This is a genomic window from Vibrio sp. NH-UV-68 (genome assembly GCF_042940635.1).
Lineage (GTDB): Bacteria > Pseudomonadota > Gammaproteobacteria > Enterobacterales > Vibrionaceae > Vibrio > Vibrio pacinii.
The window spans coordinates 1960834-2018504 of the sequence record NZ_CP134975.1 but is presented as its reverse complement, the minus strand read 5'-3'; the positions used below and the strand labels follow the sequence as shown (position 1 = coordinate 2018504).

Here is a 57671-nt window from a genome sequence, read left to right as displayed (position 1 = left end):
GTGTGATGTGTGTGTGGTTGGCGCTGGTTTTTCAGGTCTTTCTTCTGCGCTACACCTAGCGGAAAAAGGGTTTAAAGTCGTGGTGCTCGAAAGCGCGAAAGTTGGCTTTGGTGCCACGGGGCGTAATGGCGGTCAGATCGTTAACAGTTACAGCCGCGATGTTGACGTGATTGAAAGTCGTTACGACCAACACCAAGCCAAAACACTGTGTGACATGATTTTTGAAGGCGGCGATATCATCCGTGGCCTGATCGATAAGTACGACATCAACTGTGATTACAAACAAGGTGGTTTGTTCACCGCTCTTAATAGTAAACAGCTCAAAGGGCTAGAAGAGCATAAGAAAAACTGGGAACGTTATGGCAACGACCAACTGACTTTGTTAGATGCAGGTGAGGTTGAAAAAGCGGTCGGGACTAAAGTGTATTCCGGTGGTCTGCTGGACATGCGTGGCGGCCATATTCATCCGCTTAAACTGGCATTGGGCGAAGCGGCCGCATTTATCTCACTCGGTGGACAAATTTTCGAACAGTCTGCGGTAGTGTCGATTGATAAAGGCATAAACCCTGTAGTCAAAACGGCTCAAGGCAGTGTTAAGAGCAAGTATGTGGTACTGGCAGGTAATGCCTATCTGGGTGGCCTCGCACCAAACATCAGCAATAAAGCCATCCCATGTGGTACTCAAGTGATTGCGACTGAGCCGCTGACAGACGATCAGCTAAAGCAAGTACTTACGAGTGACTACTGTGTTGAGGATTGTAACTATCTATTAGATTACTTCCGTTTAACCGCAGACAAGCGAATGCTCTTCGGCGGCGGCGTGGTTTACGGTGCACGTGATCCGGAAAATGTCGAGGCGTTGATTCGTCCGAAGTTGGAAAAAGTTTTCCCTCAGTTGAGAGGCATCAAGATTGATTATGCGTGGACAGGTAACTTCTTGCTGACTTACTCACGTATGCCTCAGTTCGGCGCATTTGCAGATAACATATATTACTTACAAGGTTATAGCGGTCACGGTGTTACTTGCACACACCTAGCGGGTAAACTACTTGCAGAAGCTTTAACCGGACATGCCGAACGTTTTGATGCGTTTGCAACACTAAAACATTACTCCTTCCCGGGTGGTCGCCACTTCCAAATTCCGTTCACGGCAATGGGCGCGGCGTACTACAACCTACGTGACAAACTGGCGATTTAACAGATAAGGAATATCTAATGAGCAAAGTCGTTAAATTTGCAGCCCTTCAACTGACTAAGAGCTGGGATCTGGAAGACAACTTAGCCAAAGCAGAAAAGGCAATTCGTGAGGCTGCGCAAAATGGTGCAAATGTCATTCTTCCTCAAGAGTTATTCGCAGCGCCTTATTTTTGCAAAAAACAACAAGCGAAATATTTTGAACTGGCAGAAGAGACTACAAATAGCGCTCTTATCAAACGGATGAGTGGATTGGCTAAAGAACTCGGTGTCGTTATCCCGGTTAGCTATTTTGAGAAGGCGGGCAACACCTTTTTTAACTCGCTGGTGATGATTGATGCCGATGGAACAGTGTTAGATAACTATCGCAAGTCACACATTCCGGATGGACCAGGTTACAGCGAGAAGTACTACTTCAGCCCTGGCGACACAGGTTTCAAGGTGTGGCAAACCAAGTTTGGTAAGTTTGGTGCGGGTATTTGTTGGGACCAATGGTTCCCAGAACTTGCGCGCTGTTTGGCACTTCACGGTGCTGAAGCGATTTTTTACCCAACGGCTATTGGCTCTGAACCACAAGATGCCACGCTGGATTCGCGCGATCATTGGCAACGTACGATGCAAGGTCACTCGGCGGCAAATCTGGTCCCTGTCATCGCGTCAAATCGAGTCGGCACAGAAGTGGATGATGGTATCGAAACCACATTCTACGGGTCTTCTTTTATTACCGACCATACCGGCGCTAAGATTGCGGAAGCGTCTCGTGAAAGCGAGACGATCATTTACGCCGAAATCGATTTAGTGGCGACAGAAAAAGCACGTCATGCATGGGGCTTGTTCCGCGATCGTCGCCCAGACCTTTACACCAGCGTTGGTAAATTGGCTGTTTAAAGGGGCGTTAGTATGAAGTTATCGACAACACCAGTACAAGATGGCTTCTATTTTCCGGCTGAATTTCAGCCGGTTAGTGAAGTCTGGCTAGCGTGGCCAGAAAGGAAAGACAACTGGCGTGATGGGGCAATACCTGCGCAAGAAACCTTCGCCAGAATTGCCAACTTAATTGCACAAGTGACTAAGGTGTGCGTGGCGGTCAGCACCAATAGCTTTGATCAAGCACGTCAAATGCTTGACTCGGACGTGCGCTTAGTGGAAATCCCATACAATGATGCGTGGATGCGAGATATAGGTCCGACAGTTCTCGTCAATCAAGCGGGAGAGCGCCGTGGAATTAGCTGGCAGTTTAACGCTTGGGGTGGCGAGTACAATGGACTCTATGACAACTGGCAGCACGACGATCTCGTGGCTGGCTCGGTGTGCGACATCATCGGGATCGATTATTACCGCGCTCCGTTTGTACTTGAAGGTGGAGCGATTCACACCGATGGTGAAGGCACGTTATATACTACCGAAGAGTGCCTATTAAGCCCGGGTCGTAACCCACACCTTAGCCAAACCCAAATTGAAGAGCAGCTAAAAACGTATCTCGGTATCGAAAAAGTCATTTGGTTGCCAAAAGGTTTATTCAATGACGAAACCGATGGCCATGTTGACAACCTGATGCACGTGATCGCACCGGGTAAGGTGGTACTAAGTTGGACTGATGATCCGAGCGATCCGCAATACGTGTTGTCTCGCCAAGCAGAACAAGTGCTGAAATTGCATCAAGATGCTATGGGGAGAGAGATTGAAATTGTTCGTCTACCATTACCAGGTCCGCTGCATTACAGCGAGCGAGAAGCCAATGGTATCGACACGAGTTCAGGGATGAGTCGTCAAGCCGGTGAGCGTCTTAGTGCCTCTTATGCCAATTTTCTTATCGTCAACGAGCACGTGTTCGTGCCGATGTTAGATGAGGAAACGGACGCCCTTGCCATTGATATTTTGCAAAATGCGATGCCGGAACACCAAATTATCGCGATACCGTCGAGAGAGGTTCTGCTCGGCGGAGGGAACATTCACTGTATTACGCAGCAGATCCCCGCATAAACACAAGCTCGCCGCTCAGGCAGTGGCGATGATGAGTTATCAAAAGGAATGACCATGCAACAGATACAAAACCAACGCCTTGTTTCGTTTATGGTAGCGAATCCACAACAGGGCATTGCCGTTACAAACCCAGCGACCGGAGAGCTACTCGGCTACGCACCAGTCTCTAGCGAAAATGACATTCTAACTGGCATTGAACGCGCTAGTACAGCACAGAAAGAGTGGGCAGCGCTTCCAGCGAAAACGCGTGCTGGTATGCTCAATCGTTGGTACCAACTTGTGCTAGAAAATAAACAAGATCTTGGTCGACTGATGACCTTAGAACAAGGTAAACCACTGGCAGAAGCTGAGGGTGAAGTGCTTTATGGGGCAAGCTTTATCGAATGGTTTGCTGAAGAAGCGAAACGTACTTACGGCGAAACCATTCCTGCACCAAGTGCAGATAAGCGCTTAGTTACCATCAAGCAGCCGATTGGTGTCGCTTGTGCCATTACGCCTTGGAACTTTCCGATTGCAATGATCACGCGTAAAGCAGGGCCTGCATTGGCCGCAGGCTGTAGCTTTATCGTTAAACCCTCTGAATCAACGCCACTGTCTGCGTTTGCTGTGGCAGAACTTGCCTACCAAGCCGGTATTCCACGTGATGTGCTGCAAGTGGTGTTGGGTGAGAACTCACGTCAGGTTGGTGCTATTTTTACTTCGCACCCACTGATTCGTAAGCTCTCATTCACAGGTTCAACGCAGGTCGGTAGCGTGCTGATGCAGCAAAGCGCGGGTGACATCAAACGTACGTCAATGGAGCTAGGTGGCAACGCGCCATTTATTGTATTCGATGATGCGGATATCGATGCCGCGGTCGCTGGTGCAATGGCTTCTAAGTTTCGCAATGCTGGCCAAACGTGTGTGTGTGCTAACCGTTTCTATGTCCACAGCAAAGTGTATGACGAGTTTGTCGTTAAGTTCGATGCTGCGGTTCAGCAGCTGAAAGTTGGCAATGGTTTGGAAGAGGGCGTCAATATTGGTCCTGTGATCAGCGAGTCTGCTAAGCAAGGTATTCAAACGCTTATCGAAGGGGCGATTGATCAAGGCGCGAAGCCAGTATCAGAGCTAAAAGAACTGGATGGCCTGTTCATGCAACCTGTGGTGTTGAAAGACGTTACCCATGACATGAAAATTGTTTCGCAAGAAATCTTTGGCCCAGTCGCCCCTGTGATTCGCTTTGACAACGATGAGCAACTGATCGAAATGGCCAACGACACCATCTACGGACTTGCTTCTTACTTCTACAGTCAAAACATTCACCGTGTTTGGAAAATTGCTGAAGCGCTTGAATACGGCATGGTCGGCATTAACGAAGGTATGATCTCGACTGAAGTGGCTCCTTTCGGTGGTGTTAAGCAGTCTGGCATCGGACGTGAAGGCGCAAAACAAGGTATCGATGAATACATGAACGTGAAATATCTCTGCTTTGGCGGCAATTAATTAAGTTAAGGACAACACAATGACAAACCAACAACTACACCAAAGAAGAAGCCAAGTCATTGCACAAGGCATGGGCGCGCTATATCCACTTTACGTAGAGAAAGCAGAAAATGCTTACGTATGGGATATTGAGGGTAATAAATACATCGACTTTGCAGCGGGCATTGCGGTGACCAATACCGGGCACTCTAACAAACGTATCAGCGAAGCGGTAAAAGCTCAGTTGGATAACTTCTCGCATACCTGTGCGATGGTGACACCATACGCCTCATTTGTAGAGTTAGCTGAAAAGCTGACAGAACTCGCACCGGGTGAGACAAAGAAGAAAGCGATATTCCTGACCACAGGCGCCGAAGCCGTAGAGAACGCAGTGAAAGTGGCGCGCGCTCACACAGGACGTAGCGGCGTGATTGCGTTTAAAGGTGGTTTTCACGGTCGTACGAACATGACGATGGGTCTCACTGGTAAAGTTGCGCCATACAAAGCAGGTTTTGGTCCGTTCCCGAACGAGATCTACCACGCGCCATACCCAAATGCGTTCCATGGCATCAGCGTTGAGCAAAGCTTGCAAGCAATTGATGATCTGTTTGCGTGTGATATTGAACCGTCTCGTGTTGCGGCAATCATCTTCGAACCAGTGCAAGGTGAAGGTGGATTCTACCAAGCACCACAAGCGTTTGCACAAGGCTTGCGCCAGCTGTGTGATAAGCACGGTATCTTGTTGATTGCGGATGAAATTCAGACTGGGTTTGCCCGTACTGGTAAAATGTTTGCCACCGAATATCTAGGTATTGAACCAGACCTAATGACAATGGCAAAAGGTATTGCTGGTGGTTTCCCTATTTCAGCGGTGGTCGGAAAAGCGAATGTGATGGACTCTGCATTGCCGGGCGGTCTAGGCGGCACTTATGCTGGGTCACCATTAGGCTGTGTTGCCGGGCTTGAAGTACTGAAAATTATTGAAGAAGAAGATTTGTGTGCCAAGGCGATGGGCATTGGCGAAGTGGTAAATGCACGTATGACCAAGCTACAAGAAACTGTCCCTGCAATTGGTGAAATTCGCACCATTGGCGCGATGATGGCCATTGAATTTACCGACCCAGAATCTGGCCAACCAATGCAAGATATGACCAAAGCCGTGATCAGTAAAGCGCAAGAAAACGGCCTTATTTTGTTGTCTTGTGGCGTAAAAGCCAACGTTATTCGTCTACTACCGCCGCTGACTATCGAGTCACAAGTACTAAGTGAAGGGTTAGATAAGCTAGAAAACATCATCACTCAAGTTAGTAACGCCGCCGTTTGATAGAGGCTTTGACCCACGTGTAGCTTGGGTATGTCATTGAATGTTACTGATAGGGTTATCGAACCAAAGGCGCTGGGCTTTCTTTACGCTACTTACAAGACAGTTGTAAGGGAGCTTAAGGTAAAGCCTAACGCCTTAGGCTATGGCGAATATTGTTACAACACCGATAATTGTAGGGATAGAGATTGAGTTCTGTTAGAATCCTCGGCCACTCTTTTCGCTACCCCACATTGAGCGTTGCTTTAATCGCGCCTGAATGCGCATGGGTAAACCAACCTCGGTAAGTTAGATATTTAGGAACGCCTTATGATGACTGATGAAGAAAGAATTGAATTACAGCAGAATAACCCTCTACACGGTCTGAAATTAGAAACGATGCTGCAAGAACTGGTCGACTTCTACGGTTGGGATATTCTTGATACGGCAATGCGTTTTAACTGTTTTCATACCAACCCTTCGGTGGTGAGCAGTGCAAAATATTTAAAGAAAACCGAGTGGGCAAGAGAGAAAGTCGAGAACTTTTACTTGTATCGTTTTAAGCGTATGCCTCGTGCGTCTGCTGAAGAGTATGATCTACCGCCACGTGCACGTACCTTTCCACACGGATTGGAACCGAAAGAACCGATGAAATTGACGGTGGATTCCATTTTGAATTCACAGGCAAAAGCAGCGTCTGCACACAAGGCGCGCTCATCGCGCGGTGGTCGTTAATAACAACGCCGTGAACGCTGGCTGCTCTTGCCCGTTTAGCTTTTTGAATGGCCTAGTTTTTACTAGGCCATTTTTTATTTCTGCGCCAACAACGCCGCACAATAGAAGGTTATTTGACGTTTAAGTCTGTGTCATTTCGTTGACTAAAACGCACCATATTTACAACCGTTTGCAGGGCTGTGGTCGACTAATTGATGTCACTTGTGAATGTCGCCACAAGCTTAACCTCCTCAAAATTTCGGTAGCCACGTAGCATAATATTAAACTCCCCCGCAGGCTTGTCGAAGACACATTGCTCATTACTGCCATTTTGATATGGCCTACAGTCAAAGTCTGTTTTACTGACCTCACCGTTGTATTTGACGTATAGATCTGCATCACCAGAGCGCGGACCTGTGATTGTAATCGTGACTTGTCCGGTTGTTGTTGTATTGAAAATGAAAAATTGCTCGTCAGCGTAACCAGAATTGAGTTGTTCGACGGGCACGCCTTCACGCAGTTCGGTGGTACCAGGCGTGGTAGAGTCTAAGCTGGTTTCTATCAAATAAGCGATGGCCAATTTGGCAAACTTAGTGGCATGTGTTGCAGAGGGGTCGGAGTTTTCTAGTGTGTCATGCTGGGTGTGGATATTGGGGTTGTAGTCATTAAACATACTTTCAAATGACATCGCCGCAGGGTATCCCTCATTGTGCCAAGAAGCGTGGTCTGAACAGGCGTAGCCACAACGGTCGAAATCGTATGTGATGTCACTAGCATAGGTATCAATTAACTCGGCTAAGAACACATTTAAATTACTGTCGGTGTAATCAGTGATAAAGGTAATGTCATGCGCCGAGCCATTATAGTTAGTCATATCTAACTGCAATACGGAAATGACATTGGCATTGTCAGCTTTGAGTTGTTGTGCAATGTCTTGAGAGCCTCTCAGGCCAACCTCTTCCGCAGCGTAGCCATAGAATTTGATGGTTCTGTCTGGCTGAATTCCGCTCGCAATCATCAGGCGCAAAGACTCGGTCACCGTTGCGATGCCGGAGGCATCATCGTCTGCGCCGGGAGAAAGGGTACCCTCTGATGTCCATGAACCGACGGTTGAATCTAAATGCCCACCGACAACCACAATTTCATCTGGGTATTTGGCGCCAAATAATGTCACTTCAACGGATTTTTGTGGGTAGTCTGTATGCGAAATTTGTTGAGCTGTCGCATAAGGAACGTTTTCAATCTCGGTTTGCCAGCGTGCGAGTAGCCAGTCTGATGCCGCCACACCCGAAGAGGTTGTGTAAAAACGATTGGTGAAGCGGGTAAGATCTTCGATTGTCGAGACTATATTGTTGGGCTCAACTTGGGCAATCAGATCATCAACGGTTTCTTTGTGGTTAACAATAGGTTTTTCAAACGTGCTCAATGTTAAAGGCATCAATGATGCCTTTAATGCACTGGTTTTGTCTGGATGCACCATGTAGCCGCCGCAACGATGTTTTTCTTGATGCATATGGCTTGATAGGGCGGCGAGTTGCTGTTGATTAATTTTTGCTACAACAGAACTAACACCGCCTGAAAAACTAGGGTAGACAGTTGCTCCGTGTTGGGTAATAAGATGTTGAGCGTCGGCATCGGTGGTGATCCAGACTTCTCCTTGGGTTAATGGAGCGATGTCTTGTAAAGCATAAACGGAGGCACTACTTAGTAGAGCCAAAGCCAAAAATGATTTTTTGATAGACATTGTTAATCCTTACGAGAGTGATGTCGATAATTGACAAAGAAGGGCTCCTAGTGGAGCCCTCGACTAAATTGATTGCGAATTAGTTTGTTTTAATAAAGCGATAGCGTTTGGTTTCAGAGCAGACATCGTTTGATGTACAGACTTGATATTCCACATCTATCGTACCGTTGTGGCGGAACTTATCGACGTATGAGTTAAAGTCCGTGGCACCGACGTTTTTGCCGTTGCGTTTAATAATGAAGTAGTCGCCATCTTTGTATTCCCATGCGAGCTTGACGCGGGCAGTGCCGTTTGGATGCTTATTACCAAACTTCAGTTTCAGTGGGAAGGCTTCAGTAGAGCTATCTTCGATGGTGATCGATTGACTAGTTGATACAGACGCACCAGCATCATCCGTGACAGTCAAGGTCACCACGTAGTCACCCGCAACAGCGTAGGTGTGGTTGGCCACTTCGCCACTCACACTATTGCCATCGCCGAGATCCCATTGGTAAGAGACAATTTGCCCGTCGTTGTCATGACTTGTGCTGCGCAGTTCAATGTTATTAGCACTTATAGAGTGCTCAAATGCAGCCACAGGTGGCAGGTTAGTGTTGCCTTCATCGAAGGTTGCTTTTAGGCTGGCATCGGCATATTGAGCATAACCAAGCACATTGATCGTATAACGGCCTGCGATTGGATTCTCGATAACACAGACTTCATCGGTAACACTTTCACTCTTACAGATATTCTCCAGTGGGCTTGGCGCGTAGTCGAAACCAACATAAAGATCTGGATCGCCCGTTGTAACAGCAAGATCAATCGTTAGTTTCTCTTTGCCATCGGGTACTACGATATCAAAATAAGTCTTAGAGCCTGTACCACCAGCAACTGTGGTTGCTTGGCCGTTTTCAAGACGTTGAAATTCTGGTTCTGGCGGCAGTGGTGGTTCTGCACAAGGATCGACACCAACTATGTTGAACGCTGCGACGACATCACTTGCTTGATAACCTAGATCGGTCGCAGAGTTTTTTACCCCACAGGCACCTTGCCAAAAATCACTGTTTTGTGACCAATAGATTTGGTTGGCGAGCACAAACAGTTCAAACGCTTTCTTAGTATCCCAACCCTGAGTGGTCGCTAGGTGATAAAAGGCTTTATTGAAAACGCCAGAACTATAATGGACGTTTAACCCATCATAATAGTCCGCTGCGTTGTTGATAGAAGAGCCGTCACGTGAGGGATCATCCATGTAACGTAGCGCACCGTCTTGTTTGAAAATATCACGGCCAACCATCCAGTCATTGGTGCCTTTCATGTAGTATTCTGCCGCTTCCCCTGCAATGTCTGAGAAGGCTTCGTTGATACCGCCAGATTGATTCGCATAAACTAAGCCGGAGTTTTGTTCGGTAAATCCGTGGCTCACTTCGTGCGCCGAGACATCGAGACTGACCAACGGATAAAAGAAATCTTTCCCGTCCCCGAAGGTCATGGCCTTTCCATCCCAAAAGGCGTTCTCGTAACCGTCACCATAGTGAACGCGCATCATCAGTTTGAACGACAGTGGCGCGGTATCGAACCAGTTTTTGTACATGTCGAAAACAATATTGCCAAAGTAATGAGCATCGTTTAATGGTGAATAAGCCCCATTTACTTGTTTGTGACTGTTACGTGGACAGTCGTAACTGTGTGGCGTTTCACCTTCTGTTGCGCCATTAAGATCGACGGTGACGACGTTTTCTGAGTCGAAAACGCACTCAGTCCCATTTTCAACCACATCAAGGTAGTGGTAGTCAGTACCATATTCATACATGCCGGTTTTTTGATTGCCGCCAGGCCCGGTACCAATTTGTGCGTGCGCAATGCCTTCCCAACGATCAATAATCTCGCCAGTGTGTGCATCTAACATGGTGAATGGTCGCGTAGGGTGCTCGCTGCCATCAATGAGATAAGACACCACGTAGATCAGACGAGTTTTGTTACCATCTTGGTACACAAACAGGTCGTCCTGAACGTTTTCTAGTGATGCGTTTGTGGTTAAGCCTGCGTTGATATCCTTACTCGCGAGTGCTAATGCCTGTGAGCGGTTAATGCTAGGTTTGACAAAAGCACGCTCGATAGTGGTGGTTTTTAGGTAGTTACCTTGTAGCGATTTAAGTGCGCCACCTTTGACACTTTGTGTGGCGTTGAGGTAGTGACCCCATACAGGTATGCCCCATAGGTTCTGTTGCACCTTAACTTTGTATATACCACGCTTCTTAAGCTGTACTTCTTTAACCACCTTAAAACTAGACGCATTGTTAACGCCGAGCTGGGCATTAATCCCAGAAAAGTTAGTAAAGTTAATCGGTTGAGTCACAGTCACTGACTCTCCTGCATATACCGATAAAGTCATTGCACTAGAAACGGTTAGCGCGATCAGACGTTTGTTTATGTTCATTGTTGTTATCACTCTCGATGATGAAATCAATTAAAAGTTAACAAATTTATAAACGATAATTCACATCATTCGTATTAACAATTTAGTTTCGAGGTCTCAAAGCACTAAGCCAATGAAACTAATATTTGCCATAGTTACAGCGGTCAATGTCTGAGGAATTTCTTGGACGAAGTTAAGATTTTTTTCGGTAAATTATGATGAGTTTGTTAGTGGTTGTTTTTCGACAGAAATAAAGGTTTGTATTTGACTGATATTTCTTATGCTCTCAAGTAGTCAAATGAAGCATATAAGAAATTAAACTTGTTAGCTTTCTCAGCCAAAGTGACACTAGCGCTTTTAAATTATGGTCTTGTAGCTCTATTTTATTTCCTAAACACACTGATTATATAGAAGTGACCTGTCTTGTTGTTTCTGCTCTCAATATTAACAAAAGTTTTAAAAAGGTTGGTTTGGCTTATTATTAGACTATTCCTCTTAATTTTTACCGTTACTTAGAATTTTATTGGTGGTAATGTTGAGGATTGCAATTGACAAAAAAGTCAATGTAACATTCTGTTATGCATTTTTAAGAAGGTGCGGTGTGAGTAACATTGTCTTATAGTGATTTGGAAAGGCAATGATAATTATCTTATGGTTTAAAACCTATATTTGTACTTTAAATAGAGCAGATCAAAATAATACTTTCATAGACAGTGTTTTTATTATGGATTTACTGTCGTCAATTAAATTTTCTAGAGGAGGAGTGTTTTGGTCAGCCTGTCTAGATGGAATTACTTAGATTAAATTGTATTCCTAAATGAAAAATGACTGACTAGGTTATCGAGAGTTAGATATAAATATGCGAAATGCGTATAGAACCTGGTGTAATAAATAATGCCGGAAGTGTAACGGGTAAATAATACTTAGGCTTTTAGCTGATTTAATGTGGTTCTATAGAAAATGGAAAATACTAATGTACGAGTAATATTAGTGATTTTAGATGGGATATTAAATATGAATAGCTTATTAAAAAACTTCTTTAACATTTACATTATTCTTTTTATAGGAATGTATTCGATTCCATCATATTCTGGAACCATAAATTCAGGGACGGTTCTGAATAAAACCCATACTGCGAAAGCAAATAAACATGTGAAATCATTTCTACAAAAAAGAAATGCCTCGGGCTACGTGACATATACAGGTGGAAAAATATTGGGGAATACTAACAATAAATTCCAGGTTAATGTAGGTCCACGAAATACAACGATTGGGACTGTAATCGGAAAAGCTAACCTTTCGTTTAACCCACAAGAGCTTAATTGTGTCCGAGGTCTTCATCTTGCGTTAACAGTTAATAGTGATACACCTTTTTCAGCTAGCCCAACTTGTGAAGCACTATTAAGATCAGATTTCAAACGAACATTTTCACATACTGTTGCTTCAATCGAGGTGCCGCTTCCTGAAGTGCCTATTGATCCTATTGGCGTACTTAAGCTAGGTGCTAAGGTTGGTGCGATCTTAAAAACAGGAGTCGACTTTGCGGCGGGTTTAGAAGTCGGAGGGTTTGATAAGCCCAATACGCCTATTGAAATAAATGGCCAACGTCGTCCGGATTTTGTATACGCAACAGTACGTCCTTTTATTGCTGGTTATGCGACTGCAAAAGGCTACGCTATGGTTAACTTGGGTGTGAAAACAATTGAAAAAGGGGTGAAAGGTAGCGTTAATCTGATCAAAACAGGCACAAAAGCTCACGTAGAAGCCGGCGTTACCTATAAAGAAGATAGTTCATCTGATTTCCAATACTACACTCGCTTAAAATGGGATGCGATGGCATCCGGTGGTGGCGGAAATATCGGATTGTACTGTAAGGTCAAACTACTTGGGATGGTTGATATTTTCAATGCAGAAACCTCGCTAATTAGTTGGTCGCCAATTTTTGAAGCTAACCGTACTATCTACGATAAGACGAAATATATTTAAGCAAAAAAGTGGGGTAGCGTTCAGTTACCCCTTATTAACACTTGCTTATGATTGGAAAAACGATGATGAAAAAGAATATACTAATATTATCTATCTGCTTCACTGTGGTTGTTGGTATATCGATGTGGTTTCTACAGTCTGATGAAAATGAAATGTCGAACCAACAAGAAATTCCCCGTTTAGAACAGTTTGAGAATGTGGTTAGTCAACAAAGTTATCAAAACATTCCCGCTAAATTATATTCAGAGAACGAATTTTCTGAATATCAGTTTTCAGTGGTGGTCGAGACAAAAATAAGTAATCAGTCGATAGCAATAGGTGAAGTAGAGTATCGATTTAATATGGCCTTGAAACCATTGGAATCACAAAAGGCTCAGTTTTTTGGGCAAGTCTACAACATTCAATGGCCAAGCCAATATCAAGGTGAAGATCGTCCAAAGAAGCTTACTTTTACCACTCAAATGGTAGAGGGTGCGTTTGTGAACACTAATTTACTTGGGCTCAGTGCGTCGCATCCATTGACCCTCATTGAGACTGCGCTCACTCAGTTTTCCTATTATCTAGGAAATAAAACCTTAATGTTGGCTGATGGTAAACATCAGTTCATTTACTCTAGAGAAAGTGCCGAGAGAATTGAGCGAGAGTGGCTAGGGTCTGTTTCGACAGCAGATACCTACGATGTTGTTGACCAAAATGATCAATGGCAATTGACTCATGATCAAAATGGGGTCCCTCAATCGTTAGTTCACACTCATAGCAAAACTGTTAATTATGAGACTCAAATTCTGACGATAGTTCAGCACATTGAGGTGAAACCCGTATCGAGAAAGTCTCATTTAGACTGGAATATACAACAGTATGCTATCGACGTTAATCGTCATTGGCAAGGCATAGGTTCTGAGATCGCAGGCCATTTAGATAACGTCGATGAAGAGAATTTTAAATCTAGATTTGGAACTTTTGCTCAATCTCCTGACTTAGATAATGCCTTTGCCATCGGTGGGTATTTAGCAAAACAAGGATTCAATAACGTTAAAGATTTGTTGACTAACCAAAACTTAACCAATGACCAGCAGTCGTTATTGATATTTTGTCTTGAGCGATCGCAAAGCCCTGAAGGGGAATACATCCTATCTCAATTGATTGAGGATCATACATTAGACGAACAGAACCGACTTCGCGCGATTATGTCGATTGCTAAGATGGGTGAAGTGAGTTCAATTCAGGCACTGCATACACTTGAAACCGTTGCCCAAAGTACTAACAGCATGATTGCACAAACTGCACTGCTCAATATTGGTATCTTAGGCAATAATTCGGAGGTTTTGCGAAGTTACGTCACTGATTATCTATCGAACAACCTTAAATCAGGAAACTCAGTGTACGACACTCTAGTCTCTATAGGTAATTTGAATTCCTCTGGATTGGACGATGAAGTGGTCGCCTATACCCAAAGTGAACATTTTGATGAAAGGATGGCTGCGGTAAAAGTGTTGGCTAAAAATCCGAGAATGGAAAGTCATCTCAAAAGTTTAATCCTCAAAGATAGCAACCCCAATGTAGTTAAAGAAATTGTCGATGCGCACCTAGCGAAAGAAGAAGTCAAACCATTCGAGTCTGGCTACCAACGCCAGTTACGAGAACGTATCACAGAGAGAAACCTACCTACGCCCGCTAAAGAAATGTTGTTTGAATATCTGTTGTCCGGTTCAGAAAATCATCTTGAAAACAACCAAGTTGCGGAACAGTTACTCAATGATCCAGATTTATCTGACTCATTGCGTGAGGCATTAGAGAAGATGCTAGATAACTAAAATGGCGTGTTAGGCTTCAAAAACACTAAAATTTAGGACCATAAATTTCAAGCAAAGTCAATTGAATGGAGTGTTTGCTTCACATGGTTTTCTTTGTTCGTCACAATCTTGAGCAGTTCAATATCGTTCCTATGAGATGACAATGAAATGTTACAAGTAAACAATAAAGCGTTATTTAATCCAAGCTCTTTGGATAAAGCGCCAGAACTTACAGAGCAGCATCGCTCTTTAACAAAATGGCTTCATTGGAGTATGGCCGTCATCATTCTGTACGCCACTTTTGCTGGGTATGGGATGCTGTTAGTCATGGATCGTCCTGTGTTATTCCATGTACTCTCTAATCTAAATATATCTCTAGCGACCCTTGCTACAATTTTATTTTTTGTACGCTGGGTATGGAAATTTTTCCGGATTGAACCTGAGCTGCCAAACACAATTTCTGACACACAGAAAAGTTTTGCAAAACTGGCTCATGGAGTTATGTATTTTGCGATGTTTGTCGTTTTTATTAGCGGCTATTTAATGCTTAAGCATAGCTATCAGTTTTTCTGGGTAATTGAAATTCCGAATCTAATTGATAACGTTGCTGTGAATGAGTTTTTCTTTGTTGTTCACCGCGCGTCCTGTTTGACGTTGGCTATCTTGGTTGTTGTTCATATATTGGCCGCTTTAAAACATCATTACATAATAAAAAATAATGTTTTACGTAGCATGATGATTCGCTTTAATAAATAAAAAGCTTATCTGCAGACTAATTCAACAGCGCATCAAACTGGCTTTCTTTGTACCCAACACTCCTTTTACAAGATAGCTAAATTAGGAAATAAAGATGACTTTAAAGAGAAAACGAACCGCCAGCTCAGCCGTATTTGCCTTAAGTGCACTTGCAGCAACAATGGTGATGATGCCTAACATGGCATCTGCACATGGCTATATGGTCAAACCACAAGATCGTGCGTACAGCTGTGATCAAGGTAGTACACCAAATGATAATCATATTTGTAATAGCAAAGTCGCTGAGCAAAAAAATGAGATTAACCAAGGTGCAGCTAACGGTGACCATAAGGCTGTTATCAAGGATCACCAACTCTGTTCCGCATCAAAAGGCGGCCAATATAGTGTTCTTGATGTGCCTAGTGCTAAACGTCATGTGACAGAGCTGGTACCGGATCAGGATGGATATGTAGAGTTTGAGTACCATATGACGGCGCCGCATAAAACTTGGTATTTTGACCTATTTGTTACTCGCGATGGATTTAATCCTGATACTGATGAGCTTACCTGGGCTGATCTAGAACGTGTCGCAGTGTTGGACGAAAGCGGGAAAATGCCCCCGCATGTAGGTGGTACATACAAGTACAAAGTAAAGTGGCCTGATAATAAACGCGGAAAACGACTTGTATACCAGGTTTGGCAGCGAACTAACCCAAGCCATAAGCCTCATGAAGTACTAGGTAAGCCACCGCAAAACGTATGGGATAGTGGTGAAGCATTTTATAGCTGTATGGATGTATTTGTTGATGGTGGTGGATATAAGCCCGACCCAGAACCCGGTGACCAGTGGGTTCATCAAGAACGATTTGCTGGCGATAAAGGTGATCTGAAAGTCGGTGACACTGCAATAGCTCGAATTATGTATGAGGGAACCACGCGTTATGAACCTTCCGTCAAAATAGATTCGCACAATACGTCAGAAGATGTGTGGAAACTTGAATTAGCTGAGGAAATTAATCGCAATGCTACTGCTTCTGAGTATATGGAAGTGGGTGTTAAAGAGAGTAATGGAGACATTGAGTTGACCCATGATGTAAATAGAAACAATATCTATTTTGTCTCAGAAAAATTCTCTCACTTGACTCAAGTTGTGGGAGGGGAGCAAGAAGAATTTACGTTTTCATGGCCGAGCCTTCAAGCGAGCTATACACTAGCAGGGAAACCTATCGAAATCCCCATCGATCTTCGAATCGACGAAGGTGACAATGGTGAATATACCTATAAAGCAACGTTGAGTTCGATGACTAACAATTCCGGTCAACCCGATATTGTTACTGGGGTGGTAGGAGAAAAACCGCATAAGTTTTTCCTCGTCGATGATGAAGATAATTACAGTGTGAGCGTTGAAGTTACAGATAGTTATGACAACACTGAACTAGACACTTACAACTTCTCTGTTGAGCAAGGTAATAGTGAAGTTCCTAATAACGTTGACTATGTTTACCCACAGGGGCTTGCAAACTATACCAAAGGTACGGTTGTGGACTTTGGTAAGGAAGGCATTTGGCAGTGTTTTGGCCCTTGGTATTCAAACTGCTCTAACTCAGTGTTTGCACCTGGTCAAGCCGCTGACCCTGCCTGGGTTACGCAGCAATGGGAGCAAGTAAGTAAATAGCGAATAATGAGGTAGTTAGTTATAACTACCTCAGTTTCAACAGTATGGTTGTTCTATTAGTAGTAGGTGGCGCGTTGTCATGAGAAGGATAAAGCGGCTGTGCTTATACTTTTGCTTCACTATTTCTCTATGGTGTTCTTGGACAGTACACGCTGGGAATGACGATAAAGATAAAGTTGAGCTCGGACGCTACTTGTTCAATGATGTTAGGCTTTCCAAGCTAGGTAACCGAAGTTGTGCACTGTGCCATGATCCCAACCATGGTTGGAGCAATACCTTTAGTAAAACCCCAGATATTTATGACCAAACCACCACTCTGAACACGCCTTCCTTATTGAATACGGCTAGGTTCAGCTCTTACTTTCAACGCACAAAGGGAGTGACAGATCTAAAGTCGTCAATTCGAAAACCGTTATTTGCAACTCAACCAGTAGAAATGGGTATGACCGAGCAACTTTTGATTCAACGACTATCAGAGGCGAGTAACCTTTACTCGCCTTTGTTTGAACAAGCGTTTGGTTCACCCAATGTCACCGTGGACAGAGCCTTGGATGCGCTAGCGAAATATGTGCAACAAATAGTGTCTACGGATACAGCTTATCAGCGGTATTTGAACGGAGACGAAACTTCTCTGTCGTTTGCGCAGCAGCAAGGCCGGAGACTATTTTTTAGTCAACGTTTGAAATGCAGCCAATGTCATGGCGGTAATTTAATGAATCAACCGATGGCGCGGCAGCCGGAATTTGTCAATGTGGGCCTGTATGGAATAAACAATAGTGATGGCCAAATCACTTACCCTATTGATGAGGTTGGTCTTGAATCGCAATCGGGAGATCGTTCTGACAATGGGCGATTTCGTATCCCTTCGCTTATTAATGTGGTTAAAACAGGGCCGTGGGGGCATGACGGAAGTTTTCAATCGTTGAATGCTGTGATTGATAGTTACGCCGCTGGTGGTCGAGTGATTCGTAGCGGAAATCATATTGGTGATGGTCGGGTGCATCCGAACAAAGATGCCAAGATTGCCGGTTTTTCTATTTCAACCGTTGAAAAAGAAGCACTGATCGCTTTTTTATCCGCACTGTCTGTCTCTGATGCTTCCGTCCCTGCCAATAAACAGTCGCCTTTTTGTTCGCTTGTACCATTAAAACATCGGCCGGATCACCTAGGGTGCATTCCTCCGTTTATATATTTAAACAAAGATTAAAGGTAATGGTATGCGATCTAAATTCATTAACTTGATACTGGTCTGCAGTCTGGTGTTGGCTGGTATTCAGTTTATCAATGCGCAAGACAACGACTCAGATTTGCTTTCTGGTCGCAATCAGTATTTTAAACAAGATTATGTTGCGGCTTGTAACCAGCCAGTCGTCTTACTCAATCAAGCCCCTACCACGCCTGATGAAGCAGCGCGTAGTGAAATTGTGGTGAATAGCCCTGTCGGGTACAAATTTAAACTGGATGACAATGGAAACGCTTTTTTACAGTTAGCGGTGACTAAGTGGAATGAAAAACTGGTTATTTTTCACAGTAAATCAGTCGCTTTAACAATGAAAGACGCAGATATCGTGGGGTCAAAAATTGAAAACCTACATTGCCCAATGCAAAGTGATAAATGGGTAACCCACATTAATACACATGAATGGGGAAGTTACGTACTCAGCATGAATGGAAAACCAAATCAAATGGTAGAGGTGACAATCATTCGGGAATCAAATAAATAACATAGTGATTGCGTTACTGTCTTTAGTTGTTGTGATTTACTGGGGATGTTTAGCTAGCTTGAAGGGGGAGGGTATAACCCTGTGCTGCTCGATAACAATGACTGTGTCATATAACAAGGTGTGAATCATTTCTGGAATCAATGATCCGTTTTGGGGAGTTGTGCGCGCTTATTGTGCAACTGGGTGATTGGCTTCACAGAACTTTTTATTGGCAAAGTTAAATGTAGCTAACTGTTAGCTAGTTTACATAACTTTTGTTAATTTCCTTGCACTATATCTATCAAGATGCTATAAAAAAACATCTTGATAGATAATATGGCACTTCAATTCACTGCATAAAGAGTTCTCACTTTAATAAACTGAGATATTCGTCGTTTGTAGTGATATTTACCAATTTATTGACGTAGTCACGGTGTTATACGACTTTTTGCTACATTTTAATGGCAAATTACTTCAATGATTGCTAATGTGTGCCGCAATCTTTGTATGTTTTTAGGTTTTTATGCTTATTTTTTGAGCTAAACAGATCTAAATCACTGTCCGTTCTGGTGCTGTACAAAGAAGTCATGGATGCAAATAAAAAACTTGGAGTTTTACACATGTATAAGAACAAAATCACACAAGCCCTTCTTCTGGGTGCTGGTCTAGCAGTGGCCGCAACCTCTACCGTAACTCTAGCAGCAGATGTTCCAGCAGGAACTAAACTTGCAGAAAAACAAGAACTTGTTCGTGGTAACGGCACAGAAGTTGCGACTATCGACCCACACAAATCGCAAGGTGTACCAGAATCTCACGTTATCCGTGATCTTCTCGAAGGCTTGGTGAACCAAGATGCAGATGGCAACACTATTCCAGGTGTTGCAGAATCTTGGGAAACAGCAGACAACAAAACATTCACTTTCCATCTTCGTAAAGATGCTAAGTGGTCAAATGGCGACCCTGTAACGGCAGAAGATTTCGTATACAGCTGGCAACGTGCCGTAGACCCTGTAACAGCATCACCATACGCTTGGTACATGGAATACACCAAGATGAAGAATGCGAAAGAGATCGTAGCGGGTGAAAAGGATAAGAGCACGCTAGGTGTTAAAGCCGTTGACGACCATACATTAGTGGTTGAGTTAGATACAGCTGTACCATACTTCGTTATGATGACAGGCCACACAACAGTGAAACCTGTTCATAAAGCGACAGTTGAAAAGTTTGGTGACCAGTGGACCAAGCCAGAAAACTTTGTCGGCAACGGTGCATTCGTAGTAGACCGTTGGGTACTGAACGAGCGCATGGTTCTTAAGCGTAATGAACAATACTGGGACAACAAAAACACCGTTCTTAATCAAGTCACTTTCTTACCTATCGAGAATCAAGTAGCGGAAATGAACCGCTTTTTGTCTGGCGAGCTAGATTTTTCATCTTCAGCACTACCCGTAGAGCACTTCAAGCGCTTGAAGACAGAATATCCTGAATCAGTGTCTGTTGAAGGCAGTCTTTGTACTTATTACTACTCTTTCAACACCAAGAAAAAGCCATTTGATGACGTACGTGTTCGTAAAGCGATCTCTTACGCTATCGATCGTAGCATCGTGACCGACGCCATCTTAGCGCAAGGTCAAAAACCGGCATACTTCCTAACTCCAGAAATCACAGCGGGCTTCAACCCAGAGCTTCCTGAATTCGCTAAAATGTCACAGAAAGAGCGTAATGCTGAAGCTGCGCGCCTTCTTGAAGAAGCTGGTTTTGGTAAAGACAATCCACTAGAGTTTTCTCTACTTTACAACACCAACGAAAACCACAAAAAGATTGCGGTTGCGTTAGGTTCAATGTGGAAGAAGTCGCTAGGACTAAAAGTGACACTTGAGAACCAAGAGTGGAAAACTTACCTATCAACTAAAGACCAAGGTGACTTTGAAGTCTCACGCGCTGGTTGGTGTGGTGACTACAATGAAGCGTCTTCTTTCCTAACACTTATGGTTAGTAAGAACACGACTGCTGGTCAGCACTGGGGTAATAAAGAGTACGATGCGATCATCGAGAAGGCTCTAAACTCAACGTCTGAAGCAGAGCGTACCGCGCTTTACATGCAAGCAGAAGAGTTGATTGCGAAAGAAATGCCAATCGCACCTATCTACCAGTACGTACGTGCTCGTCTTCTTTCTCCACAAGTTGGTGGTTTCCCATCAAACAACGCGGAAGAGAAGATCTACTCAAAAGATCTATACATCAAAGCTCAATAATCTATGAGCCTATAGAACTATAAAAACAAGGCCTGCATGTGAGAACTTACATGCAGCGCCTTACTCAACTCAAAATTCATAGAAATTTGGTTGAATTCCTTTATTTATTTAACTGTCACAGACTGAAAGAGTGAGTTTATGCTTAAATTCATCGCGAAAAGGATATTTGAGGCGATCCCAACCATGTTGGTATTGATCACGGTATCTTTCTTTCTAATGCGCTTCGCGCCTGGTAACCCATTCTCGAGTGAGAAGCCGCTACCACCTGAAGTTATGGCTAATATCGAGGCGAAATATGGCCTAGATAAGCCCGTATTTGAACAATACACGACGTACCTGACTAACGTTATTCAAGGTGATTTTGGTCCTTCCTTTAAGTACCTTGATTACTCGGTAAATGAACTGATCTACGGTGCACTACCAGTTTCGGCCAAAGTGGGCTTTATCGCTTTCATCTTTACCATCATTATGGGGGTAAGTGTCGGAACCATTGCGGCATTGAAGCAAAATACGTGGGTGGACTACACCATTATGTCAACGGCGATGCTCGGGGTTGTTATGCCATCGTTCGTACTCGCACCGGCATTGATTTATCTATTCTCTCTTCACTGGAACCTTTTTCCTGCTGGTGGTTGGCAAGACGGTGGTCTGAAGTATCTTGTTCTGCCTGTGATTGGTATGTCACTGCTTTACGTTGCAACGTTTGCCCGTATTACACGTGGTTCGATGATCGAAACACTCAACAGTAACTTTATCCGTACCGCCCGTGCCAAAGGGTTAAGTTACCGTTATATCGTCATTAAACATGCTCTTAAGCCAGCGCTACTTCCTGTTGTTTCTTACATGGGTCCAGCGTTCGTAGGTATCATCACCGGTTCTGTTGTTATCGAAACTATTTTCGGTCTTCCTGGCATTGGTAAGCTGTTTGTTAACGCTGCCTTTAACCGTGACTACTCGCTTGTAATGGGAGTGACCATTTTGATTGGTTTCCTATTTATCTTATTCAACGCGATCGTAGATATCCTACTTGCAATGATCGACCCGAAAATTCGCTACTAACAGGGAAGTTTGGTTATGTTAACGAAAAAAGAAAATCTGGACGCGATCGAGAAGTTCTCTGAGAACTTAGAAATTGAAGGTCGTAGTCTTTGGCAAGATGCCCGTATCCGCTTTATGCGTAACAAAGCGGCGATGGTCAGCTTGTTTATTCTCCTTATTATCACATTATCTGTGATTGTCTTACCGATGATGGCGCCGTTCGCTTATGACGATACGGACTGGTATGCCATGCACGTCGCACCGAACGCAGAGCATTGGTTTGGTACTGATAGCCTTGGCCGTGATATTTATGTCCGGACCCTTATTGGCGGTCGTATTTCATTGATGGTAGGTGTCATGGGCGCCTTTGTTGCGGTATTGATTGGTACGCTCTATGGCGCGGCTTCTGGGTTTATCGGCGGTAAAGTCGACCGAATCATGATGCGTATCCTAGAGATCCTTTACGCAGTTCCGTTTATGTTCCTCGTGATCGTACTGGTGACATTCTTCGGTCGTAACATCATTCTTATCTTCGTTGCGATTGGCGCAATTGCTTGGCTCGATATGGCCCGTATTGTTCGTGGTCAAACGCTGAGCTTACGTAGCAAAGAGTTTATCGAAGCGGCGCATGTTTGTGGTGTCAGCAACTGGAAGATCATCACACGTCACATCGTTCCAAACGTACTGGGTATTGTTGCGGTTTACTCTACGCTTCTAATCCCAAGCATGATTTTGACTGAATCTTTCCTTTCATTCCTTGGTCTTGGTGTTCAAGAGCCGATGACAAGTTGGGGTGCACTGTTACAAGAAGGTGCCCAGACAATGGAAGTGGCAATCTGGCAGTTGGCTTTCCCAGCCGCGTTCATGGTTGTGACTCTATTTTGCTTCAACTACGTTGGCGACGGTCTACGCGATGCGTTGGATCCAAAAGACAGATAATTGAAAGATAAGATTAAGGAAGCAATGATGAGCTTATTAGATGTCAAAGATCTGCGCGTCGAATTTACCACTCAAGATGGTATTGTTACCGCAGTAAACGATTTAAACTTTTCCCTGAATCAAGGTGAAACCTTAGGTATTGTTGGTGAATCTGGCTCAGGTAAGTCACAAACGGTATTCGCAATCATGGGCCTTTTGGCCAAAAACGGCATTATTTCAGGCAGTGCAAAGTTTGAGGGTAAAGAGATCCTTAACCTGCCAGAGAAAGAGCTAAATAAGGTTCGTGCTGAACAGATTGCCATGATCTTCCAAGACCCAATGACGTCGCTTAACCCTTATATGAAGGTGAGTGATCAGTTGATGGAAGTGCTAATGCTGCACAAAGGCATGGGTAAAGCAGAAGCTTTTGAAGAGTCTGTGCGCATGTTAGAAGCGGTAAAAATCCCTGAAGCGCGTAAGCGTATTACCATGTACCCACATGAATTCTCAGGCGGTATGCGTCAGCGTGTCATGATCGCGATGGCGTTGCTATGTCGTCCAAAACTTCTGATTGCTGATGAGCCAACAACCGCACTTGATGTCACCGTTCAAGCGCAGATCATGGATCTGTTGAACGAGTTAAAATCTGAGTTCAATACCGCCATCATCATGATCACTCATGATCTGGGTGTAGTGGCAGGTTCGTGTGAAAAAGTATTGGTTATGTACGCTGGCCGTACGATGGAATACGGTAACGTTGACGAAATTTTCTACCATCCAAGCCACCCATATTCGGAAGGGCTACTGAAAGCGATTCCTCGCTTAGATACAGAAGGCGAGATTCTGCCGACTATCCCAGGCAACCCACCTAACTTACTGCGTCTACCACCAGGCTGCCCTTACCAAGAGCGTTGCCACCGTGTTATGGATCGTTGTAAGCAAGAAGCACCAATTTTAACGCCGTTTGATACCGGTCGTCAGCGTGCATGTTTTTCGCAGTGGGAGGAATGGAAAAAATGAGTATAGATAAACCATTACTACTTGATGTAAAAAATCTTAAAGTGCATTTCAGCATCGCGGCGAAATCGGCGTGGCCTTGGAGCAAACCATCAACTCTTAAAGCGGTAGACGGCGTCAATGTGCGTCTTTACGAGGGTGAGACCTTAGGTGTGGTTGGTGAGTCTGGTTGTGGTAAATCGACTTTTGCTCGTGCGATCATCGGTCTGGTTGAAGCCACAGATGGTGATGTGATGTGGCTTGGTCAAGATTTGACTAAGATGCAAGCCGTTCAGCGTCGTGAAACGCGCAAAGAAATACAGATGATTTTCCAAGATCCGCTGGCATCGCTTAACCCGCGAATGACGGTCGGTGATATCATCGCTGAGCCGTTACAAACTTTCTATCCTGAGCTGTCTAAGCAAGAAGTAAAAGACCGCGTTAAAGAGATGATGGCTAAAGTCGGTCTATTACCGAACGTGATCAACCGTTACCCGCATGAGTTTTCAGGCGGTCAGTGTCAGCGTATCGGCATCGCTCGTGCCCTTATCTTAAAGCCAAAAATGATCATCTGTGACGAACCTGTATCGGCACTTGATGTGTCAATTCAGGCTCAGGTAGTCAACCTGCTTCAAGAAATCCAGAAAGAGCTAGGCCTATCTTTGGTCTTTATCGCACATGATTTATCTGTGGTTAAACATATTTCAGATCGCGTGCTAGTGATGTACTTAGGTAATGCTGTAGAGCTTGGGGAAGCGAAAGCACTGTTTGCTGATCCAAAACACCCTTATACTCGCGCTCTGATGTCTGCGGTCCCAATCCCAGATCCTAAACTTGAGCGCGCTAAGAAAATCGAGATGCTTGAAGGTGACTTGCCTTCGCCAATCAATCCGCCATCGGGTTGTGTGTTCCGTACTCGTTGCCCACAAGCGACAGAGGCTTGCGCACAAACCAAACCGACGATTCAAGGTAACGATGTGCATGCGGTATCGTGTTTACACGTTAGCATCTAAGTTCAGCCTGTGACGGGCTTAAGCGCGACATCCTTTTGGGGTCGCGCTTTTTTTGTCGTTTTTATTAATAGTTCAAATTATTCGAACAACTAAGCCAATACTCTCTACTCAAGCTGAGGCCCTTTTTGAATATACTGATTAAGTGAATTTATTGCTTAGGAGGTTTTTATGGGTAAGTTAGTTGAAGGTGTGTGGCATGATGTCTGGTATGACACAAAATCGAACAAGGGCAAGTTTGTTCGAGAGGATGCTGGCTTTCGTGACTGGGTTACCAATCAACCTGACGCTAAGTTCCAACCCGAGTCAGGACGTTACCACCTGTATGTGTCGTTAGCCTGTCCTTGGGCTCATCGAACTCTTATCTTTCGTCAATTAAAACAACTAGAAACGCACATCGATGTCACTGTTGTGTGCCCGGATATGATGAGTGAAGGGTGGCAGATGGGCTTGCCGGAACCTCTGTTTGGTCATACCTGTATGCACCAAATCTATACTCAAGCGAAACCAAATTACACCGGGCGAGTCACGGTTCCCGTGCTGTGGGATAAAAAACACAACACCATCGTGAGCAATGAATCGTCTGAAATTATTCGTATGTTTAACTCAGAGTTTAATGAACTCACCGGTAATCATGACGACTATTACCCACAAGCGCTTGCCGATGTCATTGATGAGTGGAATGAGTTTATCTACCCAAATATCAACAATGGCGTTTATCGCTGTGGTTTTGCCACCACTCAAGAGGCGTATCAAGAGGCGTTTGATCAACTGTTTTCGGCGCTCGATAAAGTGGAAGCGCACTTAGTCACTCATCGTTACTTGGCTGGAGAGCAGATAACCGAAGCCGATTGGCGTTTGTTTACGACCTTGATTCGTTTTGATGCTGTCTACGTTGGCCATTTTAAATGCAACAAACAGCGTATTGCCGATTATCCGAACCTCAATGGTTATATGAAAGAACTCTATCAGGTGCCGGGTGTCAAAGAGACCACAGACTTTTATCACATTAAACGTCACTATTACTTTAGCCATACTGGAATCAACCCGACTCAAGTAGTGCCAAAAGGGCCTGAGCTTGATCTTGAATCCGCGCATGGTCGTGATACGTTATGATGGCAATGAGCTAAGCATTAACTAAGCTAAGTAATAACCAAACTAAGCCGCGAAAAAATGACCAATAAAAAGCCCTCGATCAACGAGGGCTTTTTTGATTTCAATTCAGAACAGAAAACTAGTTATTTTCTTGGTCTGCTTGAATCGCCGTTAGGGCAATCGTGTAAACGATGTCGTCGACAAGTGCGCCGCGAGATAAATCGTTTACTGGTTTACGCATGCCTTGCAGCATTGGACCGATAGACACTAGGTCTGCCGAGCGCTGTACTGCTTTGTAAGTTGTGTTACCCGTGTTTAGGTCTGGGAATACAAATACGGTCGCTTTACCTGCAACTGGAGAGTTTGGTGCTTTAGAAGCGGCAACGTTTTCCATGATTGCTGCATCGTACTGTAGCGGACCGTCGATGATTAGGTCAGGACGTTTCTCTTGAGCTAATTTTGTTGCTTCACGGACTTTATCAACGTCTGCACCCTTACCAGATTCACCAGTAGAGTAAGAGATCATGGCAACGCGCGGTTCGATACCGAATGCGGCTGCAGAGTCTGCCGATTGGATAGCGATTTCAGCAAGCTGTTCAGCGGTTGGATCTGGGTTGATTGCACAGTCACCGTATACGAGGACTTGATCAGGCAGAAGCATGAAGAAGACGGAAGATACGATAGATGCGTTAGGTGCAGTCTTGATGATTTGGAACGGAGGAACGATAGTGTTCGCCGTGGTGTGAACCGCACCAGAAACCAGGCCATCAACTTCGTTGTTTTCAAGCATCATCGTGCCGAGGAAAACAGAATCTTGCAGCTTTTCACGAGCAACCACTTCGGTCATGCCTTTGGCACCGCGAAGTTCTACCAAGCGCGCTACGTAGTTCTCACGTACCGCATCAGCATCAATGATTTGAACGCCAGCACCTAACTCAACACCTTGTTGAGCCGCAACACGACGGATTTCGTCTGGGTTACCTAGAAGCACACACTCAGCAATGCCACGCTCAGCACAAATAGCGGCCGCTTTTACGGTGCGTGGTTCATCACCTTCAGGAAGAACAATACGCTTACCGGCTTTACGTGCAAGTTCAGTTAGTTGGTAACGGAATGCTGGTGGGCTTAGTCGACGTGACTTCTGAGTACCTTCAGTCATCGACTCAATCCAGTTGCCGTCGATATGGCCAGCGACGTGTTCGTTAATGAACTCGATACGCTCTCTATCGTCAGCAGGGACTTCAATGCTAAAGCTCTGTAGATTAAGAGACGTTTGCCAAGTGTTACCTTGTGCCTTGAAGATCGGTAGACCTGTATCAAATGCTGGCTTACATAGACCGGCAATCTCTTGTGGGATGTCGTATCCACCCGTCAGTAATATGGCACCAATATCGACGCCGTTCATTGCCGCAAGTGCAGCCGCAACAATAACGTCTGGGCGATCAGCTGAAGTCACAAGCAGAGAGCCAGGTTTAAAGTGCTCAATCATGTTGGGTAGCGAACGTGCACAGAAAGTGATGCTCTTGATGCGACGCGTGTTGATATCACCAGGGTTGATGATGTCAGCATTGAGGTGTTTTGCCATATCGATAGCGCGAGTCGCGATAAGATCGATGCTCCATGGCACACAACCGAGAACACGAATTGGAGACGTATTAAAGATCTCCATCACTTTCATCTCGTTCTGCTTCGCACTGTCGGCATCGTCAAAGATTTCAGATAGATCAGGGCGAGTACGACCAGCTTCGTCAACTGGCGCATTGAGCTTGTTGATGATCACGCCAGAGATGTTTTTGTTTTTAGTGCCACCAAAGTTTGAACACGCGACTTCGATACGCTCTTTGAGTTGCGTTGGGTTGTCAGTACCTGGTGTCGCAACAAGGACAATTTCCGCACCCAGTGTGGCTGCAATTTCAGCGTTCACTTGGTTAGCAAATGGGTGTTTACGAGTTGGGACTAGACCTTCGATAAGCGTCACGTCTGCATCTTTATTGATTTGGTTGTAACGTTCTACAACCGTCTCGAGCAGTTCGTCCATGTTGTCGTTACCGATAAGGTTTTCAGCAACAGACATCGCCATTGGTTGGCCAATCTTCATGTCACTGTTGTGAGCGACGATCGTAGACGTAAGATCCGGCTGATCACCACCGCTTCGCGGCTGACAGATAGGCTTGTAGAAAGAAACTTTAACGCCCTTGCGCTCCATTGCGCGAAGAACACCCATGCTTACGCTAGTAAGACCAACACCAGCGCTTGTAGGGATAAGCATAATAGTACGAGACATTCGTAGAGTACCTTTAGCTATTGAGATAAAAGCTTAACTTCGTATTCCGTTGCATTGGAATAGGAGTTAAGCCCCTTAAATATGAAAACCGGTTGACTGCTTTGTATAAAAAGAGCGTCAACCGGTTAAGTCAATTAAAGACCAGCTAGACGCGCAGTGTCTTCAGCGATCACAAGCTCTTCGTTAGTCGAGATGACCATCGCAGGGATACGGCTGTTTGCGGTTGTGATTGTGCCTTCACCACCGAAACGTGCTTTAAGGTTTGCTTCGCTATCTACTTCGATACCGAAAATACCCAGACGGTTCAGTACCATCTCACGGATAGGGCCAGAGTTTTCGCCGATACCGCCAGTGAAAGTGATAGCGTCAACACGGCCATCTAGCGTTGCTGTGTAACCCGCTACATATTTAGCTAGGCGGTGACAGAAAACGTCCATTGCGCGAGTCGCTTCTTCTTTCTCACCGTAGTTGTCTTCAACGAAACGACAATCAGAAGTCACTTCAGTTAGACCAGCAAGGCCAGACTCTTTGGTTAGCATAGTGTTGATTTGTTCAACCGAGTAGCCAAGAGCGTCATGCAGGTGGAAGATGATCGCAGGGTCTAGATCACCCGAACGAGTACCCATCACAAGACCTTCAAGAGGAGTTAGACCCATTGATGTATCAACAGATTTACCGTTCTTGATTGCACATACAGATGCGCCGTTGCCTAGGTGACAGTTGATGATGTTAACTTCTTCAACTGGCTTGTTAAGTAGGCCAGCTACTTCACGAGTGATAAATAGGTGAGAAGTACCGTGCATACCGTAACGACGAATGCCGTGCTCTTTGTACAGTTTGTACGGTAGAGCGTATAGGTATGACTCTTCAGGCATTGTCTGGTGGAACGCCGTGTCAAATACAGCAACATTCTGTAGTTCAGGGAAGTTGTGTTTCGCAGCTTCAATACCGATAATGTGAGCAGGGTTGTGAAGCGGTGCGAAAGTCGCAGAATCTTGAATACCCTTAAGAACGTCGTCAGTGATTAAAGCCGATTGAGTGAACTGTTCGCCACCATGAACGATACGGTGACCGATTGCGCCTAGGTTAGCTTTAAGTTCTGGTTTAGAAGCAAGAATAGTTTCTACCATGAATGCTAGCGCTTCTTCGTGAGCTGCACCATTACCTAGTTGAGCTTCGTGTTTACCATCAAGCTTCCACTTGATGCGTGCTTCTGGAAGATGAAGACATTCTGCAAGACCTGATAGGTGCTCGTTGCCGCTCACTGCATCAACAACAGCAAATTTGAGAGAAGAACTACCGCAGTTTAAAACTAAAACTAGCTTAGACATGTGTGACTACCTGTAATAATCAGTTAGGATGAAAATTAACCAAAATAATAGACGATGCAATTAAAGTTGCGCACTAATCTTGGTCAAAAAAACTTCGAATTCCGTATAAAAGACAGTGATGATACTTCTCATCACTCATGCATCCGCTGCAGAAAGGCCTCAAGAGTTGCTTAAATTGTAAATAACAGCAACAATGAGATTGTGGGTCCGCAGAAGGATAACGATAATAGGCAATAATAACAAAAAAATTTGAAAGAATATTAACTTCTATCAATTTTTTGTCCCAATAGTTGAAACTTTCAACTTATTTTTAGTTTTGACCTATTGCTAAGTGAAGTGAGAGAGCCCTATGAGTAATAAAGTCGGTTTAGTTCACAGCCTACGTGATGGACAGAAGTACATGGATACTTGGCCAATACGCAAAGAGTTGACTATGTTGTTCCCTGAGCAGCGTATTATCAAAGCAACTCGGTTTGGAGTAAAAGTGATGCCTGCGATCGCGGCCATCAGCGTGCTGACCCAGATGGCGTTCAATAACTACCCATCCATGCCGCAATCGGTCATTATCGCCTTGTTTGCGATCAGTATGCCAATCCAAGGTATGTGGTGGTTAGGCAACCGTGCCAATACTGAATTACCTCCGTCACTTGCTGGTTGGTATCGCGAAATTCACCAAAAAATCGCGGACAGTGGTTTTGCATTGGAACCTTTGAAATCGCGACCTCGTTATAAAGAGCTTGCACAGATATTGAATCGAGCTTTTCGTCAGTTAGACAAGAGTGCGTTGGAGCGCTGGTTCTAGAACAAAGAACGCAGCGTTAGCAGAACCGCCGCTGCATCTTTCTATATCGCACCTCGATCAATGTATGGTATTCAGATAAAAAAAGCGCCCACCGAAGTGAGCGCTTTTTATCTTTTCAGTCATTCAACCTTAGTTGAACATAGCGATAGCATCAGCCGGTGCAACGTATTCTAGTTCAAAGCTCTCCGCTACTTCTTTACATGTCACTTTACCATGAATCACGTTTAGGCCTTCTAGGAAACCTTTGTCTTCAAGAAGTGCTTCGCGGTAGCCTTTGTTGGCAAGCTTAACAATGTAAGGCAGTGTCGCGTTATTAAGGGCAAAAGTAGAAGTGCGTGCAACCGCGCCAGGCATGTTAGCCACACAGTAGTGAACAACCTCATCAACGACGTAAGTTGGGTCAGCATGTGTTGTGGCATGTGAAGTCTCAAAACAGCCGCCTTGGTCAATTGCAACGTCAACAACCGCCGCACCAGGTTTCATCTTCGCGATGTGCTCTTTAGTGACGAGTTTAGGCGCCGCAGCACCTGGGATAAGAACAGCGCCGATCACTAGGTCTGCTTCTAGAACATGCTTCTCGATAGCATCTTCCGTAGAATAAACCACTTTTGCGCGGCCTTGGAACTCTTCGTCCAAACGACGCAATGTATCAACGTTACGATCCAGAATGGTTACGTCAGCACGCAGACCAACAGCCATGCGAGCGGCATTAGCACCAACCACACCGCCGCCAACAACGACGACTTTAGCTGGCTCAACACCAGGTACACCACCCAGAAGTAAACCGCGACCACCGTGAGATTTCTCCAAAGTTTGCGCGCCCGCTTGAATAGACATGCGACCTGCAACCTCAGACATTGGCGCAAGTAGTGGCAAGCGACCCATATTATCTGTTACAGTCTCATACGCTATACAGACAGCTTTGCTCTTGATTAGCTCTTCAGTTTGTGGAAAATCTGGTGCTAGGTGCAAATAAGTAAATAAAATTTGCCCTTCTCGAAGCATAGCGCGCTCGACAGCTTGAGGTTCTTTGACCTTTACAATCATATCTGCTTGCGTGAAAACGTCAGCAGCAGTAGGAAGAATGGATGCGCCTACAGCGATGTAATCATCGTCTGAAAAACCGATGCCTGAACCGGCATTAGTTTCAACAAAAACTTGGTGACCTTGAGACACTAGCTCGCGAACGCTTGCTGGGATCATACCAACACGGTATTCGTGGTTTTTGATTTCCTTAGGTACGCCAATAATCATCCTGAATCCTCATTTTATATTGGTTGTATATACTATATTAGTTGCTTTAACTGTTTGTAGGGTAATTCTGTCGAATTAATATCTAGTATAGATAGGTTTTATTAAAATTTGATACTGAATATTAAAAAGTTGTAGTATATTTTTTTGCAAGGAAGTAATAAGGTGGAATAAAAAATGGCAGACAACAATAAAAAGCCGTCCAAGGATCTAGACCGTATCGATCGCAACATACTTAATGAGTTGCAAAAAGATGGTCGTATTTCGAATGTAGAGCTCTCTAAGCGTGTTGGGCTCTCGCCTACGCCGTGTTTGGAGCGTGTACGTCGACTTGAACGTCAGGGCTATATTACTGGGTATACAGCATTGCTAAACCCTCAATATCTTGACGCTTCGCTGTTGGTATTTGTTGAAATTACGTTAAATCGCGGTGCGCCCGATGTATTTGAACAATTCAATACGGCTGTGCAAAAACTAGACGACATCCAAGAGTGTCATCTAGTGTCCGGTGACTTCGACTATCTCTTGAAAACTCGCGTATCAGATATGAGTGCCTATCGTAAGCTTTTAGGGGACACCCTTTTACGCTTACCAGGTGTGAATGACACCCGAACCTACGTTGTTATGGAAGAAGTGAAGCAAACTAACCAATTGGTGATCAAAACCCGCTAGTTTTTATAACTTAGGCTTTAAGTCTCAATAGCTTTCCATATTCTGACTTTAAGCAATTGGGTTTTTGCCCTTGATATGGTTAAATCGATAGTCCGAGCAGAGTACTGCTCGGGCTATTTTTTTTCTTATTATTCAGACCCTATTCGGGATAGATTAGTGTCATCTAAAGATTAAGTTGGTTATGTTCAAAGAGACCAAAAATAAAGTGGAAACTATCATTAAAACAGGTGAAGACACTCAGCCTTCACGTCTTAATGGGCCGCAGCGCCTTCAAGAGTGTAGCCTGATTGTCGTGGTGCTTGCGTCGATACTGTTATCTGTTGCTCTATTGACCTATAGCGCTGCGGACCCCTCGTGGTCTCAAACTGCTTGGGGAGGAGAGATCGACAACGCCGGAGGCTTAGTGGGTGCTTGGCTTGCGGACACCTTGTTTTTCACTTTTGGCTCTTTGGCTTATGTATTGCCTTTGATTATCAGTGCGACCGCATGGGTGATGTTGCGTAAGCGTGACGAAGATGAGCCGCTTGACCTGATGTTGTGGGGCACGCGTCTACTTGGACTGACGGTATTAATATTGACCAGTTGCGGATTAGCAGACATTAATTTTGATGATATCTGGTATTTTTCCTCTGGTGGCGTGATTGGTGATGTGCTGACTAGCCTAGCGCTACCGACGCTTAATCTTTTAGGCACCACTTTGGTTCTGCTATTTCTATGGGGCGCTGGATTTACGCTTTTAACTGGTATCTCTTGGTTGAGCATTGTGGAGTGGTTAGGAGAGAAGACCATTGCGCTACTCACCGCGTTAGTCAACAAAGTGCGTGGTCATGATGATGAAGTGATCGAGGCCGAATTAAATCATCACCCAGAAGTGCAAGCTGAAACCCCAGCCGCGTCAGCGCTCCAAGAGGAACCATCAGCATTACCTTTAACCAATACGCAAGGCGATGATCTGCCGCGCCGTTTCAATATTCATATGCCAGAAGCCGCGGCAACGGTATCGCCACCAAAACCCGTTGAATCACGTGAGATAACAACACCGACCCCCGAGCATACCGTTGAACCTGATCGTAACACCCAGTTAAACGCCACAATTGAAGAGCTAGAGCAGGCGGCGTTTAGTCAAGGCGACTTCGCGGCTGAGCAACAGGCGTCTCAAGATGCACCGCATGCGGTATTTGAAGCACCTCAAACGGATACTGAGTCTATTGCACCGAAAAGTGACGAAACCTTAGTGGATGAGGAGTTGCCTTGGCAGCAAGAGGAGGTTGATGAAAGCGTCTACCAACCGAGCATCAGTGATACCGAACTGGACCAAATTACCACTGAGATAGAGCCAGAACCAGAGTTTAAGCAGCCAACGATTTCCTCTTTCGATGTCGTTGAAGATCAAGCGGCAGAGAATGATTTAAATAGCACGCAAGCGGCTGACCACGATGCGTTAGCATTACATAGCTTAGTCGAAGAGGCGCAAGCCAAAGTCGCCGCACAGCAAAACCCATTTCTGGTTCAGCAAGAGCCAAACTTGCCTAAGCCCGACGAACCAATGCCAACGCTGGAACTGCTTTATCATCCAGAGAAGCGTGAGAACTTCATCGATCGCGACGCGCTCGAACATATCGCACGCTTGGTCGAAGCTAAATTGGCCGATTATAAGATTCAGGCGACGGTGGTTGATATTTTCCCAGGGCCAGTGATTACCCGTTTTGAGCTTGATTTAGCGCCAGGGGTGAAAGTCAGCCGTATATCGAGTCTTTCAATGGACTTGGCACGCTCATTGTCGGCTATGGCGGTGCGAGTGGTTGAAGTGATTCCCGGCAAACCTTATGTCGGTTTAGAGTTGCCGAATATGAGTCGTCAGACGGTTTACTTTTCAGATGTGATCGGCAGTCAGCAATTCATTGAGGCTAAATCGCCAACGACGGTGGTTCTTGGCCAAGATATCGCTGGTGAAGCGGTCGTGGCTGATCTGTCGAAGATGCCGCACGTGTTGGTGGCGGGTACCACAGGTTCGGGTAAATCAGTTGGTGTTAACGTTATGATTCTGAGTATGTTGTATAAATCAACGCCAGAAGATGTTCGCTTTATCATGATTGACCCTAAAATGTTGGAACTGTCTATTTATGAAGGCATTCCTCACTTGCTGTCTGAAGTGGTTACCGACATGAAGGATGCATCTAATGCTCTGCGTTGGTGTGTAGGGGAAATGGAGCGTCGTTACAAATTGATGTCAGCACTTGGTGTGCGAAACATTAAAGGCTTTAATGACAAACTTAAGATGGCGGCAGAAGCAGGTCACCCAATCCACGACCCGTTATGGCAGCCGGGTGACAGTATGGATGAGCAAGCGCCATTGCTTGAAAAGCTACCTTATATTGTGGTGGTGGTGGATGAGTTTGCCGATCTTATGATGGTCGTGGGTAAGAAAGTAGAAGAGCTGATTGCTCGCTTAGCGCAAAAAGCGCGTGCAGCAGGTATTCACTTGATCTTGGCAACCCAGCGCCCATCCGTTGACGTTATTACAGGCTTGATTAAAGCCAACATTCCAACCCGTGTCGCGTTTACGGTATCAACCAAAACAGATTCTCGTACCATTCTTGACCAAGGCGGTGCAGAGTCGCTATTGGGCATGGGTGATATGTTGTACTTGCCGCCAGGCTCTAGTCATACGACTCGAGTTCATGGTGCCTTCGCTTCAGATGATGATGTTCATGCTGTGGTCAATAACTGGAAAGCACGCGGTAAGCCAAACTATATTGATGAGATCACCAATGGTGACCAAGGACCAGAAGGCTTGCTACCGGGTGAAAAGCCAGAAGGCGATGAAGAAATGGATCCGTTGTTTGACCAAGTGGTGGAACACGTGGTTCAGTCGCGTCGCGGCTCTGTTTCAGGTGTTCAACGTCGCTTTAAAATTGGTTATAACCGTGCTGCACGCATTGTTGAGCAACTTGAAGTACAAGGCATTGTCAGTGCTCCGGGGCACAATGGTAACCGCGAGGTATTGGCGCCAGCACCGGGTCGCGAGATGAACTAGAGGGATAGCGGAAGGCTGCGCTTCGAGAGATGACGTGACCCTTCGAGAGTGCCTCGCGCATGAGGAGTAGAAAGTGATTGGCAGACTTGCGGGCGGTAACGATTGAAAAAACAAAGGGTTGACATAATGTCAACCCTTAAACATTTACTTGCTACTCGTTTTTACCCTTAACAAACTGAGCAATCACAATAAAGGCGAGCGCAACCAGATTGGCGGCAAAGATGACCACTAGCCATTGTGGCATCGAAAGCGTCAGGAACTGCCACACCACTTTGCTGCAATCACCGTAAGCTTCAAACATCCATGGAACCCACTGATTAAGGGGCGCCCAGTCAGGGAAGACGACAAACAAGTCACAGGTTGCAAACGGAGATGGATTGAACTGGTAGTCGACGTGCTGCATTGATAACGCTAAGCCTTTGTAAGCACTTGCGCCCCATAAACCAAGGCCAAGCCAACGCAGAATAGGCTGCTCTGGTGCTATTAAGCCAATCAGGGCCGCGCCACCGATGCCGAGCATAGCCACGCGCTCATAGATACACATCACGCAAGGTGACAACATCATAACGTGCTGAAAAAACAGGGCGCATGCTTCAAAGAAGACAACGAATAAAAGCAGCAGTGCCCACGACAGACGTTGTTTTGAAAAAGTGTTTAAAGTGGAAAAGATAGTCACACTGGTTTCCTGTAGTAATAAAAAAGCTCTGACTTATCAGAGCTTTTTAGCGTGGAAAAGTTTCGTTCGCAACAAAAACTTTGCAGCGTTTAACGATTAATGGCTGTTAGAGACCGCGTGAGTCACATCACTTGTGTGGTGCACAATCCAACCTGCATCATAAAACCATGCGGTCATCGGGTCGACTAAGAACACAATACCGGCAAAGCCAACGACAGCCAGTACTACGGTGTAAGGCAGAGCCATAATCACCATTCGTCCGTAAGAAAGACGAATTAATGGCGCGAGTGCGGAAGTTAGCAAGAATAAAAACGCAGCTTGGCCATTTGGCGTTGCAACTGATGGAAGGTTAGTTCCGGTATTGATGGCCACAGCGAGTAGGTCAAATTGGTCACGAGTAATAAGGCCTTCAACGAGGGCAGTTTTCACTTCATTGATGTAAACCGTGCCGACAAAGACGTTATCCGACACCATGGACAGCAGTCCATTCGCGACATAGAACAGGGCTAACTGAGTACCTTTGTCTTCAACGTGCAGTACCATATCAATGACGGGTTTAAACAGTTGTTGGTCAATGATCACTGCAACAATAGAAAAGAACACGGCCAGTAGGGCAGTGAAGGGCAGTGCTTCTTCAAAGGCTTTACCCATTGCGTGCTCTTCGATAACACCCGTGAAAGAGGTGGCGAGAATGATGACGGACAAGCCGATTAAACCAACAGCAGCAAGGTGAAGAGCGAGTGCAACGATTAACCACACTGCGATGATACCTTGAATCCACAACTTGGCAACGTCTTGGTTGGTGCGGTTTTTACGCTCTTCAGTATCGAAGTCCACTAGGATCTGGCGCACATTATCAGGCAGTTCAGCACCGTAACCAAAGACTTTCATTTTTTCGACCAGTACACAGGTTGCCAAGCCACAAATAAACACTGGGGCAGTCACTGGTAACATACGAATAATAAATTCACCGAACAGCCAACCTGCTTGATCGGCAATGATCAAGTTTTGCGGCTCACCAACCATAGTCATAACGCCGCCAAGAGCAGTACCGACACCAGCATGCATCAACAAAGAGCGTAAGAAGGCGCGATAATTCTCTAAATCGTCACGGGTCAGTTCTGAAAGGTGATCATCTTGTGTGTGGTCATGAGAAGACTGTGGAGTCTGGCCTGAAGCGACTTTGTGGTAAATCGCATAAAAGCCCACCGCGACACTGATCACGACAGCGATGACGGTTAGTGCATCAAGGAACGCGGAAAGAAATGCCGCCGCGAAACAGAACGCTAGTGAAAGCATGCTTTTCGAGCGAATGCCGAGCAAAATCTTTGTGAAGATAAACAGCAACAACTGTTTCATAAAGTAGATGCCAGCCACCATAAAGACAAGTAACAACAGCACTTCAATGTTAGCTACCAATTCATGTTTGACTTGCTCTGGACTGGTCATGCCAATTGCAATTGCTTCTATCGCCAGTAAACCACCAGGTTGTAATGGGTAACATTTGAGTGCCATTGCCAGAGTAAAAATAAATTCGGCAACCAGCAGCCAACCAGCTACGAAGGGATCAACAAGGAAGAAAACAATTGGGTTGATAATAAGAAATGAAATGATGGCAATTTTGTACCAATCTGGGGCTTTACCAAGAAAGTTCTTAATAAATGCATTCCCGAGTGACATCGGCATGATTTAGATACTCTTAATGTTGTTATAACTAGACACTGCTTATGCTTGCATCCATTGTCGGGCAATGTGAGACAAATACGAAACGAAAGGCGTTTCTGCGTCGAAAACGAGCCCGATGCAACAGTGACTTAGAAAAACAACATTCTGTCCACAACCATGTGGTCTTGCCAAGTCACTCCCTGAGAAAGACAAGCACTCCTTTTTCGGTCGTCACTCTACTCTTCAGCGAAATTTAGTCAATTAGAAAATAAGATTCGTGATTGAGACGGTAAACTTTTGTTTAAAAACGCGATCAAAGTGGCGTTACTCGCGATTGAGAGTGGTTAAAAATGAGCGTTAGTTGAAGCAAAGCGCTGAAAGCAGCGAATATGGATCTATATGTAATATTATTGAATAGAAATAGTGGTTTATTTTGCATTTTTTAAAACTAACATTTCATACATGACTTGATAATTGACGGGCTCTAGAGCGTGTTTTAACTTTGTTAAATTGATAAATAACTGCATTTTGTCTTGTAAACCACAACTATCAAACCTAGCTGTAATTAGAGTTTTGGCTCTATTGTGTTTTAACATTATGTTGACTGACTCTCGGTTTCCGATATTTTATAAGTAGTGGTATGATGAGTTGTATTAGACCCATAAAAACAAGTTTGGATAAGATATAAATGGTCATTAAGGCAAAGAGCCCAGCAGGATTCGCAGAAAAATACATTATTGAGAGTATTTGGAAAGGGCGTTTTCCACCTGGTTCAATTTTACCAGCAGAACGTGAGCTCTCTGAACTAATTGGCGTAACACGCACCACGCTTCGTGAAGTACTGCAACGACTTGCTCGTGACGGCTGGCTTACGATTCAGCATGGTAAACCAACTCGTGTTAATCAGTTTATGGAAACCTCTGGTTTGCACATCCTCGACACGTTGATGACGCTCGATGCTGAGAATGCTACCTCTATCGTTGAAGATTTGCTTGCAGCACGTACCAATATCAGCCCTATTTTTATGAGTTATGCGTTTAAAGCCAACAAAGAGGCGTCTGAGAAAACCATCACAAATGTTATCTCGTCGTGCGAAGCCATGATTGCCGCGGAGTCTTGGGATGTGTTTATGGAAACATCACCTTATGCCGACAAAATTCGTCAGCACGTCAAAGGTGAAAGCGAAAAAGATCACACCAAGCGTCAGTCTGCTTTAATCGCTAAAACGTTTAACTTTTATGACTATATGTTGTTCCAACGCTTAGCATTCCATTCTGGCAACCAGATCTATGGTTTGATCTTTAATGGTATTAAAAAGCTTTATGATCGCGTCGGCAGTTATTACTTCTCCAACCCAGAAGCACGCGAGTTAGCGCTGACGTTCTATCGCGATCTTCTTGAAGTATGCCAAACTGGCAATCGAGAGCAAATTTTGGTTGTGGTACGTCATTATGGTATTGAGAGTGCGCAGATCTGGAATCAGATGAAAACCACCTTACCAACCAACTTCACCGAAGACGACAGCTAAAAGATTGTCTTATTGATATAAAAAAACCGCCTGTGGGCGGTTTTTTTGATCAGAGACTAACAATCTGGATACTCTTCGTCGCCGCCTCCGGCTTCTTTAAACCATTCAGTTAAGTAATGTTTCAAATTTTTGAGTTCATCAGGACCAATCAGCGCTAAGCCTAAATCTTCGGCGCGAGTGATGTCGTTATGACGTAAAGGGCGGAAACTGACCAACATCGCACGCGCTTGAAGACCACCAAGAAGATCGCGTAAAGATTCAAGTTTATACAGGGTATCGTCGCCATCGTCGCGCATGCCTTTGGTCTTACACTCGATGATGTGAAGTTTGTTATTGACCACTGACGCGACATCAAGTTCATTGCGTACCTCTTTCTCACCACGTTGACGATAAACCTGAACATTAAGCGAACGGTCTTGTATGGTCGGCATGTCTTGTTGGATCTGACGTACAGTACTATGCACTAAGGTTTCTAGCCATTCGCCATTGGAAAAGCGGCGTGCGTCTTCGTTGATAAAGGTTAAAACGCCATCTTGATAACTGGCAATGTTCGTTTCGACCAAGTCGTTGAGCAACATGTTCAGCTCGCGATACCCCTGCTGCTTTTCAGACAGAGCGACATCAAGACGTTGCTCTTTGCGGCAAGTGGTAGCTAAGTAGTTCAGGGTCGCAAGACCGGGACCAAGTTCCAGAGCATTGCTGGCCCAACGTTCACCCAATTGATACAGTTTCTGGTCCAATAACGCTGGTAGTTGATGGTCACTGAACTCGCCGCGAGCGCCAAATATCGTCAAGTAATCAGAAATAGTGATGCGGTCTTGAACTTGGGTGTCTTCTTGGCCGTCGGGATAGAGCCAGCATAAACGGTCACTACTCGGCTCGACCACGAAAATAGGCCAGTGATAGGTGCGAAAAATCTCGTAAACAGACAACAAACGATGACGTAGGCCACAACTGGCGTTGAGTTTAACTTCTTCACCACGTGTTTTTAAATCTTCAGCGAGTGTGTAAACCGCTTGTTTGATGGTTGAAGTGGTGGCGACGTTAGGGATTTGAAAAAACTCAGAGGTAATATTTCTCTTCGCGAGCACGCTATGCAAACGCAGGAACATGTCCTTTTGTGTTGAAACGCCAATAAATACGATGTGTTTACTGATGGAACGGTTGTCAAGCAGTGGCGTGACCAGGCGAATTGGGTCTTGGTCGATAATGCCAACATGAACTGCCATATAAAATCCTCATGATTGGCTTGCGAAAAGGTAACGAAGAATGGGCAAGCCTATTAACCATATAATGACATGGGATATAAAAAACAAGGGCGACTAAGAAAAATAGTCGCCCTTTGTCAATAAATGACACTGTACTGACTTTCTAAAGCTTAAATCGATGCACCAGCTCACCTTGCTGATTGGCGAGTGAAGAGAGATTACTGCTGGTTTGCGCGATTTCAGCCATCGCTTGATAACTGCTGTCGGCAATGAGGTTAATCTCTTCAATATTGCGCGCAATATCGCTAGTGGTTTCGCTTTGCTCGGCAGCGGCTTGGGAAATATGCCCACTCATTTGGCTGATCTCGACAATCAATCCTTGGATCTCTTCCATGGCGCTATTAGCATTCGATGCTTGCTCGACTGACAGATCCATATCATCCATACAGCTTTGAATCACTTTATTTGCCGACGTTGAGCTAGATTGCAAGTTGCTAATCATACTTTCAATCTCACTGGTCGACTGTGTGGTCCGTTGAGCCAGCACGCGAACTTCATCGGCTACGACGGCAAAACCACGTCCCTGTTCGCCGGCGCGAGCCGCTTCAATCGCAGCGTTAAGAGCGAGTAGGTTGGTTTGTTCGGCGATATTGCGAATGACATCGAGAATCGTACCAATCTGGCTGCTCATTGTTTGAAGGTCTTTGACGGCATCGACGGATTGGTTGAGGCGCGTCTCTAGTTGGTTGATGGTGGTAATATTCGTTCCCATGATTTTACGACCAGACTCTGAGGCTTGCTCAACGCGCTCGACCATCTGCTGAGAGCTTTGTGCACTTTGCGCGACTTCATGTACCGAGTGTGCCATTTGCGTCATCGCGGTCGCGACATTAGCGGTTTGCTCACGCTGTTGGCTAAGTTGACTCTGCGCTTTCGAAGAGGTGGTTTGGTTGGTGGTCGCCGTTTGGGTCAAATTATCCGATGCATCATTAAGCTTGACCAAAATGCCATGAAGGTTGTCGGCCAGTGAATTGATGTGATTGCTGACGCGACTAAACTCATTGTTATAGCGGATGTCGATACGCTTGGTCATATCGCCTTGGGTTAGAGATTCGAGCGTCCCCAAAATACGAGTAAGCGGTTGACGAACGCTTTGAGCAATGTGGTAACCGATAGCAAGAGCCATCAAGATAACCAGCGCACCAATGGCGATTGAGCGTAAAACACCTTGCTCATAAACATTCCCCGCCTCTTGTAGCGAGTCAGTCAGTCCTTGTTCTGCGTACCCACTGAATGACTTAAGCAGCGTCATGGTGGCATCGACTTGTTGGGTAAGGCTTGCGATGTTGCCGTAAAGTGCATCTTTGGCCATTAGGTAGGTATTATGCTGATCAAGTACCCCGCCTTTTTGACCAACGTCACGAGTAAACTGTTGGACTGAATCATCAAATGCTTTTTTTATTTCTGGCATTTGTGTCGTCAGGCCACGATAAGCGTAGTTAAGGTGGGTAACGGCTTTTTTGTTTTTCGCGACGGCTTGCGAAACAAATTCAGTGTCACTGCTGGCAAGTGCATCGGATGTAGTAACCTCAGCGTCTTTAAGTTTAATGAAATAACTTTTTGCCATCACTTTGACTGAAATACTGCTTTGGTCGTCAACATACTCTTTCATGCCCACACTCAATTCAGAGTGAAGACGTTGGAATTGACGCGTTGACTTCTGTACTTTCGCCTGTGCTTCAAACATGGCGCGGTAATTCGCCATGGCTTGTTCAGCTTCAGCGAAATAACCCGCCTCCATTTCTTTTAGTTCGGTAATCGACTGCTCTAATTGTTCGTGGCCAATACTCACTTGCTCAAGTGCTTGTAGTTGCTCCGTGTAGGCCTGCTTCATGGTGGAAAACTGCGATGCCAATTGGTCCATGCGTTCGAAGCTTTGTGTGGTTAAAAAATCTTTAAACAGTTTATCTGCGGATAATAGCGCAACGCTGGTTTGGTTGGATTGATTCACCAATGGTAAAGAGGTGCTGGAAACGTCCTCAAGGTTATTGTGGATTTGCTGCATTCCTCGCATCATCATCAATGTTGTGACAATGAACATAATGATGATCAATGCAAAGCCAGCGTACATGCGTCTAATCACTGAACCTTTCATGGATCTCTCCCTAAATAAATAATGTCTTAAAAAAGTAACAAAAAGAAAGCTATTGTATTGATAGCGAGACACACATTTTTTGACGCACAATACATATTTTATTATTGATAGATTAGCGTTTAATGATTAATTGACATGAACACTGTTTTTTATTGTGATCTTGCGAAGCTTGACGCATACTCGATGCGAAAGATTCCACCAGCACAAATCTCTATGGAGCACTTCATGGCCGAAGAAACCATTTTCAGTAAAATCATTCGTAAGGAAATCCCAGCGGATGTTATCTACCAAGATGACCTAGTCACTGCATTTCGCGACATCAATCCACGTGCACCCAGCCATATTTTGATTATTCCTAACAAATTGATTCCTACGGTCAACGATATTGAAGACGAAGATGAAGTTGTGATGGGGCGGATGTTCGTCGTCGCGCGCAAGTTAGCAAAACAAGAAGGAATCGCTGAAGATGGCTATCGACTGATTGTGAACTGCAATCCGCACGGTGGCCAGGAGGTGTATCACATCCATATGCATTTGGTCGGTGGTCGTCCTCTAGGACCAATGTTGATGAGCTAACTAAGCGCTAGCGAACCAAATATTAAATGTGTTGTCATAAAACAACCTCTTGCAAAGCATGGACATCAATCCATGCTTTTTCGTCATCAACAGGGAGTGCGAAGTGCAAAAATATAGGCGACTCGCATTAGTACTTGGGAGTACGTTGGTTCTCTCTGCCTGCGCAAACTTATCCGCAGGAAATCTCTTTAGTCACTACAGCGCTCAAAACAGCGAACTGCACCGCTCTTTACAACGTGGTGATTATCCGAGCGCAGAGCAGGCACTGCCTGATTCTGTTGCCGGTGAGATTCTCGATAATTTCGAAAAGGGGCGAGTTTATCTACTCAATCAAGATTATCCTGCGAGTCAGCAAGCTTTTGAACTCAGTGATCAGGCGCTACGTGAGCAACAAGACCTTGCGACTATTTCTGTTTCTCAAAGCGCACAAAGCTTGTCTGCATTGGCTGTCAATGACAACCTTTCGTCGTATCAGCCTGCTGACTATGAGCTAGGTTTCCTTCACCTCTATCTTGGTTTGAACTACGTTAAACAAAACGACTTAGAGGGCGCTTTGGTCGAAATGCGCAGAGCCAATCAGGTTCAGGAGCAGGCACGTAAAGCGCGCGAGAAAGAGCTATTATCGGCTCAATCACAAATGCAACAGCAAGGCTTAACGCCAAATTTAGGCAGTGTTTTGTCCCGTTACCCTGATGCGGGCACGACGTTGCAAGCGGTGCAAAATGGCTATTTACTCTATTTATCAGCGCTGCTTTATGAAGCCGAAGGTGACCTAAATAGTGCCTATGTCGATTATCGACGTGCATTAGCCGTTATGCCGCAAAACGACCAAGTGATTGATGGCACAAAGCGCGTAGCTAAACGCTTAGCGATGAATGAAGATCTGAGCAAGCTCGAGCAACGTTATGGTCAAGCCAATTATCTTGATCGTCAACGCAGTCGTATTATCGTTATTGATGAGCGTGGGGTGGTTGAGGCCCTGCAAGGCTGGAAGCAAGCTTTACCCTTATATGACAGTCGTGGTAATGGCGCTTGGTATTCTGTCGCATTGCCTTACTATCCAGAGCTGCAAGCTGACCACTATTTACCTTTAGAGTTGAATGGCCAAGCTCTGAGTGAAAGTCAACTGACTGACATTAACTTGATGGCTCAACACGATTTGTCTGAACGTATGCCGTCATTGGTGATACGGCAAGTATTGCGGGTGTGGGCAAAAGATCAGTTACGTCGTCAGGCGGCACAAGATGATGATGTCGGCAACTTATTGTTCAATGTGTGGAATACACTAACAGAGCAGCCAGACACACGCAGTTGGTTATCCCTACCAGCTAACGTTTATAGTGCGAGTCTTGAGACCGAGCCGGGAGAGCAGAGCTTAATGGTTAACGGGCAGCCCTATACTTTTAACGTTGAGCCGGGACAAACTGCGTTAGTTTGGTTATCTCGACAAAGTAATAACTCGATCATTTGGCATAAACAGTTAGGAAACATACGATGAAAAAATGGCTTAGTTTCGCATTTGTGGCATTAACCCTGCTAGGTTGTGCGGATAACACGGCAGGATTGCGCATTGACGGCGCATCTCAAACCGTAATTTTTGGTGATAACGTTTTAGCTGGGCGTTTAGTCATTGATGACATCTCAACAACCGAGGTGGATGGTCGAGCGCGTGGTGCGGTTCGTCTAGTCAGTCACTATTCGGGCGATCAACATGTTCAGTACCGTTTTTACTGGTATGACGACCAAGGTCTAGAAGTGAACACTAAGCTGAGTCCTTGGCGACAAGCAGTGATCCGTGGAACTGAAGAGGTGTCACTGTCGGAAGTCTCGATTAATCCGAACGGACGTCAGTTCCGAATCCAGATTCGTCAATTAGATCAATAATTAATCCAAAATATTTAGAGGAACTAATAATGAATAAAAGTGTAGTTGCACTGCTTGGTTTAGCGGTGGTTTTAGGCGGCTGTTCGAATCAAGTGAGTTACGGTGATGCGCAAGCCGTTGAAACCACCACCATCGACTTTGGCTCAACAGACTTGCAAAAAATTGCTGGCGAAATGGTCGATAGCATGATGATGTCGGGATCGGTTGCAGCGATTACGCGTGATTCGCGTCCGATTGTTTTTGTTGAGCGTATCAAAAATAAAACCAGTGAACACATCGATACAGAGTCTATTACTGATACAATTAGTACTAAGATGCTGAATTCCGGTAAGTTCCGTTTTGTTGATATGGACAGAGTCGAGTCCGTTCGTGATCAACTTAACTTCCAAAACAATGATGAGTTAGTTAATCAGAGCACGGCGATTCAATTTGGTAAAATGGTCGGCGCTCAGTACATGATGTACGGCAACCTGTCTAGCATTGCCAAAAATGCGGGCAGTGATAAAGATGTTTACTACAAGATGACCATGCGTTTAATGGATCTTGAAACTGGCCTGATTGAATGGGCTGATGAAACCGAAATTCGTAAGCAAGAGTCAAAAAGCTTTTTAGGTATGTAACCAACACTGCCAATCAGAGAAGAGGTGTGCGATGGCGAGAATGTCATGGGATGAGGCAAGTCAACTTGACCGATCTTTACTGTCACTCGAGCACTTCTTTTCTGCTCCTCCCGCCTATGCGCAAACCTTGACTGGCGGCCTGACTAACCGTTGTTGGAAAGTGGTCACCAACGATAGCAACGCGTATGTTTGGCGGCCAGCGACACCGATTACCAAAGCCTTTTCTATATCTCGCTTTCAGGAATACCAGATTCTAGCCGCGATAGAAGATAGTCATATTGGACCGAAAGCGGTGTATATCAATGATCAAGGATTATTGGTTGATTGGGTCGAAGGCGACGCCTTAACCAATGAGCTGTCGTTTGATGCATTGCTTAAGACCATGATCAAAATCCATGGGCTTGATACGCAACGTATTCCCGTTGCACCTTTCAATTTTACTGCGCGTGTTGATCATTACTGGATGTTGCTTAATGAGCACAACAAGTGTGAACCCTACCAATCTATTTACCAACGCTGGCGAATTGCTCCTGCTTTAGCTGATGTTGGCCACACTTTGTGTCATTTTGATTTAGCGGGCTACAACATGGTCAAAACCACCAGTGGTAATAAAGTTATCGATTGGGAGTATGCCGTGATAGCGGATCCACGTTTGGATTTGACTTTGAGTATTGATGTGATGGATGAAAAACCGCTCGAGGCGATATATCGTTACTGTCAATTGCGTAACATAGAAGGGGTCGATGATTGGGTTGAAGGTGTGATGGCATGGAAACCGCGCGCCACAATGATGGCAATGCTGTGGTATCTACTCGCTTATCAGTTGTGGGGAGATGAGCAATATTTAACCCAGGCGCAGCAACTGCAGAAAACATTTTGCAGTTAAGATCACTGTTTTGTGTCTCGGGGCCAGATATCTCAAACCGTTAACTTTTAAACCTTAGTTTTCGTGGTAGATTTAAAGCACAAGGATCGGGGGATTTACAATGATTATTTATTTACACGGTTTTGATTCAACTAGCCCAGGCAACCACGAAAAAGTGCTCCAGTTGCAATTCATTGATGATGATATTCGTTTCATCAACTACAGCACCCTGCATCCCAAGCATGATATGCAGCACTTGTTAAAAGAAGTGCATAAGGTGATTGAACAATCAGGTGACAAGCAGGCGATGATATGTGGTGTTGGGCTAGGGGCTTATTGGTCCGAACGGATCGGTTTTCTATGTGGTATTAAACAAGTGATGTTTAACCCCAACCTGCATCCTGAGCGCACTATGCAGGGGCGAATTGATCGTCCGGAAGAGTACGAAGATATCGCGACGAAATGTGTTTCTGAGTTTAGAGGTAAGAATAAAGGGCGTTGTCTGGTGATTTTATCTAAAGAGGATGAAATTCATGACAATAGTAAAACTGCCGCGGAATTAGAAGCGTATTACGATATCATTTGGGACGAAACTCAAACGCATAAATTTAAAAAGATCTCGCAACATCTTCAAACCATGAAAGCGTTTAAACACAGTTAATTGACGTCAATAATACAGAAAAAGCGACATTAAGTAACAATGTCGCTTTTTTGTTGCCCGCTATTTTTGAGCAAGTAAATATATCTAAGATAAGTGCATTCTTTGGTTGCGTACCTTAGTTTGAGCTATATAATGAATCTACTACAAATTTTTTGATAAATATCAAAAAAAATTGAGAGCGAGTGAAAAACTTGCCCATATTTTGCGCTGACCCTAGAGGTTAGCCTTGAGTTATTAACTCATTTATCCAATAAGCGTGTCGTTTATCTGACCCTCATGGTTGACACCTGAGGCGGAGCGAACTCCGCAGGTGACCCCAAAATATAGAATTCCATCGGGACGAATATCGGCTCGAGTCAATTTAAAATTAGTTTTGAGGAAAGTTGCTGTGACACGAATTATCGTAGTAGGCGGCGGTGCGGGCGGTTTAGAGCTTGTTACCAAACTAGGACGTACATTAGGCCGTAAAGGGCGTGCAAAAGTAACCTTAGTCGATCGCAAGGCGAGTCACTTATGGAAACCGTTATTGCATGAGGTGGCGACCGGCTCTTTGGATGAAGGTGTCGATGCTCTGAGCTATCGCGCCCACGCAAAAAACCACCACTTTGATTTTCAAATGGGCAGTTTGCAAGACATCGATCGCGAGCGCAAAGTCATTAAATTGCATGAGCTCAAAGATGATCATGGTGAACTGCTGATGCCAAGTCGTGAAATAGAGTACGACATTCTGGTTATGGCGATTGGTTCAACCTCGAACGACTTCAACACGCCAGGCGTTCGTGAACACTGTATCTTCCTTGATAGCCCAGAGCAGGCGCATCGTTTTCGCAGCGAGATGAACAATCAATTCCTAAAACTGCATGCCAAAAATGGTAACGGCACGGTTGATATTGCAATTGTCGGTGCTGGTGCAACGGGTGTCGAACTCTCTGCCGAGCTCCATAATGCTGTAAAAGAATTGCGTACCTATGGTTTTGGCGATTTAGATTCAAGCAAGTTGAACGTCAATTTGGTTGAAGCGGGCGAGCGTATTCTACCAGCGTTGCCACCACGTATTTCTTCTGCGGCGCACCACGAGTTGACCAAACTTGGCGTTAATGTTCGTACTGCCACCATGGTAACGAAAGCCGAAGCTGACGGCTTAGTGACAAAAGAGGGCGATAAGATCTCGGCTCAGATTATGGTCTGGGCTGCCGGTATTAAAGCGCCAGACTTTATTAAAGATCTCGCTGGGCTTGAAACTAACCGTATTAATCAACTGGTGGTCAAAGAGACGCTTCAAACCACACGTGATGATGATATTTTCGTGATTGGTGACTTGGCTCAATGTACTCAAGCTGATGGAACGTTTGTACCGCCTCGCGCTCAAGCGGCACACCAGATGGCCAGTCGTGCGTTTTCTAATATTGTCGCGAAACTTAATAACCGTGAACTTAAGCCTTATGTTTATCAAGACAAGGGGTCATTGGTTTCACTCAGTCGCTTCTCAACCGTAGGTAGCTTGATGGGGAACCTCACCAAAGGTTCAATGATGGTTGAAGGTCGTATTGCACGTGTGGTGTACATCTCGCTGTATCGCTTGCATCAAATGGCGCTCCATGGCTTGTTTAAGACCGCGCTGATCATTTTGATGGGACGCATCAACCGTGTACTTCGCCCTAATTTGAAATTGCACTGATTAAGAGTACGGCATTGGAACCGGAGCAAAATTGCTCCGGTTTTTTTATATCTCAATCGGCGACTTAGGTAGGACACCACCGCGTGGTTAACACCATTTACCTGACACCTATCTAATACTAGCGCAACTTTTCATTAGCATTGGTCTGGCCGGATCTGGATGACCTATCAGTTGGATAGGAGACTCATCCAGGCGATCTATAGCTTGCAGATCGTGATGATTGTTAACTAATCATTTTAAATGAGAACTAGTTGCATTATCATTGAGCGCAATTAAAGACAACCTACCAATGGATCATCTGTCTTTTGGGCTATGCATAAATTTTGTGTGGACGGTTTGTAAGTAATACGAACCTTGTTAAGTGTCAAAGCACTGCTGAAGGTAATATCCCGTTGCCAACGATAGAGAATATGAAAACTTGAATATAAACACCCCTGCATTTGATCGTATTAATCGTGTTCTGGTGTATATCCACGCCAACCTCAGTTGTGCGTTATCGCTAGAAGATATTGCGAAACAAAGTTGTTGGTCTCGTTGGCAACTGCAAAGAGTGTTTCAAGCCGAAACTGGGCTTACGGTGGCAAACTATGTGAGAGAGCTGAAGTTAAGCCAAGCGGCGGAAGAGTTGCTTGATGGCACAGAGCGTGTGATAGATATTGCGCTTGGGCTTGGGTTCAATTCTGAAATTAGCTTTAGTCGTTCGTTTAAGCAGTATTTTGGGACTAGTCCAAGCCAGTATAGAAAAGCGGGTAAAAGAGTCGGGTTGAGAAAACCGATACAAGTGTCTAAAGCCGTGAGTGCCGCCGAGAAGGGAGGGCTCAGTTTTGTTGAGGTTCGGATTGATGAAAGAGAGTCTTTCCTTGTCAAAGGCATTACATCAGAAATCACGGGCTTGTTTTCACTTACTCAAGACTTTGTACAGAAAGTCCCTGAAATTTGGCGGCGTTTGGCACATGAAATGACGCTTCCAAACGATAACGTGCTGCAGTTTGTTGGTGTTGTCGACCTTACTCAGTCTTGCTTTGATGGCACTAATATTCACTATTGGGCTAGTGTCGAGCTTGATGAAGGTGCTGCAATCCCCCAGTTACCGAGCATTATCTCTGAGCGATTAGAGGTACTGACCATTCATAAGCAAACTTACGCCGTGGTAAAACATTGTGGGCCTATTGAGGCTTTGCGACATACTTTGAGTTGGTTTGTGCTTAACTGGCTACCAAGTTCTGGTTATCGTGGCGTAGATGGTTATGAACTCGAAGTGTATCCATTGGGTTATCAACCCGATGCCTGCGATGCTGAAATGGAGTACTGGATTCCTATTATTAAGACGTAATCAACCCGATGTCTTGCTCTCTATTGAGATTTTTGTTCAATAGGCAGATCGCGCTTTTCATCGCCCTCGGGTCCAATGCTAGCAAAATAGACCAAGTTCTTGCTAATTTGCACCAAATTGTTAATTATCCCTTCGCCAAATACATACAATGCAAATGAGATTTATTATTATTTGTGTTAATTATTGGTACCGAGGGAATCATGACAACTCACGCTCGTTTTAACTATTCATCACTGGCAGTCGCGTTACTGACGGCGTTCTCTGTGCAAGCATCGGCACAGGAAAACGCTGCTGTGACAGACTCTAGTGTAGAAACTGTCACTGTTTTAGGCAAAGCCTATCGGAATACCGCCACCAAGTCGGCGCTGGAGCCAGAAGAAACCCCTCAGGGTATTACGATTATTGATCAAGAGCAGTTAGAGCAAAGAGGTGTCAAGTCTTTGAATCAAGCCCTTCGCTATGCGCCAGGTGTTGTGACGGAGCAAAAGGGGGCTTCGGTGACTATGTATGACACGTTTTCTATTCGTGGTTTTACTAACAAGCAAAGCTATTATGATGGATTGATTTTACCCTTCCTCACAGGTTGGAACCTACAACCTCAGATTGACCCAATCGCAATTCAGCAAGTAGAAGTGTTTAAGGGGCCCACATCGGTGCTTTACGGTGCGATGCCACCGGGTGGCATGGTCAATATGATTGCGAAGACGCCTCAAGAATATCGTTCTACAAAAGTGGGCCTATCCGCAGGCTCAAGAAACTTAACACAAGCATCAATTGATACTGCGGGGCATTTGGCTGATAGTGAATTTTCATACCGTTTGGTTGCACTTGCTCGTAAGCAGGACAGCCAAGTTGATAATGGTGAAGAAGAGCGTTATGTGGTTGCTCCATCGTTAGATTGGCAGGTATCTGATAGAACATTAATTAACTTCAATCTTTATTATCAGAACGATCCTTCAATGGGCATAAACTCTGCAATGCCGCTTGAAGCATTGAAAGCTAGTGAGCCTTCTGTGTCTATGGGCGATAAAAACTGGAGCACTTTTGAGCGCGAAGTTTTTATGCTCGGTTATAAGGTCAACCACCAGATCAACCCTAACTGGACTTTCCTACAGAATGCACGTTATTCCGATGCGTCGCTATCTCAAAAAAATACCTACCATCGCAGTACCAACTTTAATTCTGCGACTGGTCGTTTAATGCGCAACGTATATAGCACGGATGAGAAGTCTCAAAGCTTTGCTATCGATAACCAAATTTCAGGTCTTATTGAAATCGGTGGCCTAGAGCAAAATCTACTGTTTGGTATCGATTACCTAGAACTCGCAGGTGACTCTTTATATCAAGAGTTTACAGCGAATGCAGGATTCTACGGGTTTGATGCATACCATCCAAATAATGAGTTGCTTGATAACAGCCAGCTTCAAGAGAATTACCGTGAATCGCATGACATAACGACCGAACAACTGGGTTTATACTTCCAAGATCAAGTTCGTTACGATGGATTAGTTCTGCTTGCGGGTGGACGTTACGACCTATTTAAGGCAAGTGACGATAAAACTGGCTTGAGCCCGACCAGCGATGGCACACAAACCGCCGATCACAACCAATTTTCTTACCGCATCGGTGCTTTGTATGAGCTAGAAAATGGCGTCTCTCCCTTTGTAAGCTATGCTACGAGCTTTGAGCCAGCTGCAGGTACCGACATTAACGGTCACTCATTGAAGCCTCAGTTGGGTGAGCAGGTAGAGTTTGGGGTGAAATACCTTTCTGCTGATAGATCACAACAACTTACGGCGTCATACTTTTACATCACTAAGAAAGACTCGATTGCGGCAGACCCGGCGGATCCAACCTATCGGGCAAAGATTCAATTGGGTGAAGTTCGCTCTCAAGGTATGGAAGTTGAGGGTCGATGGTCTGTGACGGAAGATTGGGATGTTAACGCCAGCTACACTTATGTTGATATGGAAGTAACGGAAGATGCCAATCCAGACCTTGAAGGTACGACGCCTATTTACGTACCAACCCACGCTGCTAATCTATGGAGTAATTATTATGTCTATGGTGGCCCTTTAGCGGCAACGCGTTGGAGTGTTGGTGCTCGTTATATGGGTGAGATGGAGAGGGATGCAACAAATACTCAAGGTAAAGTTCCGGCTTACACCGTGGTTGATTTATCAGTAGGCTACGATTTGGGGGCCGCGAGCGATGCTCTAGCGGGTGCCACCGCTAATCTATTGGTTAACAACTTATTTAACGAAGAGTATTACACCTGTTATGACCAATCTAACTGTTGGTTCGGTACAGAGCAATCAGTAGAGCTCAACGTCAATTACGAGTTCTAATTAACTTGAAGCCATCAATGTAAGCAGCCTATGTGGGCTGCTTTTGTCGTTTTGTGAGCTTCTAGTCTGGGATGACTGAATAAACCAAACCCACTTGAGGTTTACCTGCAAAGATAAAGCGATTCTTCGCCTGACATTCAAATTCGCCACCACACGCTTCGATCAACTTTTGGCTCGCGAGGTTTTTCGGATCGCAAACCACTTCAATACGTGTCAGTTTTAGCTGCGAAAAGCAGAACTCAATCAGTGCGTTTACCGCCTTCTTAGCCAAGCCTTTGCCTTGATATTTGTCCGCTATCCAGTAGCCGATACTCGCCATATTAAAGGTGTGATACAGCTCGTTGATCGCCACCATACCAATGAGCTCGTCAGTTGTACGGCAGAACACACCAAAGCCATACGCATCCCCTTTAACCCAATTGAGACGCGTCGCTAATAAAAATCGTTCTGCTTCTTGGGATGAAAAGTCGCAATGACACCAGTCTATCCAATGATGCAGACTAGGAGAGGCGAGGATGCAGTCTTGCAGCTTGTCGCTTTCTGGAGCATCAATTAATCGCAATGTCAGCTGTTGGGTGATGATTTGGTAATCTGGGCTCATAAAACAAAGCCCTCGCAATGAGGGCTAATCATTATTGGTTGACTCGACGGACTTGGATGATAACCCCCATCAGAGGGTGGTCAAGGTAGTGAGTCTCAGTACTGCGCATGCGGCGTTTTTGATCCAAGCGATAGCTTTTAAGAAACTCTTGCTTCACAACGGTAGGTGAAATTTCTTCCATCATACCGACTTGGGTGGTTTGGTCTTGAGCGTTTAGTGTTGGCGCATCAGCATCAGCATCAGCATCAGCATCAACGGCTGCTAATTGCGGTTGGCGTTCTTGCAAGATAATGTCACGCACACTTGGTTGTTTCAGATCCATCTCTACATCGGCATACAAGTAATGTTCGACATACACTTGCAACTTACCGTCAAGTTCGTAGAGCGGCTGTGGGATCGTCTCTTCGGTTACCCCTTCCAAGACTTGATTGCCACTATTGTCGCCAAGCATTGAGCCGTCGGGTTTAAATTGATTCGAGTAGTCTTTTCCGGCTTGAACGTGAAAAATAGGTGCGCCAAAACGCCCTTGGTCACCTTGACGCCACGCTTTGTGCATCAGCACCTCGAAACCTGCGTGCTGCTTAAGCTTTTGCACTTCACCGGTTAGTTGATAGTCTGAGTAAGGCAGCATCATGACGCCTTTATTGGCACGAAAGCTGGCATCGGCAAAAGAGCCTGCGCGAGTAAGATCAATCTCAGGCAGCTTGTTTGGCCATGACTCTGAGGTTTGCTCAGCTTCAACCGCACGTTTAAAAATGATCACTTCGATATCAAACTGACGCTGTGCCATCGACGGCATTGCAACCAGCATCAGTAACAGCGGGATCAATGTCTTCATTACAACTCCAAGAAAAGGTGCATTGCACCTTTAAGTTAATTGGTGGACTTTCTAAGCCTTAGGTAATAGATTTTGCTGGAATTCTGCCAACATGTCATTCACAAACTGAATGCGCTCACGTCTATCGACTAATGGTATCGTAAACTTGAACTTAGTTGGGCCATCCATCGCGAATTTTTGTGGCTGAGATTGCAATAGTTTAACTAAGTACATCGGGTTAATGTCAGCATCTGGATAGAATTCGATAAAGCCACCTTTATCGTGCGCTTCAACCTTCCTCACTTTCAGTGTTGCTGCCGTAAGTTTTAGTTGTGCAACAGACAGTAAATTCTTGGCTGCATCGGGCAGTAAACCAAAGCGATCAATTAGCTCAATCTTAAGTTCAGCCAGTTCTTGTTCGCTGCTGACACTGGCGATCTGTTTGTACATAGATAAACGGGTATTAATATCAGGGATATAGTCGTCGGGCAATAACGCGGGAACCCGCATCTCGACTTCCGTCTGGTCACGTAACAACTCATCCAATGATGGTTCTTTACCTTGCTTAAGAGCTTCAACGGCTTGTTCGAGCATTTCCATATAGAGAGTGAACCCGACCGATTGAATCTGACCACTTTGTTCATCACCGAGCAGTTCACCTGCGCCACGGATTTCAAGATCGTGAGTCGCGAGAGTGAAACCGGCGCCCAAGTCTTCGAGTGAGGCAATAGCATCGAGGCGTTTAATTGCGTCTTTGGTCATCGCCTTAGGGTGTGGTGTCAGCAAATAGGCGTAAGCTTGGTGGTGTGAACGACCTACACGGCCACGTAATTGGTGCAGTTGAGCCAAGCCAAGGTTATCTGCTCTGTCCATGATAATGGTATTGGCAGTCGGAACATCAATACCAGTTTCAATAATCGTGGTACACACCAATAGGTTAAAGCGCTGGTGATAGAAGTCATTCATCACGCGCTCAAGTTCACGTTCGCGCATTTGTCCATGAGCCACTGTGATGCGCGCTTCCGGAATGAGTTTTTCTAAATCTGCCGCTATTTTATCAATGGTTTCGACTTGATTGTGCAAGAAGTAAACTTGGCCACCACGCATAACTTCTCGCAGAACCGCTTCGCGCACCACGGCGTCATCGCGTTGGCGAACGAAGGTTTTTATCGCCAGACGGCGCGCTGGTGGCGTCGCAATGATCGACAGATCGCGCATGCCACTCATCGCCATATTGAGGGTTCGTGGTATTGGGGTTGCCGTTAGGGTGAGAATGTCCACATCGGCACGCATTGCTTTCATTTTCTCTTTTTGACGCACACCAAAACGGTGTTCTTCATCCACAATGAGCAGGCCCAAATCTTTAAACTTGATATCGTTTGACAGCAACTTGTGCGTACCGACGACAAGATCAACTTTGCCATCTTCAATATCTTGCATGACTTGTTTCTGCTCTTTGGCTGATTTGAAACGAGACAGGACCTCGACTCGAATTGGCAGGTTAGCGAAACGGTCGCGAAAATTTTCGAAGTGTTGTTGAGCAAGCAGGGTGGTTGGAACGAGGACCGCAACTTGTTTGTCGTTATCGGTGGCTACGAATGCGGCGCGCATCGCCACTTCTGTTTTACCGAAACCAACATCACCACAGACTAAACGGTCCATCGCTTTGGCTTGGCACATATCAGACAGCACGGCATTAATGGCCATCGCCTGATCGTCTGTTTCTTCAAATGGGAAGCTCGTTTTGAAGGTGGCATATTGGCCACGGTCGAGCATGAATTTGAAGCCAGGTTTTATCTCTCGCTTGGCGTAAACATCGAGTAATTCAGCGGCCACATCACGCACCTTCTCTGCCGCTCTACGGCGCGCTTTTGTCCAAGCTTCACCACCGAGTTTGTGCAATGGTGCGCCATCTTCCGCGCCCCCTGAGTAGCGACTGATTAAGTTTAACGAGGCGACCGGAACATACAGTTTGGCGTCATTTTGGTATTCGAGCGTCACGTATTCCGTGGTCATGCCACCGGCTTCAAGGGTTTGTAGACCAATATAGCGACCAATACCGTGATCAATGTGGACAACAGGTTGGCCAGGTTTTAGCTCCGCGAGGTTACGGATCACCGCGTCACTGTTGGTGCTCTTGCGGTCTTTGCGCCGTTTTTGAATGACGCGATCGCCGAGCAAATCACTTTCACAGATAAGAGCGATGTGATCATTGCCGTAGACAAAACCGTGTTCTGCGGCGCCGAGTATTAAACTGAACTTCTCTTTAGCGCTTAACGCCTGAGCAAAGTTCTCGACGGATTCGGGTCTAAGTTTGATTCGTTGCAACAGCTCTAACAAAGCTTCACGGCGACCTTCTGACTCGACAGAAAAAACGATTTTTCCGCTAAAGGTTTCGCTGAACTGACGTAGGGCTGCCATCGGCTCTTTGTTTTGATGTTGAACGCCAAGGTCAGGTAGCGGCGAGAGTTCAAGGTTGCTACGGCCTTGTTTTTCACTAATCGGGTCGATAAACAGCTGACTTTGCGGCAAAGGTTTAAAGTGACTAAACAGCTCGTCCTTCTTTAGCCACAGTTCATGTGGGGGCAAAAGTGGTCTAAGTGGGTCAATTTTGCGCTGGTCGTAGCGGTAGTCAACATCGGTCAAAAAGGTATCAATGGCCGTTTCAATGTCCCCTACAGTCACCAGCTGACTGTTATCGGGAATGTAGTCAAACAGAGTTTCGGTTTGCTCAAAAAACAGCGGCTGCCAATACTCGATACCAGCAGGCCAGGTGCCTTTGGATACTTGCATATAGACCGACTCAGGCTCACGACGCGCTTCAAAGCGTTGGCGCCAACGAATACGAAAATCTTCAATGGCGCTTTCAGTGGTCGGGAACTCATGGGCCGGCAGTAGGCGTATTTGCTGAGTGTCTTCAATCGAGCGTTGATTCTCGGGATCAAAGGTACGAATCGTATCTATTTCATCATCAAAAAAATCGATGCGATAGGGTGCATCTGAACCCATAGGAAATAGATCGAGAATCGAACCACGACTGGCATACTCGCCAGGGCCAAAAACTTGGTCGACGTGACGGTAGCCGGATTTCTCCAGTTGGAGGCGCAGTTTCTCGAGCGAAAACAGGTCGCCGACTTTGACCATCAATGTGTGCTGTAGCAAAAACTCGCGTGGCGACTGGCGTTGCAGCAATGTACTAATAGGTACAATTGTGATGCCGTTGGTCTGGGTCGGAAGTTGGTAGAGACGCGAAATACGATCCGAGATAATTTCTTGGTGTGGCGAGAAGTTATCATAGGGCAGCGTTTCCCAATCAGGAAACAGCGCGACGTCTTGCGCGGTAAATTGCTCTATTTCTTGCTGCAGTTTTAGTGCTGTTTGTGGATCAGGAACCGCCAGCAAGGTATGCCCTGCATGCGCATCAGCAATTTCAGCGATCGCCAACGCAAGAGCAGCGCCATGAAGGTTACCAATTTGTTTTTTGTCTCCAGCGCCATGAGCGGCTGCCAGAGTGAGTAATGATGTATTGGGCATAATCTATTTTATTTGTTGCGATCGAGTGAGCGTTGACGTAACAGTTTTTGTTGTTGGAACAGGGCCGCTTTGATCAATAAATCTTGGTCAACATCACGCAGAAGATCGTATTTGATGGTAATTAAGTGTCCGTCATCGTGTTGGTCG

General features: G+C 45.2%; 44 protein-coding genes (2 of these 44 only partly in view). 31 read left to right on the top strand and 13 right to left on the bottom strand.

Going from position 1 to position 57671, the window contains the following annotated elements; all coding sequences use genetic code 11:
• The 6 genes from ViNHUV68_RS09130 to ViNHUV68_RS09105 form a co-directional block, all read left to right on the top strand.
• A protein-coding gene (locus ViNHUV68_RS09130; RefSeq protein WP_038172806.1) for an FAD-binding oxidoreductase crosses the window boundary here: on the top strand, positions 1-1198 show its 3' portion. It extends 80 nt beyond the left edge of the window; only the last 1198 of its 1278 coding nucleotides appear in the window; the start codon falls outside the window, past its left edge; the stop codon is at positions 1196-1198.
• A 17-nt stretch (positions 1199-1215) separates the two neighbouring features.
• Positions 1216-2082 carry an N-carbamoylputrescine amidase gene (aguB, locus tag ViNHUV68_RS09125; protein ID WP_391087569.1) on the top strand — a complete coding sequence of 289 codons (867 nt, stop codon included), beginning with the start codon at positions 1216-1218 and terminating at the stop codon, positions 2080-2082.
• A gap of 12 nt (positions 2083-2094) precedes the next feature.
• Positions 2095-3177, top strand: coding sequence for an agmatine deiminase (gene aguA, locus ViNHUV68_RS09120; protein WP_391087566.1), 1083 nt, complete (start codon positions 2095-2097; stop codon positions 3175-3177).
• A gap of 54 nt (positions 3178-3231) precedes the next feature.
• A complete protein-coding gene (locus ViNHUV68_RS09115) occupies positions 3232-4659 on the top strand; it encodes an NAD-dependent succinate-semialdehyde dehydrogenase (RefSeq protein WP_038172800.1) in 1428 nt (475 codons plus the stop codon).
• Positions 4660-4678: 19 nt separating this feature from the next.
• On the top strand, positions 4679-5962 hold the full coding sequence (gabT, locus tag ViNHUV68_RS09110) for a 4-aminobutyrate--2-oxoglutarate transaminase (protein ID WP_391087563.1): 1284 nt from the start codon (positions 4679-4681) through the stop codon (positions 5960-5962).
• 306 nt (positions 5963-6268) lie between these two features.
• A complete protein-coding gene (locus tag ViNHUV68_RS09105; protein WP_038172796.1) occupies positions 6269-6673 on the top strand; it encodes a VF530 family DNA-binding protein in 405 nt (134 codons plus the stop codon).
• Between the two features lie 187 nt (positions 6674-6860).
• Here ViNHUV68_RS09105 and ViNHUV68_RS09100 read toward each other — a convergent pair whose 3' ends face one another.
• Both ViNHUV68_RS09100 and ViNHUV68_RS09095 read right to left on the bottom strand, forming a co-directional pair.
• Complete coding sequence (locus ViNHUV68_RS09100) at positions 6861-8396, bottom strand: M20/M25/M40 family metallo-hydrolase (RefSeq protein ID WP_391087559.1); 1536 nt, start codon at positions 8394-8396, stop codon at positions 6861-6863.
• A gap of 79 nt (positions 8397-8475) precedes the next feature.
• A complete protein-coding gene (locus tag ViNHUV68_RS09095) occupies positions 8476-10815 on the bottom strand; it encodes a M4 family metallopeptidase (protein WP_391087556.1) in 2340 nt (779 codons plus the stop codon).
• A 1047-nt stretch (positions 10816-11862) separates the two neighbouring features.
• On the opposite strand from ViNHUV68_RS09095, the gene ViNHUV68_RS09090 reads away from it, so the two are divergent.
• The 12 genes from ViNHUV68_RS09090 (at position 11863) to ViNHUV68_RS09035 (ending at position 26019) form a co-directional block, all read left to right on the top strand.
• Positions 11863-12780 (top strand): hypothetical protein, encoded by a 918-nt coding sequence (locus ViNHUV68_RS09090; protein WP_391090303.1) that lies wholly within the window; start codon positions 11863-11865, stop codon positions 12778-12780.
• A gap of 62 nt (positions 12781-12842) precedes the next feature.
• Positions 12843-14594, top strand: coding sequence for a HEAT repeat domain-containing protein (locus ViNHUV68_RS09085; RefSeq protein ID WP_391087553.1), 1752 nt, complete (start codon positions 12843-12845; stop codon positions 14592-14594).
• A 147-nt stretch (positions 14595-14741) separates the two neighbouring features.
• Positions 14742-15329 carry a cytochrome b/b6 domain-containing protein gene (locus tag ViNHUV68_RS09080; RefSeq protein WP_391087550.1) on the top strand — a complete coding sequence of 196 codons (588 nt, stop codon included), beginning with the start codon at positions 14742-14744 and terminating at the stop codon, positions 15327-15329.
• 94 nt (positions 15330-15423) lie between these two features.
• Positions 15424-16983, top strand: coding sequence for a lytic polysaccharide monooxygenase (locus tag ViNHUV68_RS09075; protein ID WP_038172786.1), 1560 nt, complete (start codon positions 15424-15426; stop codon positions 16981-16983).
• Positions 16984-17062: 79 nt separating this feature from the next.
• Entirely contained in the window at positions 17063-18190 is a 1128-nt protein-coding gene (locus tag ViNHUV68_RS09070; protein WP_391087547.1) for a cytochrome c peroxidase, read from the top strand.
• A 10-nt stretch (positions 18191-18200) separates the two neighbouring features.
• On the top strand, positions 18201-18707 hold the full coding sequence (locus ViNHUV68_RS09065; protein ID WP_038172784.1) for a hypothetical protein: 507 nt from the start codon (positions 18201-18203) through the stop codon (positions 18705-18707).
• A 599-nt stretch (positions 18708-19306) separates the two neighbouring features.
• Entirely contained in the window at positions 19307-20941 is a 1635-nt protein-coding gene (locus tag ViNHUV68_RS09060; protein ID WP_038172782.1) for an ABC transporter substrate-binding protein, read from the top strand.
• Between the two features lie 138 nt (positions 20942-21079).
• Positions 21080-22000 carry an oligopeptide ABC transporter permease OppB gene (gene oppB / locus ViNHUV68_RS09055; RefSeq protein WP_038172780.1) on the top strand — a complete coding sequence of 307 codons (921 nt, stop codon included), beginning with the start codon at positions 21080-21082 and terminating at the stop codon, positions 21998-22000.
• A 15-nt stretch (positions 22001-22015) separates the two neighbouring features.
• Positions 22016-22918, top strand: coding sequence for an oligopeptide ABC transporter permease OppC (oppC, locus tag ViNHUV68_RS09050; protein WP_038172778.1), 903 nt, complete (start codon positions 22016-22018; stop codon positions 22916-22918).
• A 27-nt stretch (positions 22919-22945) separates the two neighbouring features.
• Complete coding sequence (locus ViNHUV68_RS09045) at positions 22946-23917, top strand: ABC transporter ATP-binding protein (RefSeq protein ID WP_172953543.1); 972 nt, start codon at positions 22946-22948, stop codon at positions 23915-23917.
• Entirely contained in the window at positions 23914-24906 is a 993-nt protein-coding gene (gene oppF / locus ViNHUV68_RS09040) for a murein tripeptide/oligopeptide ABC transporter ATP binding protein OppF (protein WP_038172773.1), read from the top strand. Before ViNHUV68_RS09045 ends, oppF begins: the two co-directional genes overlap by 4 nt.
• 168 nt (positions 24907-25074) lie before the next feature.
• A complete protein-coding gene (locus ViNHUV68_RS09035) occupies positions 25075-26019 on the top strand; it encodes a glutathione S-transferase C-terminal domain-containing protein (protein ID WP_391087541.1) in 945 nt (314 codons plus the stop codon).
• 118 nt (positions 26020-26137) lie between these two features.
• On the opposite strand, the gene pta is transcribed toward ViNHUV68_RS09035, so the two are convergent.
• Both pta and ViNHUV68_RS09025 read right to left on the bottom strand, forming a co-directional pair.
• Positions 26138-28282, bottom strand: coding sequence for a phosphate acetyltransferase (gene pta / locus ViNHUV68_RS09030; protein ID WP_391087538.1), 2145 nt, complete (start codon positions 28280-28282; stop codon positions 26138-26140).
• Between the two features lie 134 nt (positions 28283-28416).
• Positions 28417-29613, bottom strand: a complete 1197-nt coding sequence (locus ViNHUV68_RS09025) for an acetate/propionate family kinase (protein WP_391087535.1) — start codon at positions 29611-29613, stop codon at positions 28417-28419.
• Between the two features lie 349 nt (positions 29614-29962).
• Between ViNHUV68_RS09025 and yfbV the strand changes: the two genes are divergently transcribed.
• The gene (gene yfbV / locus ViNHUV68_RS09020) at positions 29963-30415 is read left to right on the top strand and encodes a terminus macrodomain insulation protein YfbV (protein ID WP_038172766.1); all 453 of its coding nucleotides are present in this window, start codon (positions 29963-29965) and stop codon (positions 30413-30415) included.
• 129 nt (positions 30416-30544) lie between these two features.
• Here the strand turns inward: yfbV and ald are convergent, their stop codons facing one another.
• A complete protein-coding gene (gene ald, locus ViNHUV68_RS09015; RefSeq protein WP_038172764.1) occupies positions 30545-31669 on the bottom strand; it encodes an alanine dehydrogenase in 1125 nt (374 codons plus the stop codon).
• Positions 31670-31843: 174 nt separating this feature from the next.
• Here ald and lrp point away from each other — a divergent pair, with 174 nt between their 5' ends.
• Together lrp and ViNHUV68_RS09005 are read left to right on the top strand one after the other, a co-directional pair.
• Positions 31844-32338, top strand: coding sequence for a leucine-responsive transcriptional regulator Lrp (lrp, locus tag ViNHUV68_RS09010; protein WP_004414493.1), 495 nt, complete (start codon positions 31844-31846; stop codon positions 32336-32338).
• Positions 32339-32519: 181 nt separating this feature from the next.
• A complete protein-coding gene (locus ViNHUV68_RS09005) occupies positions 32520-35375 on the top strand; it encodes a DNA translocase FtsK 4TM domain-containing protein (RefSeq protein ID WP_391087529.1) in 2856 nt (951 codons plus the stop codon).
• 151 nt (positions 35376-35526) lie between these two features.
• Here the strand turns inward: ViNHUV68_RS09005 and dsbB are convergent, their stop codons facing one another.
• Positions 35527-36051 (bottom strand): disulfide bond formation protein DsbB, encoded by a 525-nt coding sequence (gene dsbB, locus ViNHUV68_RS09000; RefSeq protein ID WP_391087526.1) that lies wholly within the window; start codon positions 36049-36051, stop codon positions 35527-35529.
• Positions 36052-36147: 96 nt separating this feature from the next.
• Complete coding sequence (gene nhaB, locus ViNHUV68_RS08995; RefSeq protein WP_391087523.1) at positions 36148-37737, bottom strand: Na(+)/H(+) antiporter NhaB; 1590 nt, start codon at positions 37735-37737, stop codon at positions 36148-36150.
• A gap of 667 nt (positions 37738-38404) precedes the next feature.
• Here nhaB and fadR point away from each other — a divergent pair.
• Entirely contained in the window at positions 38405-39244 is an 840-nt protein-coding gene (gene fadR / locus ViNHUV68_RS08990) for a fatty acid metabolism transcriptional regulator FadR (RefSeq protein WP_391087520.1), read from the top strand.
• A gap of 56 nt (positions 39245-39300) precedes the next feature.
• On the opposite strand, the gene ViNHUV68_RS08985 is transcribed toward fadR, so the two are convergent.
• Both ViNHUV68_RS08985 and ViNHUV68_RS08980 read right to left on the bottom strand, forming a co-directional pair.
• The gene (locus ViNHUV68_RS08985; protein WP_038172754.1) at positions 39301-40473 is read right to left on the bottom strand and encodes a DUF1887 family protein; all 1173 of its coding nucleotides are present in this window, start codon (positions 40471-40473) and stop codon (positions 39301-39303) included.
• A 142-nt stretch (positions 40474-40615) separates the two neighbouring features.
• On the bottom strand, positions 40616-42607 hold the full coding sequence (locus ViNHUV68_RS08980; protein WP_391087516.1) for a methyl-accepting chemotaxis protein: 1992 nt from the start codon (positions 42605-42607) through the stop codon (positions 40616-40618).
• Positions 42608-42832: 225 nt separating this feature from the next.
• On the opposite strand from ViNHUV68_RS08980, the gene hinT reads away from it, so the two are divergent.
• The 9 genes from hinT (at position 42833) to ViNHUV68_RS08935 (ending at position 52572) form a co-directional block, all read left to right on the top strand.
• Positions 42833-43183: a purine nucleoside phosphoramidase gene (gene hinT, locus ViNHUV68_RS08975; RefSeq protein WP_038173059.1), complete on the top strand. Its 351-nt coding sequence runs from the start codon at positions 42833-42835 to the stop codon at positions 43181-43183.
• A gap of 103 nt (positions 43184-43286) precedes the next feature.
• Positions 43287-44681 carry a COG3014 family protein gene (locus ViNHUV68_RS08970; RefSeq protein ID WP_391087513.1) on the top strand — a complete coding sequence of 465 codons (1395 nt, stop codon included), beginning with the start codon at positions 43287-43289 and terminating at the stop codon, positions 44679-44681.
• Positions 44678-45067 (top strand): DUF1425 domain-containing protein, encoded by a 390-nt coding sequence (locus ViNHUV68_RS08965; RefSeq protein ID WP_391087511.1) that lies wholly within the window; start codon positions 44678-44680, stop codon positions 45065-45067. Before ViNHUV68_RS08970 ends, ViNHUV68_RS08965 begins: the two co-directional genes overlap by 4 nt.
• A gap of 29 nt (positions 45068-45096) precedes the next feature.
• Positions 45097-45687: a penicillin-binding protein activator LpoB gene (lpoB, locus tag ViNHUV68_RS08960; RefSeq protein WP_038172746.1), complete on the top strand. Its 591-nt coding sequence runs from the start codon at positions 45097-45099 to the stop codon at positions 45685-45687.
• A 31-nt stretch (positions 45688-45718) separates the two neighbouring features.
• A complete protein-coding gene (locus tag ViNHUV68_RS08955) occupies positions 45719-46573 on the top strand; it encodes a phosphotransferase (protein ID WP_391087507.1) in 855 nt (284 codons plus the stop codon).
• Between the two features lie 100 nt (positions 46574-46673).
• Positions 46674-47213, top strand: a complete 540-nt coding sequence (gene ycfP, locus ViNHUV68_RS08950; protein WP_038172742.1) for an alpha/beta hydrolase YcfP — start codon at positions 46674-46676, stop codon at positions 47211-47213.
• Positions 47214-47601: 388 nt separating this feature from the next.
• Complete coding sequence (locus ViNHUV68_RS08945; RefSeq protein ID WP_038172740.1) at positions 47602-48891, top strand: NAD(P)/FAD-dependent oxidoreductase; 1290 nt, start codon at positions 47602-47604, stop codon at positions 48889-48891.
• A 424-nt stretch (positions 48892-49315) separates the two neighbouring features.
• A complete protein-coding gene (locus ViNHUV68_RS08940; RefSeq protein WP_391090301.1) occupies positions 49316-50224 on the top strand; it encodes a helix-turn-helix domain-containing protein in 909 nt (302 codons plus the stop codon).
• A gap of 200 nt (positions 50225-50424) precedes the next feature.
• Positions 50425-52572, top strand: coding sequence for a TonB-dependent siderophore receptor (locus ViNHUV68_RS08935; RefSeq protein ID WP_391087504.1), 2148 nt, complete (start codon positions 50425-50427; stop codon positions 52570-52572).
• Positions 52573-52633: 61 nt separating this feature from the next.
• Here the strand turns inward: ViNHUV68_RS08935 and ViNHUV68_RS08930 are convergent, their stop codons facing one another.
• The 4 genes in view from ViNHUV68_RS08930 to ViNHUV68_RS08915 are tightly spaced (at most 51 nt apart) and all read right to left on the bottom strand, a layout consistent with a single transcriptional unit that may run on beyond the window.
• Positions 52634-53173 carry a GNAT family N-acetyltransferase gene (locus ViNHUV68_RS08930; protein WP_100751913.1) on the bottom strand — a complete coding sequence of 180 codons (540 nt, stop codon included), beginning with the start codon at positions 53171-53173 and terminating at the stop codon, positions 52634-52636.
• 31 nt (positions 53174-53204) lie between these two features.
• The gene (locus ViNHUV68_RS08925) at positions 53205-54011 is read right to left on the bottom strand and encodes a CsiV family protein (RefSeq protein WP_391087500.1); all 807 of its coding nucleotides are present in this window, start codon (positions 54009-54011) and stop codon (positions 53205-53207) included.
• A 51-nt stretch (positions 54012-54062) separates the two neighbouring features.
• Positions 54063-57524, bottom strand: coding sequence for a transcription-repair coupling factor (gene mfd, locus ViNHUV68_RS08920; protein ID WP_391087497.1), 3462 nt, complete (start codon positions 57522-57524; stop codon positions 54063-54065).
• 8 nt (positions 57525-57532) lie between these two features.
• Positions 57533-57671, bottom strand: partial view of a PilZ domain-containing protein gene (locus ViNHUV68_RS08915; RefSeq protein WP_038172731.1) — the 3' portion only. It continues 428 nt past the right edge of the window; 139 of the gene's 567 nt are visible here — the last part of the coding sequence; the start codon falls outside the window, past its right edge; the stop codon is at positions 57533-57535.

Excerpts from the sequence above, each read along its gene's own strand:
- aguB (WP_391087569.1), top strand. The coding sequence starts at position 1,216 with ATGAGCAAAGTCGTTAAATTTGCAGCCCTTCAACTGACTAAGAGCTGG.
- aguA (WP_391087566.1), top strand. The coding sequence starts at position 2,095 with ATGAAGTTATCGACAACACCAGTACAAGATGGCTTCTATTTTCCGGCT.
- ViNHUV68_RS09115 (WP_038172800.1), top strand. The coding sequence starts at position 3,232 with ATGCAACAGATACAAAACCAACGCCTTGTTTCGTTTATGGTAGCGAAT.
- gabT (WP_391087563.1), top strand. The coding sequence starts at position 4,679 with ATGACAAACCAACAACTACACCAAAGAAGAAGCCAAGTCATTGCACAA.
- ViNHUV68_RS09105 (WP_038172796.1), top strand. The coding sequence starts at position 6,269 with ATGATGACTGATGAAGAAAGAATTGAATTACAGCAGAATAACCCTCTA.
- ViNHUV68_RS09100 (WP_391087559.1), bottom strand. The coding sequence starts at position 8,396 with ATGTCTATCAAAAAATCATTTTTGGCTTTGGCTCTACTAAGTAGTGCC.
- ViNHUV68_RS09095 (WP_391087556.1), bottom strand. The coding sequence starts at position 10,815 with ATGAACATAAACAAACGTCTGATCGCGCTAACCGTTTCTAGTGCAATG.
- ViNHUV68_RS09090 (WP_391090303.1), top strand. The coding sequence starts at position 11,863 with ATGTATTCGATTCCATCATATTCTGGAACCATAAATTCAGGGACGGTT.
- ViNHUV68_RS09085 (WP_391087553.1), top strand. The coding sequence starts at position 12,843 with ATGATGAAAAAGAATATACTAATATTATCTATCTGCTTCACTGTGGTT.
- ViNHUV68_RS09080 (WP_391087550.1), top strand. The coding sequence starts at position 14,742 with ATGTTACAAGTAAACAATAAAGCGTTATTTAATCCAAGCTCTTTGGAT.
- ViNHUV68_RS09075 (WP_038172786.1), top strand. The coding sequence starts at position 15,424 with ATGACTTTAAAGAGAAAACGAACCGCCAGCTCAGCCGTATTTGCCTTA.
- ViNHUV68_RS09070 (WP_391087547.1), top strand. The coding sequence starts at position 17,063 with ATGAGAAGGATAAAGCGGCTGTGCTTATACTTTTGCTTCACTATTTCT.
- ViNHUV68_RS09065 (WP_038172784.1), top strand. The coding sequence starts at position 18,201 with ATGCGATCTAAATTCATTAACTTGATACTGGTCTGCAGTCTGGTGTTG.
- ViNHUV68_RS09060 (WP_038172782.1), top strand. The coding sequence starts at position 19,307 with ATGTATAAGAACAAAATCACACAAGCCCTTCTTCTGGGTGCTGGTCTA.
- oppB (WP_038172780.1), top strand. The coding sequence starts at position 21,080 with ATGCTTAAATTCATCGCGAAAAGGATATTTGAGGCGATCCCAACCATG.
- oppC (WP_038172778.1), top strand. The coding sequence starts at position 22,016 with ATGTTAACGAAAAAAGAAAATCTGGACGCGATCGAGAAGTTCTCTGAG.
- ViNHUV68_RS09045 (WP_172953543.1), top strand. The coding sequence starts at position 22,946 with ATGAGCTTATTAGATGTCAAAGATCTGCGCGTCGAATTTACCACTCAA.
- oppF (WP_038172773.1), top strand. The coding sequence starts at position 23,914 with ATGAGTATAGATAAACCATTACTACTTGATGTAAAAAATCTTAAAGTG.
- ViNHUV68_RS09035 (WP_391087541.1), top strand. The coding sequence starts at position 25,075 with ATGGGTAAGTTAGTTGAAGGTGTGTGGCATGATGTCTGGTATGACACA.
- pta (WP_391087538.1), bottom strand. The coding sequence starts at position 28,282 with ATGTCTCGTACTATTATGCTTATCCCTACAAGCGCTGGTGTTGGTCTT.
- ViNHUV68_RS09025 (WP_391087535.1), bottom strand. The coding sequence starts at position 29,613 with ATGTCTAAGCTAGTTTTAGTTTTAAACTGCGGTAGTTCTTCTCTCAAA.
- yfbV (WP_038172766.1), top strand. The coding sequence starts at position 29,963 with ATGAGTAATAAAGTCGGTTTAGTTCACAGCCTACGTGATGGACAGAAG.
- ald (WP_038172764.1), bottom strand. The coding sequence starts at position 31,669 with ATGATTATTGGCGTACCTAAGGAAATCAAAAACCACGAATACCGTGTT.
- lrp (WP_004414493.1), top strand. The coding sequence starts at position 31,844 with ATGGCAGACAACAATAAAAAGCCGTCCAAGGATCTAGACCGTATCGAT.
- ViNHUV68_RS09005 (WP_391087529.1), top strand. The coding sequence starts at position 32,520 with ATGTTCAAAGAGACCAAAAATAAAGTGGAAACTATCATTAAAACAGGT.
- nhaB (WP_391087523.1), bottom strand. The coding sequence starts at position 37,737 with ATGCCGATGTCACTCGGGAATGCATTTATTAAGAACTTTCTTGGTAAA.
- fadR (WP_391087520.1), top strand. The coding sequence starts at position 38,405 with ATGGTCATTAAGGCAAAGAGCCCAGCAGGATTCGCAGAAAAATACATT.
- ViNHUV68_RS08985 (WP_038172754.1), bottom strand. The coding sequence starts at position 40,473 with ATGGCAGTTCATGTTGGCATTATCGACCAAGACCCAATTCGCCTGGTC.
- ViNHUV68_RS08980 (WP_391087516.1), bottom strand. The coding sequence starts at position 42,607 with ATGAAAGGTTCAGTGATTAGACGCATGTACGCTGGCTTTGCATTGATC.
- hinT (WP_038173059.1), top strand. The coding sequence starts at position 42,833 with ATGGCCGAAGAAACCATTTTCAGTAAAATCATTCGTAAGGAAATCCCA.
- ViNHUV68_RS08965 (WP_391087511.1), top strand. The coding sequence starts at position 44,678 with ATGAAAAAATGGCTTAGTTTCGCATTTGTGGCATTAACCCTGCTAGGT.
- lpoB (WP_038172746.1), top strand. The coding sequence starts at position 45,097 with ATGAATAAAAGTGTAGTTGCACTGCTTGGTTTAGCGGTGGTTTTAGGC.
- ViNHUV68_RS08955 (WP_391087507.1), top strand. The coding sequence starts at position 45,719 with ATGGCGAGAATGTCATGGGATGAGGCAAGTCAACTTGACCGATCTTTA.
- ycfP (WP_038172742.1), top strand. The coding sequence starts at position 46,674 with ATGATTATTTATTTACACGGTTTTGATTCAACTAGCCCAGGCAACCAC.
- ViNHUV68_RS08935 (WP_391087504.1), top strand. The coding sequence starts at position 50,425 with ATGACAACTCACGCTCGTTTTAACTATTCATCACTGGCAGTCGCGTTA.
- ViNHUV68_RS08930 (WP_100751913.1), bottom strand. The coding sequence starts at position 53,173 with ATGAGCCCAGATTACCAAATCATCACCCAACAGCTGACATTGCGATTA.
- ViNHUV68_RS08925 (WP_391087500.1), bottom strand. The coding sequence starts at position 54,011 with ATGAAGACATTGATCCCGCTGTTACTGATGCTGGTTGCAATGCCGTCG.
- mfd (WP_391087497.1), bottom strand. The coding sequence starts at position 57,524 with ATGCCCAATACATCATTACTCACTCTGGCAGCCGCTCATGGCGCTGGA.